This is a genomic window from Guptibacillus hwajinpoensis, from assembly GCF_020524165.1.
GTDB lineage: Bacteria > Bacillota > Bacilli > Bacillales > Guptibacillaceae > Guptibacillus > Guptibacillus hwajinpoensis_D.
The window spans coordinates 1-57,671 of the sequence record NZ_JAIVKU010000004.1; the positions used below are offsets into that span (position 1 = coordinate 1).

Genomic DNA, 57,671 nt, shown 5'->3' on the forward strand with positions numbered 1-57,671 from the left:
TTTCATGTCTAGCTGCGCGGGCCAAATCTTCCGGCTGTTTCACCCAATCGAATGAGACAAAAAGCGTCTCAATCTCTTGGGCTCCAACATCCTGCAGATTTGAACAGGCCCGCTCCGCTTTCTATGTCTAGCTGCGACTCGCAGAAACTACGATATTTCGCTCTTTCACAAGAACACAAAAAGCGTGTTCTAATTCAAGAGCTCCAATCTCTTCGTTTCTAAACGCTCGTCTCCGCTTTTCATGTCTAGCTGCGCGGGCCAAATCTTCCGGCTGTTTCACCCAATCGAATGAGACAAAAAGCGTCTCAATCTCTTGGGCTCCAACATCCTGCAGATTTGAACAGGCCCGCTCCGCTTTTCATGTTTTTTATGGTAGAATGGAGAGATAGAAATACATGTTCGTATGTACAGGGGAGAGAGTAGCTTTGATTGAATATATTAAAGGCACGGTTGAATATATTGATACAGAATACATTGTAGTGGAGTCCAACTCGATTGGCTATAAAATCTATTGTGGTAACCCATTCGAGTTTCAGAAATATCGAAATCAAGCGATACAAATTTACACGCACCATTATGTGAGAGAAGATTTAATTGCCCTTTATGGTTTTCCGACTCGAGAAGAGCGCCTTTTATTTGAGAAACTTTTGAACGTATCAGGAATTGGTCCTAAAGGAGCTGTTGCGATCTTAGCAACAGGTGAACCTGATAAAGTGGTGAGTGCGATCGAGATGGAAGATGAAAAATTCCTTACGAAGTTTCCAGGTGTAGGGAAGAAAACCGCCCGTCAAATTATCCTTGATCTAAAAGGAAAGCTGAAAGGATTTGGAGCCCCAGTTGAAGGGTTATTTGCTGTTGACGAGGTGCAAGAAGAGGGCGCTCATGAACTTGATGAAGCGCTAGAAGCCTTGAAGGCACTGGGATACGCCGAGCGAGAAATTAAGAAGGTTAAACCCAAACTACTAGAAGAAACGCTAACAACCGATCAGTATATTAAGAAAGCCCTTCAGCTTATGCTGAAGCAATAAGGAGGGAGTAACGTGGAAGAACGAATTCTTTCCGGAGAGCAGGTCGGCGACGACGCATCCGTAGAGTATAGCCTCCGTCCTCAGCGATTAAGTCAGTATATTGGACAAGAAAAAGTAAAGCGAAATCTTGAAGTATTTATTGAAGCGGCAAAAATGCGAGAAGAACCTCTAGATCATGTGTTGTTATACGGTCCTCCAGGTCTCGGTAAGACGACTCTATCTGCCATCATTGCAAATGAAATGGAAGTGAACTTGCGCACAACTTCAGGACCTGCCATTGAACGTCCTGGCGACTTAGCCGCTATTTTAACGGCGCTAGAACCGGGGGATGTGTTATTTATTGATGAGATTCATCGTCTTCCGAGAAGTGTAGAGGAAGTGCTCTATCCCGCAATGGAGGATTATTGTTTGGATATTGTCATTGGTAAGGGAGAAACAGCCAGGTCGGTTCGACTGGATTTACCGCCATTCACGCTTGTTGGGGCGACGACTAGAGCTGGATTATTAACAGCTCCTTTACGAGATCGTTTTGGTGTTCTGAGCAGGCTTGAATATTATTTAGAAAATGAATTGCAAACCATTATTTTGAGAACAGCTGATATATTTAATGTGGAAATGGACCAGGATGCAGCGATTGAGCTAGCACGTCGTTCACGCGGCACGCCACGAATTGCCAATCGCTTGTTAAAACGGGTGCGAGATTTTGCTCAAGTAAAAGGGGATGGGGTGATCTCATCTTCGCTTGCTGCACAGGCGCTTGAAATGATGCAAGTGGATCCGCTTGGACTCGATCATATTGACCACAAGCTTCTGTTAGCGATTATCGAAAAATTTCGCGGCGGGCCAGTGGGAGTGGATACGATTGCTGCTACCATTGGAGAAGAAAGTCATACGATTGAAGATGTATATGAGCCTTACCTGCTTCAAATTGGCTTTCTTCAGCGAACTCCTCGTGGACGTATGGTGACACATCAAGTGTACGAACACTTTGGCATGGAGGTTCCCGAATAACAATGGGCATTTCAAAGCTATTTATCGTGTTAGGGCTCGCTTTTTTAGCTATTGGGGTTTTGTGGTCCTTTGTTGGTAAATTACCGGGTGATCTGGTATTTAAAAGAGGAAATACAACCTTCTTTTTTCCGATTGTTACTTCTATTGTGGTTAGTATAATCCTGTCACTACTCTTTTTTATTATAGGTAAGTTCAGATAAGGGGTAGTTGTCCACCCACCAGTAATAAACTGGTGGGTGGGGAACTGCCCCTTGAGGGTGCGCAGACCGGTCGAGCTGTGGTAAAATCAATAAAGTTGAACACATTTTAGAAATAGTGGTGAAAAAAATGAACGTAAATGATTTTGATTTTGAACTTCCCGAACGTTTGATTGCGCAAACCCCGTTAAAAGAACGGACAAAATCGCGCTTGATGGTACTAGATCCTGCAGAGCAAAAGCTTCATCATAGAGAATTCTCAAACCTGGAGGATTATATCCAACCGGGTGATTGTCTTGTATTGAATGATACGCGTGTCATGCCAGCAAGATTATATGGTTCAAAAGAAGAAACTGGGGCCAAAATTGAAGTTCTCCTTCTTAAGCAAATGGAAGAAGACGAATGGGAGACGCTCGTAAAACCTGCCAAGCGAGTGAAGCCAGGCACTGTCATTTCATTTGGTGATGGACGTCTTACAGCTGTATGTAAAGAGTCACTTGAACATGGTGGACGAGTATTAGAATTCAAGTATGAAGGCGTTTTTTATGAAATCCTCGATCAGCTTGGCGAAATGCCACTTCCCCCGTATATAACAGAAACGCTAGATGATCAAGAGCGATATCAAACCGTTTTTGCAAAGCATAGGGGATCTGCTGCAGCTCCTACTGCAGGCTTGCATTTTACAGAGGAAATGCTTGAGCGTCTTGAAAAAAAAGGTGTTCATATAGCATTTATTACGCTTCATGTTGGGCTAGGCACGTTCAGGCCAGTTTCTGTCGATAATATTCTTGAGCATGAAATGCATGGGGAATTTTATCAACTGACTAAGGGGACGGCGGATCTGTTGAATCGTGTACGAGAAGATGGTGGTCGCATCATTTCAGTAGGAACTACTTCAACAAGAACGCTAGAAACTGTAGCATCATCTCATGATGGTCGTTTTGAAGAAGCATCTGGTTGGACTGAAATTTTTATTTACCCGGGTTATACGTTTAAAGCAATTGATGGACTGATTACAAACTTCCACCTGCCTCAGTCAACATTGATCATGCTCGTAAGCGCCCTTGCGGGAAGAGATTTTGTGCTTTCCGCTTATCGTACGGCCGTTGAAGAAGAGTACCGATTCTTCAGTTTTGGTGATGCAATGTTGATTTTGGAAGGGAGCACGAAGAAATGACGGAACCAATCCGCTATGAATTAATTAAAACCTGTAAACAAAGTGGTGCACGTCTTGGTAAACTGCATACGCCACATGGAACGTTTGAAACGCCGATGTTTATGCCAGTTGGAACGCTTGCAACAGTTAAAACGATGAGTCCGGAAGAATTAAAAGAAATGGGTGCGGGAGTTATTCTTAGTAATACCTATCACCTCTGGCTTCGTCCAGGACATGATATAGTCAAAGAAGCAGGTGGTCTCCATAAGTTTATGAACTGGGATCAGCCCATCCTCACCGATTCCGGTGGCTTCCAGGTATTTAGTCTAAGTGATCTTAGACAAATTGAAGAAAAAGGCGTGCATTTCCGTAATCATTTGAGTGGTGAAAAACTCTTCCTTTCTCCAGAAGGAGCGATGGAAATTCAAAATGCCCTTGGTTCAGATATTATGATGGCATTCGATGAGTGTCCCCCTTATCCAGCCGAATTTGACTATATGAAGAGTTCTGTCGAGCGGACAAGTCGATGGGCAGAGCGTTGTTTAACAGCTCATGAACGAAAAGATATTCAAGGATTATTCGGTATTGTTCAGGGTGGAGAGTATGAAGAATTGAGAAAGCAAAGCGCTGAAGATCTAGTGTCGCTTGATTTTCCAGGCTATGCGATTGGCGGTCTTTCCGTTGGGGAACCAAAAGACGTTATGAATCGTGTTCTTGAATTTACGACGCCTCATCTTCCATCTCAGAAGCCTCGTTATCTCATGGGGGTTGGATCACCCGATTCTCTTATAGATGGTGCGATTCGGGGAGTGGATATGTTCGATTGTGTGCTTCCAACTCGGATTGCCCGTAATGGAACTTTGATGACAAGTAACGGTCGCCTTGTGGTTCGAAATGCAAAATATGCACGCGACTTCCGTCCACTTGATGAAAATTGTGATTGTCACGTTTGTCGAAATTACTCAAGAGCGTATATTCGCCATCTTGTGAAATCGAATGAAACATACGGCTTTCGATTAACGACTTACCATAACCTTTATTTTCTGTTAAACTTGATGAAGCAAGTTAGACAGGCGATTATGGATGACCGTCTTCTAGACTTTAAGGCTGAGTTTTTTGAGCAGTATGGGTTTAATAAGCCAAATGCGAAAAACTTTTAATCCATAGATTGTGTAACTGCTAGAAAGGGGTGAAAAGATTATGAGTTCTACGTTAATGAATTTAGTCCCGCTTCTATTAATGTTTGCGATTTTCTATTTCCTTTTGATTCGCCCGCAACAGAAGCGTCAAAAGAAAACAAAAGAAATGCAAGCAAGCCTAGAAAAAGGGAATAAAGTTGTTACCATCGGAGGAATGCACGGCATTATCGATGCAATGGACGAAGGTACAATTACAATCCGTACAACTGACGGTACAAAAATGGTGTTTGATCGAGCGGCTATCCGCGAGTCAATTACTGAGTATAGCAAGTAATAAGAAGAGCGTCCTCAGAGGAGGGCGCTCTATTTTTATGCTTCGCGATGATTTCCTCCTTTGACATTAACCCCTATGATTCCTCCAAGAACGCATATGAGACCGTAGCCAGCATGATAAAGGAGTTGCTCAAGGTTCATGTTTACGCGATAACCTAAATATTGAATAAGAAAGAGGAGGATGATATACATACAAGCTGTTCCTCCACCAAGTAGCCATCCGCGTTCGCCACCTTTTCCGCCAGAGATAAACCCTCCAATAAAGAAGGCGATGACTGTGGCCACAATAATGAACGGATTCATTCCTTGCTCAGATACCGAAGTGAAACGAAGAATTAATGAAAAAAGGACACTAGTTGCAAGGACGATAACAATAATTGTTAGTAAGCCCGATCCCATACTTGAGAGTGCATGTTTGGATCTCATTTTCATCCCCCTTAAAACGAGATAGTTTGTACATTGTATTCGACGAAGAATGAAATAGAAGTCTATTCATGAATTCGGACAGCCCGTCATACGATGTTAGAAACAGGACAGGGAAGGGGCAGTATGGATTGGACATGATGATTGCGCTCACCATATTTGTTCTTGCTTATATAGGTATTATTACAGAAAAAATCAATCGTGCGATCGTGGCCTGTGGTGGCGGATTACTCATGTTACTCGCGGGAATTACAACGACTGATTCAGCGTTTATGAACCACGTAGATTGGAATACGATCGCCCTCTTGTTTTCAATGATGATTCTCGTTTCCATAACAAGTCAAAATGGGTTGTTTGAATATATTGCGATTAAGCTTGCACAACAAGTAAAGGGAAAACCGTTGCCACTTCTTGCTGTTATTGGTACGTTAACTGCAGTTGGATCGGCACTATTAGATAACGTCACCACAGTTCTTCTTCTTGTTCCGATTACGCTTACTCTGACAAAAATATTGAAAATTACAAGCACGCCATTTTTAGTAACCGTCATCTTATCTTCCAATATAGGTGGCACGGCGACTTTAATCGGTGACCCCCCCAACATTATGATTGGTCAAGCGGTTGATCATCTTGAGTTTAATGATTTCCTTTACAACCTTGCCCCTATTGTCGTGGTGATTTATGCGGTGATTATTACAGCACTGTTATTTTTCTTCCGTAAGAGACTAACTGTAGATGATTCGCATCGCCAGTCTTTATTGAAAATTGATGCCAATCAGTATTTAAAAAAAGGGCCGCTGCTTTATAAGTCTTCAGCTGTGCTTTTAATGACCATAGCGGGGTTTCTCCTACATCCCATTCTACATACTGAATTGACAAATATTGCGATGGCAGGAGCTGTTCTTTTATTATTGATTACCCAAAAAGAACACAAGGTGGAAGAAGTTTTCGAATCGATTGAATGGGTTACGCTATTTTTCTTTATGGGTCTATTTATCCTTATTGGTGGATTAGAGGAAGTAGGGATTATCGATGAAGTTGCTAGAGGCATCCTATTATATACAGACGGTGATTTGCCAAAGACTTCCCTTGTGATTTTATGGGGAGCAGGCATTCTATCTGCCTTTTTAGATAACATTCCATTTGTCGCAGCCATGATCCCGGTGATCACAGAATTTTCGGGCTATGGGATGACAAATCTGGATCCATTGTGGTGGTCCCTTGCGTTGGGTTCCTGTCTTGGCGGCAATGGAACCTTAATCGGAGCTTCCGCAAATGTCGTTGTAGCTGGGCTTGCGCTCAAAGATAAACAAGAAGTGAAGTTTATCGCTTTTCTTAAAATCGGTATACCGGTCGTATTTATTTCGCTTGTTATTAGTACCTTCTATATTTATTTCAGATACTTACTTCCCTACTACTAGGGAAGTTTTTTTGCTATTGTTTTATGAACGTCTATCCCATTTCCAATACATTCCCTCATGTAGAAAGGAAAGGTGGTTAAACTAAATAAAACAAGCTCGAAGGGAGGGATTAAGGATGGAATACATGACCATTATTTTAAGAACGCTCGTCTTATATTTTGTCATTATCTTTGTTTTTAGAGTGATGGGCAAACGAGAAATCGGTCAGTTAAGCATTCTTGATTTTGTTGTTTCGATCATGATTGCAGAACTTGCTGTGATGTCTATAGAAGATCCACAGACACCCATGCTAAATACAATTGTTCCAATGATTGTGCTTGTATTAATACAGATCCTTATGGCTTTTGTTTCACTAAAAAGTGAAAAAGTACGTGAAATAGTGGATGGTAAACCTTCCGTATTAATCGATCGAGGCAAAATTGATGAAACCGAGATGAAAAAACAGCGCTATAACTTTGATGATCTCCTGATTCAATTGAGAGAGAACAACATTGCATCTGTCTCAGATGTTGAATTTGCAATCCTTGAACCTTCTGGAAAGCTTTCGGTTATTAAAAAAGAAGAAGATAACAAAAAAGAAGAGCCGGCAACCTTAATGCCTCTTCCCCTGATTCTAGATGGAAAAGTTCAGGAGGAACATCTTGAGCGAATTGGAAAAACAGCGCTATGGCTTAGACAAGAACTTAGAAAAGTGGGCCATAAAGATATAAAGCGGATTTCATTTTGTTCTCTCCATAAAAATGGAAGTTTTTTTATTGATTTAAAGAATGAGAAAAAGTAACCGTAACGGTTACTTTTTGGCTAGATGATTTTAGTTAAACATTCAGCGAATGAATTTACCAATGAAAGGCATTCTTCTTAAATCATGTCGATTAATAAGTCCAAACAGTAGTAAAATCACAATATAAATGATCGATGTGACAGAGATAGCTAATATTGTTCCTGGTATGTCAGAAGAAGACGAAGAGAAGGTTTGATACAGAAAATGTCCGATAAATCCAGTTACCATAATGGATGTTACCCCTTTTAAAAAATCACTTACAACAAGTGAAAACCCGATCGCTTTTACAAGAGTAGCGAAGTGGAGAAGGGTGACAAGTAGAATTCCAATAACAATGGCAAGGGCAGCTCCCATAATGCCTAACTCAGGTCGAGAAGCAAGAAAGAAGATGGCGAGCAGTTTAACTCCTGCGCCAATAAAACTATTGATCATAGCAGCCTTGGCTAAATCTAATGCTTGAAGAGCCGCTGCAAGCGGCCCCTGAAAATAATAGAAGAAAAAGAAAGGCGCCATAACTTGTACATAAATGGCGACATGAGGGGCGTTGTACATGATATCCATTAGTGGAACGGCAAAGATATAAGTGATGACGACCGAAAGTCCACCAGCTACCATTGATAATCGGATTGCTTGACTTAACCGATGTTGAATTTGTTTATACTGCTTCTGAGCATGTGCTTCACTAATAGCGGGAACGAGCGAAACTTGTAGAGAATAGGTGATGAAAGTTGGAAGAAACAAAAGTGGGATCGCGAGCCCGGTTAAGTGACCATACTGTTTAGTAGCCAGCGTAGTGGCAACTCCAGCGATCGCAAGACTTCTGGCTACCATAATTGGTTCAAAAAAATAAGATAGAGAACCAATGAGCTGGCTTCCAGTTGTAGGCAAAGATATACTCATTAAGTTGTTAAAAGTTTCTCTGCCCCCTTTTAAATAAGTGAAAAAACCGCTTCTAACTTTTACTCGCTTCTTCATTTTAAACATTGAAAACATAAATAGAAGTGAAGCTAGTTCTCCGAGAACTACGGAAATCATTGCACCTGCAGCAGCATATTCAACACCATAAGGTAAAAACGCTCCTGTAAGAACTGCCACGAGGCAAATGCGTACGATCTGTTCAATTACTTGAGAGTAAGCAGACGGCCTCATGTTCTGTAATCCCTGGAAATACCCTCTTAGCACGGAGGAAAGTGCGACGATTGAGACAACTGGAGCTATGGCAACAAGAGGATAGAAGGTCCGTTCATCTGTGAACACCTCTTTTGACAAAAAAGGCGCTGCAACGATCATCATCGTCGTAAATATAACGCTAAGAACAGTGGTAATGGAAAGTGAGACAATTAATATCTGTTTAATCTTCTGACGATTCCCTTCGGCATCTGCTTCAGCTACCATTTTTGAGATTGCCACCGGTAGCCCCATACGTGTTAACGTGATGGTTAAAATTAATGTAGGAACAGCCATCATATACAGACCGACACCTTCTTCTCCCATCACACGAACCATCACTATACGGTTAATAAATCCTAATACCTTTGTGATTAACCCAGCTAAGATGAGAAACAGTGTCCCTCTAAGAAAGGTTTGCTTTGACATATACACCCTACTTTCTATCCAGAATACACCTGAGAAATTGTAGAAAAGTCTAGATATTTTTTATCACTATGTATATGCTTATTAGGGGACAAAGCATGACAGGCATATAGGAGTGTTTTAATGAAAGAAGAAATTAAACAGTTTGTTGTAGAGAACCTTAGTTTTCTACCTCAGGAAGTGATTGTCGTTGTGATTTCTGCACTTCCAATATTAGAATTAAGAGGTGGAATTCCTCTTGCGTATACGTTTGACTTTTCATTTTTTAAGGCTTTCTCGCTGAGCCTTCTAGGAAATGCGTTACCGATTATTCCGTTACTTCTTCTTTTTCATCCGTTAAGTAATTGGTTGATGAAATTTAAGTGGTATAAACGGTTTTATGATTGGCTTTATCACAGAACGATTAACAAAAGTAAGAACGTTGATAAGTATGGCGCAATTGGGCTGATTTTGTTTACAGCTGTCCCGCTTCCGACGACAGGAGCCTATAGCGCCTGTGTTGCTGCGGCTTTGTTTGCAATTCGTTTTAAATATGCCTTTCTATCCATCCTAACTGGCGTCATTATTGCAGGGCTTGGAGTAGGCGCGGCAATTTATTCGATTTTTTAAGTGAGACCGGATGCTGTTTCTTTAGTGTTTGGATGATTATTGGTGATTGGAAGATAATGATAAGGGAGGAGACCGAGTGATGAATGAGTGGAAGAAAGAAGTATCCCCAGCACTTGAAAGCAAACGGGACGAATTTCTATTGTTAGGATATAGTGGGGCGACTATGGACGAAATCTGGGAGTGTCTCCTTGCACGTTTTGAAAAAAACAATGAACTTGGAGAAATGAAGTTGCATCAATTGGTGAACGAAATTATGCGTTTATCCGTCAATGAATATATGAATTGGTTAACCATTCATGCCTATAAAGGAACAAAAACCTTTGAAAGTAAGGTCTAAAAAAGACTGAAATTGACAGAAAAATTCATCATTCGATATAATAGCTAGTATTGTGTGCTATACGATTTACATAAGCAAGAATGTTGGGGGTTTAGAGAGGAGTTTTTTTTATGGTGAAAAAAGGCCGGATCGTAGCGTTCTTTCTGATCGTCCTTTTGCTTGGCGGGTTAATTGGAACAACCGTCATGGGTGTTACAAAAGACATTAAATTAGGTCTTGACCTACAAGGTGGATTTGAAGTTCTTTATGAAGTAGAACCAGCTCAAGAGGGGCAGGAACTTAGTCAGGATTTGTTAAACAGTACAGTAAGTGCCCTGTACAAGCGTATTAACGTACTTGGGGTTTCAGAACCTCGCATTACAATCGAAGGCGATGATCGCATTCGCGTGCAGCTTGCTGGAGTGAAGGATCAGAATCAGGCACGTGAACTTTTGTCTACCCAGGCGGAGTTAACTTTCCGTACGACGGACGACGAAGAGAAGATGAGTGGTGCTGATCTCAAAGAAGGAGCGGCAAAGGTTGTATTTGATAACAATCAGCCAGTCGTTCAGGTAACATTAAAAAAACCTGAACAATTTGCAAACATTACGCGAGAAATTAGTCAGTTGCCTCCACCGGAAAACCGACTTGTCATCTGGCTTGATTATGAAGAAGGCGATTCATATAAAGAGGAAGTAACAAAACCAGCTGATGAGCAGAAATTCATTTCGGATCCAGCTGTTAATGAAGTGCTTTCTCAAAATACGGTCATCATATCGGGACCGCCATTTCAGTTAGAAGAAGCTGAGAATTTACAAGATCTGTTAAATGCAGGCTCGCTACCAGTTAAGCTTGATGAAATTTATTCAACTTCAGTTGGCGCGCAGTTTGGAGAGCAATCTCTTGATAAAACAGTCATGGCTGGATTTATTGGTATCGGCTTAATTTTCTTATTCATGCTGTTTTATTATCGTTTACCTGGGGCAATTGCTGTTGTTACTTTAAGCGTATATATTTATCTGATTCTTGTTGTGTTTAACTGGATGCATGCTGTGTTAACTCTTCCGGGAATTGCCGCGTTAATACTCGGTGTCGGTATGGCGGTTGACGCAAACATTATTACTTATGAACGGATCAAAGAGGAATTGCGTTCAGGTAAATCGGTTATGTCAGCTTTTAAAGCTGGAGGAAGACGTTCCTTTACAACGATTTTTGATGCGAACATTACCACGTTAATTGCAGCTGGTGTTTTATTCGCTTATGGTACAAGCTCAGTTAAAGGATTTGCGGTTATGTTGATCACAAGTATCGTCGTTAGCTTTTTGACTGCCGTGTGGGGTTCTCGAATTCTTCTCGGCCTATGGGTCAAGAGCAGGGCACTGAATAAGAAGCCCGGACTTTTTGGCGTAAAGGAGAGTGAAATCGATGAGCTCTAAAGTAAGAGATACTAAGTTTGATTTCGTCAAACATCGGAATAAATTTTTTGCGATTTCACTTGCATTAATTGTTCTTGGTGGTTTAGCAATTGCGATCTTTGGCTTGAATCTTGGTATTGATTTTTCAAGTGGTTCTCGGGTGGACCTTCAATCTGATAGTAAGCTCACCACGGAAGAAGTAAGCCAAGAATTTGATGATCTTGGATTTGCTCCTGAGTCTGTCACGCTTGCAGGTGGTGGCGACATGGCGGTTGCTGCATTTAAAAATGAGCTTGGGAAAGACGAGATTGCAAAAATTAAAGATCATTTCACAGAACTCTACGGAGCTGAACCAAATATTAGTACCGTTTCCCCGGATGTGGCAGTGGATCTAGCTAAGAATGCATTCATTGCCCTTACCATTGCATCCGTTGGGATTATTCTATACGTAGCGATTCGCTTTGAGTGGCTTCAAGGCGTAGCAGCCATTGTGGCGTTATTTCATGACGCATTTTTCATTATTGCTGTATTCAGCATTCTGCAGATTGAAGTCAACATTACATTTATTGCGGCAGTGCTAACCATTGTTGGTTATTCGATTAACGATACGATCGTGACCTTCGACCGTATTCGTGAAAATATGAAATTCGAGAAAAAGGTAAAGACATTTGAAGATGTAGCACGTGTAGTGAACAAAAGTCTCGTTCAAACGCTTGCTCGTTCGATCAATACCGTTCTTACAGTTGTCTTTGCAGCAGCTGCCTTAACAATCTTTGGTGGAGAAGCAATCCGACCATTCGCGATTGCGCTATTGATTGGACTCGTTGCCGGAACTTACTCTTCTCTCTTTATTGCCTCTCAACTTTGGGCAGTATGGAAAGGGAAACAGTTAAAAAAGAAAAAATTCACTCCTGCTGAAAGTGAAGTATAAGAGGTAGGATACCTCAGAAGAAAAGCCATGGCCTAGCCATGGCTTTTACGTGTCAAAGTAGGGTGTGAGAACCTGAGATAAGGGTAAAGCTATATTGATGATGAATTGGATTTGTAAGAGGTGGAGAAATGAATAAAGAAGAACGATTTCGAAAAGCAGAAATTGCAGCGATCGTTGGTATTCTAGGAAATATTATTCTAGCTGTATTAAAAGGTGTGATAGGTTCCATTTCCAACAGCCGAGCTCTAATCGCAGATGCGGCACACTCGGCTTCCGACGTAGCTGGATCGTTTGCGGTTTTTATAGGGTTGCGTGCAGCGAAACTGCCTCCAGATAAAGACCACCCTTATGGTCATGGAAAAGCAGAGTCCATCGCAGCCATTATCGTAGCCGTTTTGTTATTACTGGTGGGAGTAGAAATTGGCATTAGTTCTGGGAAAGCGATTTTTAAACCAATCGAGGCTCCGGGAACGCTTGCGCTATATGGTGCTTTGATTTCAATCGTTGTAAAAGAAGTGATGTTTCAATATAAGTACCGATTGGGTAAAAAGATAAAAAGTGATGCGCTGATTGTCAATGCGTACGAACATCGCTCAGACGTTTATTCTTCTATTGCAGTTTTGATTGGGATAGCGGGAGCCATTTTAGGAAGTAAGCTTCATTTACCATGGTTAATTTACGCTGATCCTATTGCAGGAATTTTTGTTTCGGTGTTAATTGCAAAAATGGCTGTGCAGCTTGGATTTGATTCCATTCACACAACGCTCGACCATGTTTTACATGAGGAAGATACGTTTGAGTATAAGGAAGTTATTAATGGTATGCCGGGCGTTGTTAATCTCGATGAGTTTTATGCTAGAGAGCATGGGCACTATGTTATTATTGATATTAAGTTAGGTGTAGATCCTGATATTTCTGTTAAAGAAGGACATGACATCGGTAAGGCAGTAAAGGAACGCCTTCTTAAAGAGGAAGAGGTTCATGATGTGTTAGTGCATATAAATCCATATGAACCAAAGGAAAAAAAGAGCGACTAACGGAATAGGTATTGAAGTAGAGGAGGTAGATTTAGATGAAGGGACAGTGGGGATTAGTCGTAGCACTTTTATTTGCCCTCATTATTGCCGTTTTTTCAGTTGTGAATGTAGATCCAGTTCAAGTCAATTACGTGTTTGGCACTTCTGATTGGCCACTTGTACTTGTTATATTAGGGTCGGTATTGATGGGCGCCATTCTTGTACTTGGGTTCGGGATGGTGAAATATTATAAATTGAAAAGAGAACTTAAAAAGCTACAAAAAGAAAATGAGAAATTAAAATCTGAGCCGGTCGCTAGCGAAACAAAAGCGGTGCACACACCACTTGATGGAGAAGCGATGGATGAAGGAACAGGTACTGACGGGGAATAAAAAAATGTGAAAGCCTTGATCGCATCAGGGCTTTTTTTAGTGGGATAAACTCACTTCAATAAGATTCCTCTTCTTGAACTATGGTCAAACCTTTGTAAACTATATATAATGAACAGGTTAAGAGGTGATTCGATGTTAAGATCTAAAACGCGCTGGAAACTAGCTGAATCAGATGAAAAAAGCATTGATCGGCTCCAGAGTGAACTTGAAATTTCTCGACTCGCTGCATCGCTTTTAGTGAATCGAGGTATCAATGGAGAAGAGGAAGCAAGAAGGTTTTTATATAAAGAGAATTTAACCTATCATGACCCGTTCTTAATGGACGGGATGAAGGAAGCGGTTGAGAGAATTCAACGTGCTATTGCTTCTGAAGAACGCATTCTCATCTTTGGGGACTACGATGCAGATGGAGTGAGTAGTACGACAGTTTTGGTTTACACGTTACGTGAGCTTGGTGCGGCTTTCGATTACTATATCCCAAATCGATTTACAGAAGGATACGGCCCGAACGAAGCAGCGTTTAGGCAGGCAAAAGAAGACGGCTATGAGCTTATTGTAACGGTTGATACCGGTATTTCAGGAGTTCATGAGGCTGAAGTCGCAAAGGAAATAGGCATTGATCTCATCATTACTGATCATCATGAGCCACCACCTGTGCTTCCAGATGCTTATGCGACGATTAACCCAAAGAAGCCCGGCTGCACTTATCCATTTAAGGGACTGGCTGGTGTAGGCGTTGCCTTTAAATTATCACATGCCTTACTTGGTCGAATTCCAGGGCACTTACTTGAAATTGCAGCCATGGGTACAATTGCAGATTTAGTTCCACTTCAAGATGAGAATCGTCTTCTAGCAAGTGAGGGGATACGAGCACTTCAAAATTCAAGCAAACCGGGAATTAAAGCGCTTTTGGACGTATGTGGATTGAAAGGTCAGGAGTTAAATGAAGAGCATCTTGGTTTTGGGATAGGTCCAAGGTTAAACGCTGCAGGACGTTTGGATAGTGCAGATCCCGCTGTTGAGCTCCTTACAACAGATGATCCGTTACTAGCAGAACAACTTGCTTCTGATATTGATGCTCTTAATAAAAGCCGTCAAGAGCTTGTGAACACGATGACGAAAGAAGCGATTGAAGAAGTTGAAACAAACTATTTAAGTGATGAAAGCAATCGCGTTCTCATTATTGCAAGAGAAGGGTGGAATGCAGGGGTTATAGGAATTGTTGCCTCTCGCCTTGTTGAGAAATATTACCGTCCAACAATTGTAATGAGTATTGACCGAGAAAAAGGTGTGGCAAAAGGTTCCGCTCGTAGTATCGAAGCGTTTGATATGTTTGCGAATCTTTCAGAATGTAGAGACATTCTGCCCCATTTTGGTGGACATCCGATGGCAGCAGGCATGACCATTGATTTGGGATACCTCGATCAATTGCGATCAAGATTGAACAATCAGGCTTTGGAAAAGTTAACGGAAGAAGATCTAACGCCCCTTACCAAAGTCGATCTTCATTGTCGTGTAGAAGATGTAAGCCTCGATACCATTGAAGAAATGAATCTTCTAGCCCCTTTCGGTGTAAGTAATCCGAAACCAGTTGTCATGCTTAAAGATGTTCATTTATCACAAATTAGACGAATTGGTAGTCAGGACAATCATCTGAAGGTAGGACTTGAGGAAAATGGCGTAACGCTTGACGGAGTAGGCTTCCATTTTGGCTATGCTTTTGAAGAAATTGCCTCAAGAGCTGCTGTAAGTGTGATTGGTCAGCTTGCTGTCAATGAATGGAATGGACTTCGAAAACCACAAATTTTTGTAAAAGATATCGCAGTCAATGAATGGCAGCTTTTTGATTATCGTGGCATACGCGATTTAAAGAAACGCTTAGAAACCCTTCCGCTCGATAAGCTTGTCATGGTTGCATTTCAGAATAACACCATATCAAAACTTGGTCTTGATAAATGGAAGAGTTATATCGTTACTAATCCATCAGAGCAAGACTTGTCGTTTGAGCAAAAGTATGTGATGCTACTTGATCTTCCTGACTTAGAAGAAGATCTCGTGAATCTTTTTCGCTCAGGCGGCTTACCAGATCGAACGTATGCAGTTTTTGAACATGAAGAAGATCATTTCTTCTCAACACTACCGTCACGTGAAGATTTTAAATGGTTCTATGCTTTCTTGATGAAAAAAGGTAGCTTCCATTTACGAGATGCTGAAAAACTTGCCAAACATAAAGGGTGGTCAAAAGAAACGGTTCCTTTTATGTCAGAGGTGTTTTTTGAGCTAGATTTTGTTACAATGGATAATGGACTGATTTCACTAAATCCACAATCTGTCAAAACTGAATTAACTTCTTCTAAAACGTATAGGAGTAAGCTTGAAAAAGCAAAGCTCGAAAATGATTTTTGCTATTCCTCCTATCATGCTTTGAAAAGTTGGTTCGATCAATCAGTTAATTGTTTCAATAGCACTGAGGAGGCCATTAAGTAAATGAATTATAAAGATTATATCGCAGTGGTTGAAGATTATCCGAAAGAGGGTATTCGTTTTAAAGACATCACTCCGTTAATGCAAAACGGCGAAGCTTATCGTGGGGTCGTGAATGATATTGCAGATTTCGCGAAAGATAAAAATGTTGATGTTATTGTAGGACCAGAAGCAAGAGGATTCATCGTAGGGTGTCCAGTTTCATATATACTGGGTATTGGTTTTGTGCCTGTTCGAAAAGAAGGCAAATTACCACGTGAAGTAGCTAAAGTTGACTATGGTCTTGAATACGGAAAAGACGTCCTTACGATTCATAAGGATGCTATTAAACCGGGGCAAAGAGTCTTAATTACAGACGATTTACTTGCTACTGGCGGTACGATTAATGCGACAATTGAACTGGTAGAAATGCTTGGAGGAGTCGTAGTAGGACTTGCTTTCATGATTGAGCTTTCATACCTCGAAGGTCGTAAAAATCTTGATCGTCATGATATTTTTACGTTAATGACATACTAAAGAATGGAGTGTCCGAATTGCCGGACGCTCTTTCTCTTTATGAACCTTTTTCGAAGTAATCCGGTTATTACCAAATAGGAAAAACGACATTTTTCCCTTAATGTCTTTACATGCTGACTTTTTTTAACGATAATAGAAGCAATATACCAACAGTAATCAAGGTGATTTGATGACGATAGAAGAAGTGATGGAAAGAGCGGAGCAGTATTTGTCTGAAGACGATCTCTCCTATCTTAATAGAGCATATGAATACGCGCGTAAAGCACATGAAGGCCAGTACCGTAAATCGGGTGAACCCTATATTATTCATCCTATTGAGGTTGCTGGCATTCTTGTGAATCTTGAAGTGGACCCCGTTACAGTTGCAGGGGGCTTTCTTCATGATGTCGTCGAAGACACTGACGTAACGCTTGAGCAAATTTCTGATGAATTCAGTCCTGAACTCGCCATGCTTGTCGACGGCGTGACAAAACTGAAAAAAATCAAGTATAAGTCAAAGCGCGAGCAACAAGCAGAGAATCATCGGAAAATGATGATAGCCATGGCACAGGACATAAGGTGCATTCTCATTAAATTGGCAGACCGTCTTCATAATATGCGGACATTGAAGCACATGCCAAAAGAAAAACAGATGCAAAAGGCGAATGAGACGCTTGAAATTTTTGCGCCACTTGCACATCGTCTTGGTATTTCCACGATTAAGTGGGAGCTTGAGGATACAGCACTTCGCTATTTAAATCCACAGCAATACTATCGTATTGTGAACTTGATGCAGAAGAAACGAGCCGAACGTGAAGGATTTGTGCATGAAGTGGTGGATGAAATTCAAGAACGTGTTAAAGAAGTTTCGATTGACGCTGAAATATCTGGACGTCCCAAACATATTTACAGTATTTATCGCAAAATGGCTAAGCAACATAAGCAGTTTAATGAAATATACGATTTACTAGCAGTCCGTATTGTCGTAAACAGCATTAAAGACTGCTATGCTGTTCTGGGTATTATTCATACGTGCTGGAAGCCTATGCCAGGGCGTTTCAAAGATTACATCGCCATGCCAAAAGCAAATATGTACCAATCTCTTCATACGACCGTAATTGGTCCAAAAGGTGATCCACTTGAGGTGCAAATTCGAACTTCTGATATGCACAAAGTTGCGGAATACGGGATTGCGGCGCATTGGGCCTACAAAGAAGGCGACGAAAATCAAGTGAATAGTTCTTTTGAGAAAAAGCTCTCTTGGTTTAGACAAATTCTTGAGTGGCAAAATGATGTTTCTAATGCAGAAGAATTCATGGAATCACTTAAGATTGATTTGTTTAGTGATATGGTATTTGTTTTTACGCCTAAAGGAGACGTCTTTGAGTTGCCAACAGGCTCAGTGCCTCTTGATTTCGCTTACCGTATCCACACTGAAATTGGAAATCATTGTATTGGTGCTAAGGTGAATGGCAAAATGGTGCCGCTGGATCACCGATTAAAAACGGGCGATATTGTTGAAGTTCTGACTTCGAAGCACTCTTATGGTCCTAGTAAAGACTGGCTCAAAATTAGTCAAAGTTCTCACGCTAAGAATAAAATTAAGCAGTGGTTTAAAAAAGAAAAGCGTGAAGAAAACGTTGAAAAGGGCCGTGAGCTAGTAGAAAAAGAAATTAAAAACCATGGCTTTGAGTTAAAAGCTGTTCTTACAGCAGATAACATAGCGAATGTATCAAAAAAATTCAACTTTACAAGTGAAGAAGATATGTATGCAGCAGTTGGATATGGTGGAATTACTGCTGCACAAATTGCTACAAGACTAACAGATAAGGCTCGTAAAGAACGGACGAAAGAGCAGGAAGAAGAGCTAGCAAAATCAATTATTGAAGGAAAGACACACTCCCCTTCTCGTCCCCCAAAGAGAGCAGAATCTGGCGTTCGAGTGAAAGGGATAGATAACCTGTTAATTCGTCTTTCACGATGCTGTAATCCTGTTCCAGGTGATGATATTGTAGGATACATTACGAAGGGAAGAGGGGTATCCATTCACAGGAAAGACTGTCCCAATGTGAATGATGAGAATGGTCAAGAGCGCCTCTTAGAAGTTGAATGGGAAAGTGACTCACCAAAAAATTATAATGTGGACATCGAAATCAGCGGTTTTGATCGTCGTGGGCTCTTAAATGAAGTCCTTCAGGCTGTCGCTGAAACAAAAACGGATATGACCTCCGTCTCTGGTCGATCGGATAATAATAAAATGGCTACGATCAGTATGACCGTTTCGATCAGGAATACCGCTCACCTTCAGAAAGTCGTTGAGCGAGTGAAGCGTATTCCAGATATCTATGCTGTGCGTAGAATTATGCAGTAAAGTAGAAAGGAAGTTCTTCATGAAAGCCGTTATACAACGTTCTAAGCATGCCTCAGTCACCGTGAACGGAAAGACAACAGGCCAGATTGATTCTGGTCTTGTCGTCCTTCTAGGCGTCACTCACGAAGACACAGAGGAAGATGCCGCTTATCTCGCTTCTAAGATTGCCAACCTACGTATATTTGAAGATGAAAATGATCGCATGAACTTATCTGTTAAAGATAAAGGCGGAGCCATTCTTTCGATTTCACAATTTACTTTATACGGGGATTCGCGTAAAGGAAGGCGTCCTAACTTTATGCAAGCAGCGAAGCCTTCTGAAGCAATCATTCTTTATGAGAAGTTTAATGAGCTACTTAGAAAAGAAGACCTAGACGTACAGACTGGTATATTCGGTGAAATGATGGATGTTCATCTTACGAATGATGGTCCGGTCACCTTGGTAATTGAAAGTAAAGAATAGAGAAAAGCCGCGTTCCTTTTGGACGCGGCTTTTCTTTATTCATCTTTTATGTGCATATGGGAAATCATTCTAAAAAAGCAAGAATGCCATTTGAAATCTCCGATGTGATGTTATTTTGATAGGATGCCTTATTTACTAACTGCTCTTCCCAAGGGTTGGAAAGGAAACCCAGTTCGAGAAGAACGGAAGGCTGCTGGTTATTTCGTAGAACATAGTAATTGCCAAAACGTATGCCGCGATCTCGTAAAGAAGTATCGTCGCCAATCTCGGCGTGAATAGCCGTGGCAAGTGTCATATCTCCGTCCTCGTAATAATAAGTTGTGGTACCATTTGCTGTTGGATCAACAGTGCTGTCGAAATGAATGCTGACAAAAGCATCTGCTAGGTATTGCTCAGAAATTAGTGTTCGTTGTGAAAGAGAGATAAATGTATCATCTTCTCTTGTTAGAATCACCTCTACACCTGCATTTTTTAATTTCTCAGCAATTGTGTTAGTCGTTTTAAGCGTAAGGATTTTTTCAAGCGTTGTAATTCCTAAAGCCCCGCTATCAAAACCTCCGTGTCCAGCATCAAGTACGACCGTTTTCCCTGACGTTAACTTGGGAGAAGTGGTAAGCCTTGAAACGGTGGAAACGACCCAATCTGCTACGTAAGCTGAACGCCCATCATCAAGGAGGATACGGTACCATTCACCTTCTTTTCCGTCTATTTGATAGCGCTCTTGGACCGACGCTTGACTGATGACACCATAGCTTAAGCCAGGTCCGCTTCTAAGATTCGTCGCGTGATATAGAATCGTTACAAAGCCTTCTTCTTCCTTCTTATCGGTGTTTTGCAAATAGGTGCTGTCCACCCAACCTGTTTGTCCGTTGTCATATCGGATGAAGCTCCAATTGTTTTCTGTTTTCATTTCTTCGACGACCGAACCTAAAGGGAGTTGAGATAGAATACGGTTTTCTGTCCCGGGCATTTCTCGAACATTTAATAGCCTTGTGATGACTTCTTTGTTGGTATCGGAGTTTTGTTCCTTCTCTAGTGATTTAGAAGTTACTAACCATGAAGCCACCCAACCTGTTTGTCCGTTATAATCGATTGAAATCCAATCACCTTTGCTCCTTAAAACGGTCCAATCGCTGTCTTGAGAAATACTCCCAAGAATTTTGTATTCTTTACCTGGACCCGATCGTACTTGTAAATTTGATACAGTCGAGTGAATCGTTTGTTCACTTGCTGCCTCTGTCGTTAACGTAGCGAACCTACTAGCTACCCATCCTTTTTCACCCGTTTCAAGCTCTACATATAGCCAATTATCTTGATTCTTGATAATCGTTGCTTTGTCACCTTGATGCACCTGAGTAATGATGGTGGACGAAATGGATGCTTGTGAACGAACATTAACGGTTTGTTCGAAAAGAGCATTAGTCGCTGCTGATGCTGCTGTATGAGGAATAAGAATGGCTATGAAAAATAAGGGGATAAAAAAAATCGTTCTTTTCAATGGAAATCTCCTTTCAATAAACCTTAGCATAGATAATTTCTTTATCGGATGAAAAGATTCCTTCGTTTAGTTGTAAAACCACTATTTTTTGGTGAAACTAAGAAAATAATATACGAAGAGGGTGAGCTTTCATGCGATCGACGAATAAAGAAATGATGAGCTACAACATGTCTCAACCAGAATTTGGCGTCGACTTTCATGATTTTTTACAAAAAGAACAGTGTTTGTCAAATATGGAACTCGCAGAAGAATTTGGCCTATCGCTGAAAAGTGTCAAAATCATGAAACAAAAAATGAAAAGATAAAACCATCCCGAATACACTTGACAAAAAAAACGCTGACTCGTATGATAGAAAACAATTCAGTAAATCGATACGAAGCTCCGATGAGGAAGAAAAGTAAAAAAATACCGGGTTGAGCAGAGAGGAAATGCCGTTAGGCTGAGAGCATTTCTCGATACCGCTTTTTTGAAAGACACTTCCAAGGATCGTCTCCGAACAGGTAACTCAGTAGGGGGCGACGTAAACAGGCGTTAACTGTTTTAAGAGGAAGGATATGTCCTTCCATTAGGGTGGCACCGCGGGTAACTCTCGTCCCTGAATTTCGATTCAGGGATGGGAGTTTTTTTTGTATCCAAAAATAGCTTCCCCGCTTCAGTTTCGCCTAGGAGAGCTTCTTGTAAGTGATTAAAGGAGGATAAATCATGAGTTTTCAAATTCCTAGAGGTACACAGGATATTGTTCCTGGTACTTCAGAGTTATGGCAATACATTGAAAATAAGGCGAGAGATATTTGCCGTAGATACAATTATCATGAACTACGCACACCAATTTTTGAACACACTGAGTTGTTCCAACGCGGTGTTGGCGATACAACGGATATCGTTCAAAAAGAAATGTACACATTTGAAGATCGAGGAAATCGTAGCTTAACACTTCGTCCTGAGGGAACTGCTTCAGCCGTTCGTGCATATGTGAATAATAAAATGTATGGCTTACCTGAGCAGCCGGTGAAATTGTATTACATCGGCCCTATGTTCCGCTATGAACGCCCTCAATCAGGACGGATGAGACAATTTGTTCAGTTCGGAATTGAGGCTCTTGGTAGTAATGATCCTTCTATTGATGCAGAGGTCATTGCTCTTGCAATGAGCTTGTATCAAGAATTAGGGCTTAAAAAGCTTAAGCTCTATTTAAATAGTCTCGGCGATAAAGAAAGTCGCGAAGCTCACCGTGAAGCACTTGTTAATCATTTTCAACCGAGAATTGGGGAGTTCTGTAGTGACTGTCAAAGTCGTCTTGAGAAAAACCCACTTCGCATTCTGGATTGTAAAAAGGATCGTGATCATGAATTAATGGAGACTGCGCCATCAATCATTGATTACTTGAATGAAGATTCTTCCACTTATTTTGCTAAGGTTAAAGAAGCATTGGATCAAATGGGAATCGAATATGTTCTCGACGATCGCCTTGTACGTGGACTGGATTATTATAATCATACGGCATTTGAGATTATGAGCGACGCTGATGGATTTGGTGCCATTACCACACTTAGCGGTGGTGGTCGTTATAACGGCCTGGTTGAAGAGATGGGTGGCCCATCAACGCCAGGAATCGGATTTGCAATGAGTATTGAACGATTGCTAATGGCGTTAGAAGCAGAAGGCGTAAACCTACCAATTGAAAAGACGATTGATTGCTACGTTGTTACAATGGGTGAGGAAGCACAGAAAGTTTCCAATGGTCTTGTTCAAAAGCTTAGAAAAGCTGGACTTTCAACTGAGCGTGACTACCTTGATAAGAAGATGAAAGGTCAGTTTAAAGCGGCTAATCGATTGAACTCAAAGGTTGTTGCCATCCTGGGTGATGAAGAAATTGAGAAAAATGAAATTAATATTAAAGATATGAACACTGGTGAACAGGAAGCAATAAGCCTATCAGAAGTAGATCGCTATCTTGTTAAGAAATTAAAGGAGGAAGTTGGAGAATGATCGGAAGAAGTCATGCATGCGGCAAAATACGTGAAAGTGAAATTGGAGAAACAGTGGAACTGAAAGGATGGGTTCAGAAACGTCGGGATCTTGGCGGATTAATCTTTATTGATTTTAGAGACCGTTCAGGGATCGTACAGGTTGTTTTTAACCCTGATCTATCAAAAGAAGCTCTAGAACTTGCGGAGAATGTAAGAAATGAATACGTTCTTGGCATAACAGGGAAAGTGGTGGCACGTGGGGAAGGGACAGTAAACCAAAATCTTCCGACTGGCTCCATCGAAGTACATGCTGAATCACTTGAAATTCTTAATGCAGCTAAAAATCCTCCCATTAGCATTGCAAATGATGTAGAGGTTGGCGAAGATATTCGTTTGAAATATCGCTATTTGGATTTACGTCGTCCAGTGATGCAAGAGACTTTCAAGCTACGTCATCGCACAACAAAAGTGATTCGTGATTTCTTAGATCACAATGAATTCCTTGAAATTGAAACACCAATGTTAACGAAAAGTACGCCAGAGGGCGCTCGTGACTACCTTGTGCCAAGTCGTGTTCACGAAGGCGAATTCTACGCGCTACCACAGTCTCCTCAGCTGTTCAAACAGCTATTAATGGTTTCGGGTTTTGAGCGCTATTACCAGGTTGTTCGTTGCTTCCGTGATGAAGACCTTCGAGCGGATCGTCAACCAGAATTTACTCAAGTCGACATTGAAACATCGTTTCTTCCGAAAGAAGATTTGATTAAGATGATGGAAGAAATGATGAGTGCGGTATTGAAAGAAACGAAGGGGATAGAAATAAATACCCCGTTCCAACGCATGACTCATGCAGAAGCGATGAATCGTTATGGCTCTGATAAACCTGATACGCGTTTTGAGATGGAATTTGTGGACGTATCAGAACTTGTAAAAGACTCTGATTTTAAAGTTTTCTCTGGAGCTGTTGCTTCTGGCGGAGCTGTTAAAGGAATTAACGCGAAAGGCGCTGCTAGCGAATACTCACGTAAAGATATCGATGCTTTAACAGAATATGTGAAAACTTACAAAGCAAAAGGGCTTGCATGGTTGAAAGTAGAAGAAGATGGTTTGAAAGGACCTATTTCTAAATTCTTTGATGAAGCTCTTGCCGCTCAACTGAAAGAAGCTTTCGATGCAGAAGCAGGTGACCTTCTTCTGTTCGTAGCTGACAGTAAGTCTGTCGTAGCAGACAGTCTCGGTTCTCTTCGTTCAAAACTTGGAAAAGATCTTGATCTTATTGACTATTCTAAATTTAATTTCCTATGGATCATGGACTTCCCGCTGATGAGTTACGATGAGGAAGCAGATCGCTATTTTGCGGAACACCATCCATTTACAATGCCTTTGAAAGAAGATCTTCATCTTCTCGAGGAAGCGCCTGGAAAAGTTCGTGCAGATGCCTATGACCTTGTTCTAAACGGTTATGAGTTAGGTGGAGGATCACAGCGTATTTTCCAACGTGATGTTCAAGAGAAAATGTTTAAAGCGCTAGGCTTTACAACAGAAGAAGCAGAGGCTGAGTTTGGCTTCCTACTTGAAGCGTTTGAATACGGAACACCACCACATGGCGGTATCGCATTTGGTCTTGATCGTCTTGTGATGTTGCTAGCTGGTAGAACAAATCTTCGCGACACGATTGCATTCCCTAAAACAGCGAGCGCAAGCTGCTTGTTAACTGAAGCGCCGTCTCCGGTTAGCGAAGATCAGTTAAAAGAGCTTCATCTTGAGCTTGCTAAGAAGCCAGTTGCTGCTGAAAAGGAATAAAAAAATAATATAATGGACCTAATGCACGAAGATTGAAATCAGTTTGAAGGTCTGCTATAATTCAATTACAAGTTAACGAAGAGTCCTGAAGTGTACGTTTACTTCCATAATAATTTGAGCCAACACTTTTACAACGGGAGCCTGATTCTTTCCGTTCAAAGTACATGCCTCGGTAGCTGAGGACGTACGGAGAATGGAATAGGGCACCCACCTGCCAATGCAGGTTCAACAATTATGGAAAGGACGGCACAGTTGGGGCTCTTCTATTTTTATGACAATTAATAAAGCATCCGCTCAAGTTTTGAGTGGATGCTTTTTTTCGTTCTGCGAAAATCCCTTTTTATAGCCTCCAGTGCCTGCCGTGTCTAAACGCCCACTTCCGCTTTACGTTAGATCCAGCTACAGCGCCCAGCCTCTCGATCGCTTCACCCCATAAAATGAACACAAAGAGCGTGTTCTTTTTAAGGGGTTCCAGCGCTTGTCGAGGCAAAACGGGCGCTACCGCTTTTCGTTTTTACCTCGCGACTTTTTCTAAATTCCCGTTTTTATCCATTTTAAAGGTTGGGACGTTTTGGTCTTCGTTGTCGTTTAGGACGACCATTCTTCTGGCACGGTCCATGATTTGAATGAGGGATTGGTAATCTTCTTTCATGACTTGTTGTTCGTTTTCGAGCGTTTTAATTCTTTGATGGAGCAGGGTGTTTTCTTCTTTTAGGTGTTGATTCTCCGATTCTAGTTTCTCAAGGTTCGTTCTTAGTTTGTTTGTTGAGGATGCGGACTGTTCAAGGTTAGATAAGAAAGTAATCACATCTCTCATTGTTAATTGCTTTTTGGTTACTGGTGGTTCAGTGGTGTGAACAGGTGTATCAAGTAAAGGCTGTGAAAGTGGTTGTTCTTGGTGAAAAACGGGCTTATGCGATTCTCTTTTTGTATATTCGGGTTGTCTGCGTTCTGCACGCTTCATTTCTTTTCGCTGTTTTTTCGCCAGTTTTAGAGCTTGTTCGTATCTCTCTCTTACGATGGCGTTCCACCTGAATCCAACGGCTGCTGAAGTGCGACTAAGTCGGTCACCTACTTCATCAAAGGCTTTTAGTTGTGTACTACCTTCTCTTACGTGTCGCAGCACTGTTTCGGCAAGCATTAAATCATCTTCATGAGACCAAGCATCTTGTCTTACTTTCATTTCATTCAGCTCCTTTATATGATAAACAATTTTGCGTTTTGAAAGTAATCATAGCTTTGCCAGTCTGAAAGAATTTATACAGAAGTCTTGTAAATTTGAGATAGATTGCAAGAATAAAGAAAAAACAGCAGAGCATAAGCCCTGCTGTTACGATTTTTTGCTATCAGTTTTGATACGTTCGGCGAAATAATCCAATCTTTTTAGTATCGTTCTTTCGTGTCCGCGCTCAGTAGGTTTGTAGAATGTTTTTCTAATCATATGATCTGGGAGGTATTGCTGAGGGACATAGCCTCCCGGGTAATTGTGTGGGTACTTATAATCAATCCCATGACCAAGTTCAGAAGCACCTTTATAGTGAGAATCACGTAAATGGAGAGGAACTGTCCCGTTTTTTTCTTTTTTCACTGCGGCAAGTGCCGCATCTATCCCTGAAATAACGGCATTGCTTTTTGGCGCAGTTGCAAGATATAACGCGGCTTCAGCTAGTGGTATTCTAGCTTCTGGCATACCGATAAATTCGACCGCATAAGTGGCGGCGTGTGCCACAAGAAGCGCGTTCGGATCAGCAAGTCCAATATCTTCAGCAGCGTGAACATAAAGTCGTCGCGCTATAAATCGAGGGTCTTCTCCTGCATAGATCATTTTAGCTAACCAGTATAGCGTAGCGTCTGGGTCAGATCCTCGTATACTTTTAATAAAGGCAGAAACGGTATCATAGTGATTATCGCTATCTTTATCATACTGAAGTACTCGCTGTTGAATGGATTCTTCCGCAATGGCGAGTGTAATCATGAGTTGCCCGTCTTGATTAGGTGTGGTTGTAAGAACAGCTAGCTCCAGCGCGTTTAGTGCGGTTCTAGCGTCTCCGTTGGAAACATCAATAAGATGGTTAATAGCATCCTCTTCTATTTCGACATTGTATTTTCCAAAACCACGATCTTTATCCTGAATGGCCTGAAAAAGAATATTCTTAATGGTAGTTTCATTAAGATGTTCAAAACGAAATAATCTTGATCGCGAAAGCAGTGCTGCGTTAATTTCAAACATGGGACTTTCTGTTGTAGCCCCGATTAAAACGATTGTTCCATCTTCAACAAAAGGGAGAAGCGCATCCTGCTGTGATTTATTAAATCGGTGGATCTCATCAATAAAGAGAACGGTTTTTTGATCATCAAGCTTTAAGCGATCCTTTGCTTCAGTGGTTAACCTTCTAATGTCAGCAACGCCAGACGTTACGGCGTTTAACTGTTCAAAATGTGCGGATGTTGTATTTGCAATAATGCGAGCGAGGGTTGTTTTACCCGTTCCAGGCGGACCAAAGAAAATCATAGGTGTTAGTTGATCAGCTTGTATGGCTCTTCTTAATAGTTTTCCATCGCCAATAATATGGTCCTGTCCAATAAATTCTTCAATGGATCTCGGTCGCATCCTGCTAGCGAGTGGTCCTGAAGAAGTATGGCTTTTATCTTTTGGATAATCAAATAAATCCATAAAACACCCCTCCTTTCCTAGTTAGTTGAAACATACTATACGGGTTTTGGAAATGCAAGAAAAAGCGGTTCATGCTATAATAGCGAAGGTTTACTAACAGAATGAAAGCTAGATGGTGGAGATTAGATTGAGATAAGAGGGATGAAATGAAACAAGCGAATAGAGGCATATCCTGGTTTTGGATGAGCTGGGGAATCTTTGTTTCAGGTCTTTTAGTCATGGCTTTTGGAATTGCTCTGATGATTCGTGCTGAAGCGGGTAGCGCTCCATGGGATGTGTTTCATATCGGACTTTATCAGCAGTTCGGACTAACGATTGGAACGTGGTCCATTATCATAGGTTTTGGGATTATTGGGGCGACGTCTTTATTAGAGCGGTCGTGGCCAAAACTTGGTGCTTTTCTTAATATGCTTCTAGTTGGCGTATTTATTGACATTTATTTATGGCTTCCTTTTCTGAAAACCCCCGATCATTTACTTGGAAAATTGGTTATGCTGATTAGTGGTATTCTTATTATGGGTTATGGAATTGGTCTTTATATTGCGGCAGAAAGAGGGGCAGGTCCAAGAGATAGTTTAATGCTTGTCTTAACCGAGCGCACGGGTTGGAAAGTACAACGCATTCGCCTTTCGATGGAAATGGTGGTTCTTTTTCTTGGGTGGCTATTACAAGGACCAGTTAATATTGGCACGCTTTTGTTTTGTATAACGATTGGTCCGATCGTTGGTTATTCTTTGCCACAGTGTAAAGCGTTTGTCGCTCGATTGATAGAAAGAGGTGGAAGAAATGAAGATATCGACAAAAGGAAGATACGGATTAACGATTATGATGGAGTTAGCAAAAAAGCACGGTGATGGACCTATTTCTTTGAAATCCATTGCTAGGAGCAAAGACTTATCAGAGCATTATCTCGAACAGCTTGTAGCCCCATTACGTAATGCCGGTCTCGTTAAAAGTGTGCGCGGTGCATATGGAGGCTATATTCTTGCTCAAGAAGCGAGCTCAATTACAGCAGGGGATATTATTCGCGTGCTAGAAGGACCGATTAGTCCCGTAGAAGTAATGGATGATGAAGAACCTGCTAAACGAGATTTGTGGTTAAAAATAAGAGATGCTGTGAAAGATGTTCTCGATTCTACAACCCTAGAAGATCTTGCAACCTATGAAGGTGAAGGAGAGCAAGACAGCTATATGTTTTATATTTAGTAGCCGGCTCGTTGCTGGTAGTAAGAGGTGACTAATAATGAGTGGAATTTATATGGATCATGCTGCGACATCACCGGTCCATCCCGATGTGATTGAAGCGATGGTTTCATCACTAAAAAGTGATTTTGGTAATCCTTCAAGTATACATCAGTTCGGCCGTAAGTCGCGTCATGCGCTTGATGAAGCAAGAAATAATCTTGCGAGCAGTATTCATGCTCAAGCTAATGAAATTATTTTCACAAGCGGAGGGACAGAAGCAGATAATCTAGCCATTGTAGGAGCTGCTAAAGGAAACCTTGCTAAAGGAAATCATATTATCACAACAGTGATTGAGCATCATGCTGCACTGAATGCGTGTAAAGGACTTGAGAAAGAAGGTTTTGACGTCACGTATTTACCTGTAGATGAGAAGGGTAGAATTTCGATAGCTGATCTTGAAAAGGCGATCTGTCCAGAAACGATCTTGATTACGGTTATGTATGGAAACAACGAAGTGGGGACCATACAACCTATTTCAGAGATCGCCAGGATAGCAAACGAATCTGGCATTATATTTCATACAGATGCCGTTCAGGCGTACGGGTTGATTAACATTAATGTGAAGGATCTAGGAGTTGATCTACTTTCTGTTTCCTCTCATAAAATTAATGGTCCTAAGGGTGTAGGTTTTCTATATGTAAAAGACGGTACAAGACTTGTTCCTTATTCATATGGTGGAGAGCAGGAGCGTAAGCGTCGTGCTGGTACGGAAAACGTGGCTGGCATCGTTGGAATGGAGAAGGCAGCTGAGCTAATGCATGAAGACCGAGAGGCAAAAGTGGCGCTTTATCAAAATATGAAGCAAGTTATGCTAAATACTTTTGAAGAAGAATCAATTTCTTATCAGGTAAACGGAGATGAGCAGCACATGCTTCCTCATGTTTTGAATATTAGCTTTCTAGATGCAAAGGTTGAACCTATGCTAATGAACCTTGATCTTGCGGGAATTGCTGTTTCAAGTGGATCGGCTTGCACTGCAGGGTCGCATGAACCGTCCCATGTGTTAACCGCTATGTATGGGGATACTGAACGAACTCAAACCGCTATTCGTTTTAGTTTTGGATATGGAAATACGATTGATGATGCGAAGAAAGCTGCTGGTGAAGTCGTTAAGATTGTCAATCGATTAAAGAAGTTATAAAATGATCAGGACACAATTTGTGTTAAAGAAGAGGAGGTGCAACCATGACAGCAAAAAAGAATGAAGATATACGAGTCGTGGTTGGAATGTCCGGAGGTGTTGATTCATCAGTCGCTGCGTTAATGTTAAAAGAGCAAGGTTATGATGTGATCGGCATTTTTATGAAAAACTGGGACGACACCGACGAAAACGGGGTATGCACCGCAACAGAAGATTACAATGATGTGATTCGTGTATGCAACCAGATCGGCATTCCGTACTACGCAGTCAACTTCGAGAAACAATATTGGGATAAGGTTTTTACTTATTTCCTTGATGAATATAAAGGTGGACGTACACCGAATCCTGACGTCATGTGCAACAAAGAGATTAAATTTAAAGCATTTCTAGAGCATGCCTTAACGCTTGGAGCAGATTATCTTGCAACAGGCCACTATGCACAGGTGGTTGAACGTGATGGAGAAGTGAAGATGCTTCGTGGTGTAGACGACAACAAGGATCAAACTTACTTCTTGAATCAACTTACACAAGAACAGCTCTCGAAAGTAATGTTCCCGCTTGGTGGCATTGAAAAGAAAAAGGTGCGGGAAATTGCGGAAGAAGCAGGTCTTGCTACAGCTAAGAAAAAAGATAGCACTGGAATTTGCTTTATCGGTGAGCGGAATTTCAAAGAATTTCTTGGGCAATATCTTCCTGCTCAACCGGGCAAGATGATGACGCTTGAAGGAGAAGAAAAAGGCCAGCATGACGGACTGATGTATTATACAATTGGTCAACGACATGGTTTAGGTATTGGTGGCGACGGTGAACCATGGTTTGTTGTTGGAAAGAATCTTGATGACAATGTTCTTTACGTTGATCAAGGGTTCCACAATGAGTTGCTTTACTCTGATTCCCTTATTGCCGTAAATTCAAGCTGGGTAACGAATTTGCCAATTGATGATGAGATAAAGTGCACGGCTAAATTCCGCTATCGCCAAAAAGATTCAGGCGTTACAGTTGAAAAACTTGATGATGATCGTTTGAAAGTGACGTTTGATGAGCCAGTTCGTGCAATCACTCCTGGACAAGCCGTTGTTTTCTACAATGGGGATGAGTGTCTCGGTGGTGCAACAATAGATCAAGTATTTAAGAATGAAAGTGAACTCACATACGTTTAATGACACGCCTCATTTCAAAAAGAAATGAGGCTGTTTTTTGAGGTGAAGAATCAGCTGCTAACTTATGCTAAACTAGAGAATAAGCGAAAGAAATAAGGAGTTTTTAAGATGAGCCAAAAAAATGAACAAGCGATTGAAGCGATGAATAATGGAGAATTAGAAAAAGCTGTAACGCTACTTTATGAAGCGATTGAAGAAAATCCGGACGATCCGGTTGCTTATACAAATATCGGAAACCTTTTGGCGCAAGCAGGAGAGGTGAAACAGGCCGTGGCATATTTTGAAAAAGCGATTGATCTAGATGAAACACAGGGAACTGCATACTACGGCGCAGGGAATGCCTTTTTTGAACTAGAACAATACAAAGACGCTGCAGACATGTATCAAAAAGCGATTCAGCAGGGGCTTGATCAAAGCGATGTTCACTTTATGATGGGTCAATGCTTTATGATGCAGGATGCTCTTCGTTTAGCGCTTCCGTTCTTCCAACGAGCTGTCGAACTAAATGAAGAAGACTCAGAAGCGCGTTTCCAATATGCTCTATGTCTAGCGCAACAAGGGTCGGTCGATTTAGCCCTTCCGCAGTTTGAAAGAGTTGTGCAAGAGGACCCAGAGCATGCCGATGCGTGGTTTAATCTTGGTGTTAGCTATGCCTACCAGGAACATTTAGCAAAAGCGTTAACTTGTTTTGATCGTGCCCTGGACATTCAACCAGATCATCTTCTAGCAGGTAACGGTAAAAAGCAAATGGAGCAAGCGATGAACAATAACAATTAAATTTCTAGTTATTGGAGAGAAGATCTTATGGATCAGCCACAAAAAGGTTATATCAAAGGAAGACCGATACAGATGATTTTTTTCAATGAAGAAAGTTTGTATGGGGTGGCAAGACTTCGAATATCAGAAACGAATGAAGCCTACGATGAGAAAGAAGTTGTTGTGAATGGCATGATTCCGCGACTTCTTGAAGATGAGACGTATGTCTTTTACGGACGCTTTACGGATCATCCTCGATATGGAAGACAGTATGCTGTGGAATCATTTGAACGACAGATGCCTGAATCAAAGCCAGGGCTTGTCCAATACTTATCAAGTGATTTGTTCCATGGAATTGGTGAAAAGACCGCTGAATCGATTGTTGATGTACTTGGAGAACGCGCGATTGCTAAGATCATGCGTGATCCCTCGGTACTAAGCCAAGTTCCAAAGTTATCTGAAGAAAAAGCGAAGGGTTTATACGACTCTCTTATGGAACATCAGGGCCTTGATCAAATCATGATTCGTTTAACCGAATTAGGATTTGGTCCGAGGCTATCGATGAAAATATTTAAAGCGTATAAGCAGGAAACGTTAGAAATCGTTGAGAAAAATCCTTACCAGCTTATTCAAGATGTAGAAGGAATCGGTTTCCGACGTGCAGACGATTTAGGAAGATCGATTGGTATTGAAGGAAAGCATCCCGATCGCATTCGGGCAGCATGTCTTCATACGTTAAATGAACAAACATTACAGGAAGGACATGTGTATCTTGAGTATGATGCTCTGATACAATCGGTGAATGAGCTGCTAGGTGACGTACCTGATGAAGCGGATATCTCAAGAGAACTTATTTTTCTTTACGAAAGCGATAAACTAATTCTCGATCGCGAAAGAATTTATTTGCATTCTCTTTATTATGCAGAAAAAGGACTCGTAACGGGATTAAATCAGGTGATGTCACAAACAGAGTACGCGGACTCTTTTCCTGAATCTGAATTTTATCGCGCACTTGGAGATCTCGAAGAACGACTTGGCATTCAGTATGCGCCGTCCCAGCGTGAAGCCGTACAAAAAGCGATATCGTCTCCGTTTATGATCTTAACCGGAGGGCCGGGTACAGGAAAAACAACGGTTATAAAAGGGATTGTTGAGCTTTATGCCGAATTAAACGGACTTTCTCTTGAGCCAAAAGATTACACAAAGGAAAATCCCTTTCCTGTTCTACTTGTCGCTCCAACTGGAAGAGCAGCAAAGCGTATGAGTGAAGCCACAGGGTTGCCAGCTTTTACAATACATAGATTACTTGGCTGGAAGGGAGAAGCTGGATTTGAGCACGATGAAAATAATCCGATAGAAGGCAGGCTATTGATTGTTGATGAGGTTTCGATGGTAGACGTGTGGCTTGCCAATCAATTATTTAAATCGTTACCTTCTCAAATTCAGGTAATCGTCGTCGGAGATGAAGATCAGCTCCCTTCAGTAGGACCCGGTCAAGTTTTAAAAGATATGATTGATTCTCATGCCCTTCCAGTTAGCAAACTCACAGATATATACCGACAGGCTGAAGGTTCTTCGATTATAGATCTTGCCCACTCGATCAAAGAAGGAAAGCTTCCAGCAGAGTTTCGTAAACCTACGCCTGATCGCAGGTTTTTTCCATGCACACAAACGCAAATTATTGATGTTGTTTCTCAAGTGTGCGGAAACGCCTTAAAAAAAGGGTATTCCCCTCGAGATATTCAAGTGCTTGCTCCTATGTATCGAGGTTCCGCTGGTGTAGATCGATTGAACCAGGAGCTTCAGAAGCTATTTAATCCTCCAACAGAACAGAGAAGAGAGCTTATACATGGAGATCTCGTTTATCGAGTTGGAGATAAAATTCTTCAATTGGTTAACAATCCAGAAGATCACGTCTATAACGGAGATATGGGTGAAGTCGTTTCTGTCTTCTTTGCAAAAGAAAATGTAGAGAAACAGGATCAGCTTGTTGTCTCTTTTGATGGACAGGAAGTGGTATACGATAGGCCGGACTTTAATCAACTAACACATGCTTATTGCTGTTCCATTCATAAATCGCAGGGTAGTGAATTCCCGATTGTGGTCCTTCCTATTGTAAAAGGATATTATCGAATGCTACGGAAAAACCTTCTTTATACTGCCGTTACGAGAAGCAAGGATTATTTGATTTTATGTGGCGAAGAAGAGGCGATTAAGCTTGCCATAAACACAGAAGACGATCAGGTTCGAAATACGCAGTTAACGGAGAAATTGCAAGAAATGATCGGTGAACAAACTATAATTGAAGAGTCGATTTAAAAAGGTCAGAGAGCTTCTCTGGCTTTTTTTGTTGGAGTGGTTTCTGTATAGAATGATTGCTGTATGGGCAGGATGGAGTATATCTTCTTAAATAGCTGGATTAGGAGGCATATGGAGATGCATTGTCCAAATTGTAAAAGTAAAAATATAGGAAAAATCGGTGCCAATCAATTCTACTGTTGGAACTGCTTTGTGGAAATGTCTGTGATCAAAGGCGTCCTATCACTTCATCAAGTAGAAGAAGATGGTTCACTTACATCCCTTGATGATTTATTTGAAGATTATGATATGCGAGTGGAACTGTAGATGGTACATGGCTAGCAGGAGGGATAGATTGTGAAGCGTGAATGGAACCTTAATTGGCTCATTTATTTAACAACCCTTCTGCTTGTTTTTCTTTGTGTTTATTTGCTATTAAAGTTAGCGCCAATTTGGGAGCCAGTCCTAAATGTGCTAACTGTATTAATTGTTCCTTTTCTAATTGCTTCTCTTATTACGTATTTACTGCATCCGATTGTTGAAAAAATTCACAAAGAAGGACTGCCGCGAGGAGTAGCTGTACTTTTAATTTACGTTCTCTTTTTTGGTGGAACAGGATATGCAATTGTGAAAGGAATTCCACATATTGTGAAGCAAGCACAAGAGTTGATGGAGAACGTACCAATGTTTATCGATATGTATCGGGATGCGGTACATCATACTTATGACTTTACAGCTAATTTACCGCCCGCGCTCCAAGAAAAAGTGGATCAAACGTTTCAGGATGTGGAGGAAGCCGTTAACCGTACGTTAACGCTTGCGATTGAATTAGCAAAAAAGCTTTTAAGTTCTTTTTTTATTATCATGATCATCCCCTTTATTGTGTTCTATTTGCTAAAAGATTTTGAAACGTTAAAGAAAACCGCTTGGAAAGTCACACCTCCGAAGTGGAGAAAGCCGGGTAGAAACTTATTAATTCGAATTGATGAATCACTTGGAAATTACATTCGAGGTCAATTTTTTGTCATTAGTGTTCTCGGTGTTCTCGCAGCGCTCGGTTTTTGGCTAATCAAGCTTCCCTATGCAATCCTGCTCGGGTTTATTGTTGGTGTAACAGATATCATTCCATATTTTGGCCCTTTTTTAGGTGCGGCGCCAGCACTATTAATCGCGTCGACTGTTTCAGTAAAAATGACAATCATTACGATTGTTGTTATTATTGTTTTGCAGTTTATCGAAAGTAATATCCTTTCCCCTTATATTGTAGGGAAAAGTTTGCATATTCACCCGGTCATTATCATCTTTGGGCTACTCGCAGGAGGAGAAATTGCCGGAGTGGTTGGATTGATACTCGCAGTTCCGGCTCTTGCTGTATTAAAGGCGCTCATTCTCGATCGAAATGAAGATGAACGAAGCAATTGACAAACGATTCATGCTCTGACTATAATTATTCCAGAGATTAAGAAACAAACACATTGACGGATCCAGTATGTTGCCCCCTATTCTTGAGTACAAGACGTATTCGTTAGAGAGAAGCTCCGTGGCTGAAAGAGCTTTAAGAATAAGATCAACAGAACGCTAATCCTGAGTGCGGATTAATCCCCGCCGTCTCGACCTCGTTACGGTCGCTTGAGGTGATAGGCGAACTTGCCTATAACCAGGGTGGTACCGCGTGAGTATGGAATCAAAACTCTCGTCCCTGATTTATTCAGGGATGGGAGTTTTTTTGTATTTAAAAAAACGCCACCTAAATATAGCGCTAGATTTTAATCAGAATTGAAGGAGGATGTTTCGAATGAAAAATTTATCGTCAGCTGAAGTAAGACAGATGTTTATCGATTTCTTTAAAGAAAAAAGTCACTCGGTGGAACCAAGTGCATCACTTGTACCTCATGAAGATCCAACTTTGTTGTGGATCAATAGCGGAGTTGCTACATTAAAGAAATATTTTGACGGGCGCGTTACCCCTGATAATCCACGAATTGTGAATGCACAGAAGTCAATTCGTACGAATGACATTGAAAATGTAGGGAAGACAGCACGTCACCATACTTTTTTTGAAATGCTTGGAAACTTTTCAATTGGAGATTATTTTAAAGAAGAAGCGATTGAATGGGGATGGGAATTTTTAACGAGTAAAGATTGGATTGGTTTTGAAGCTGATAAATTATCGGTAACGATTCATCCAGAAGATGAGGAAGCTTATACGATATGGAGTGAAAAGATTGGACTCCCAGAAGAACGTATCATTCGTCTAGAGGGAAACTTCTGGGATATTGGTGAAGGACCAAGTGGACCAAATACGGAGATTTTCTATGACCGTGGTGAAGAATATGGTTTAGAAGATCCAGAAGAAGAGCTCTATCCTGGTGGCGAAAATGAGCGGTATCTTGAAATTTGGAACCTTGTGTTTTCTCAATTTAACCATAATCCGGATGGCACTTATACCCCTTTACCTAAGAAGAACATTGATACGGGGATGGGTCTCGAACGAATGGTATCCGTTATTCAAGATGCAAAGACAAACTATGACACAGATCTATTTATGCCGACCATTCGTGAAACGGAGCGAATGGCGGAAGTGAAGTATGGAGCTTCTCGCGAAGGTGATACTGCTTTTAAAGTAGTTGCTGACCATATTCGAACGGTTACGTTCGCAATTGGTGACGGTGCCCTTCCATCCAATGAGGGTCGTGGCTATGTATTAAGAAGATTACTTAGACGAGCTGTTCGTTTTGCGAAGCAAATTGGCATTAACCGTCCATTTATGTATGAACTTGTTCCTGTAGTGGGAGACATTATGGTGGAATTCTATCCAGAAGTGAATGAGAAGAAAGAATTTATTCAGAAAGTGATTAAGAATGAAGAAGATCGCTTCTACGAAACCTTAAATGAGGGACTTGCTATTCTTTCAGAAATTATGAAGAAAGAAAAAGCAGCGGGAAATCACGTTATTTCAGGTAGCGATGTTTTCCGTCTATATGACACATACGGTTTCCCTGTTGAACTGACCGAGGAGTATGCAGAAGAAGAAGGTATGGAAATTGATCGTACAGGTTTCGAGCATGAAATGGGAATGCAGCGTAAACGTGCTAGAGACGCTCGTCAGGATGTAGGTTCTATGCAGGTTCAAGGTGGCGCGCTTGGTGATATTTCAGTCGAAAGCGATTTTGTCGGATATGAAGAGCGATCTGTCGATACAGAAGTTGTCGCTATCATAAAAGATAAAGAGCTGACTGAAGTAGCGTCAGAAGGCGACGAAATCCAAGTTATTCTACAAAGCACACCTTTCTATGCTGAAAGCGGCGGGCAAGTTGCAGATCCTGGTGTTATTCGCGGTGAAGATGTGCAACTTCGCGTAACGGATGTCCAAAAAGCGCCAAACGGGCAGCACGTCCATACGGCAGTTGTTGAATCTGGAACGATAAAAACAGGAGCAAAAATTACAGCTGAAATTAATCGTTCGAACCGTTCGGCAATTGTAAAGAATCATACGGCAACCCACTTGCTTCATCAGGCTTTAAAGGATGTTCTTGGTGAGCACGTAAACCAGGCTGGTTCACTCGTAGGTTCAGAGCGCCTTCGCTTTGATTTCTCACATTTTGGGCAAATTACATCAGAAGAGCTTGAAGAGATCGAAAAGCAGGTAAACGATCAGATATGGGCAAACATTCCAGTAAATACGATGGTCAAGCCAATTGATGAGGCAAAAGCAATGGGCGCTATGGCGTTGTTCGGCGAGAAGTATGGAGATACTGTACGTGTTGTGCGTGTTGGGGATTATAGTCTTGAATTATGTGGCGGTACGCACGTTCAAAATACAGCAGAGATTGGATTGTTTAAAATTGTTTCTGAATCAGGCATTGGTGCAGGAACGCGCCGTATTGAAGCTGTAACAAGTGAAGGAGCTTACCAGGTTCTGAATCAACAAGTATCGATTTTGAAAAACACGGCTGACTTGTTAAAATCAAATGTGAAGGACGTTCCATCAAGAACAGAAGCACTGCTGGGACAAATTCGTGATTTGCAGCGTCAAAATGATTCTTTAACATCAAAACTTGCGAATGTGGAAGCTAAACAAATGGCAGGAGATGTACAAGAAATCGATGGTGTGAAAGTTGTGGCAAAACGAATCGATACAGATATGAATAACCTTCGTAGCATTGTTGATGATTTAAAAGCGCAAATTGGAAGCGTCATTGTCGTATTAGGAAGTGGAGCTGATGGGAAAGTTCAGCTTGCTGCTGGTATTACTGATGATCTCGTGAAAGAAGGTTATCATGCTGGAAAGTTGATTAAAGAGCTTGCTACACGCTGTGGTGGCGGCGGTGGTGGTCGTCCTGATATGGCTCAAGCAGGCGGCAAAAACCCTGAGAAGCTGAATGAGGCACTTGCATACGCAACAGATTGGGTGAAATCCATTTCCTAATTTGGTTTTAGTAGTGTACAATAAGAATTAGTTGACTAGTTACGATTCTAGATGGGGATCGGAGAAAGAGGTGTAAGGAATGAGTTCGATGGACAAAACAATGAAATTTAATTTTCCAGACGACGCATACAATCACGATGTCCAGGAAGTGTTGCTCACAGTCTATAGCGCTCTTCAAGAAAAGGGCTACAATCCGATTAACCAGATTGTGGGTTACCTCCTTTCTGGGGATCCGGCTTACATTCCGAGACACAATGATGCGAGAAGCTTAATTCGGAAACTTGAACGTGATGAATTAATTGAAGAGCTTGTGAAATCGTATCTTACTCATCATCAGAGATAAGGAGACAGCATGAAAACACTTGGATTGGATGTCGGTACGAAAACAATCGGTGTCGCGCTAAGCGATGCGATGGGTTGGACGGCACAGGGATTAGAAACAGTGAAACGTGACCCAGAGAGGCAGGATGTGATTCCTGATCGTTTAATGGAAATCATTAATGGGAATGATGTCAGCAAGATTGTTGTTGGACTTCCTAAAAACATGAATGGTTCAATTGGTCCGAGTGGTGAAGCTTGTCAGGCATTTGCAGAGCTTATTCGAACGAGTACCAGTTTGCCAGTAGAAATGTGGGATGAGAGATTAACAACTGTCGCTGCTGAACGCATGCTAATCAGTGCTGATGTGAGTCGTAAGAAAAGGAAGAAAGTGATCGACAAGATGGCTGCTGTTATGATTCTGCAAGGATACTTAGACAGCAAGCAAAATTAATGAGGTGAAAACATGGAGGAAAAAGAACGCATTATCATTCCAGATGAAAATGGAGACGAACATTTATTTGAAGTTCTCTTTACTTTTGATGTAGCTGAGAACGGACAATCTTATATGACAGTTGTTCCAGCTGATCAGGCAGATAGCGAAGAAGAAGTGGAAGTTTACGCTTTCCGTTATGAAGAAGAAGATAACGAAGAACGCGACTATAAGCTTTTCCCGATTGAATCAGATAAGGAATGGGAAATGGTTGAAGAAATGCTCAACACTTTCTCTGAAGAAGAAGAGAACGAATAACGTTCAAAAAGCTACCGGTGACGGTAGCTTTTTTCTTTGGTTAACGTTGGTGCGTGGCTAAACATAAAGTTTGAAGAATTTAAGTACATTAGCCAACTTAAGGTAACGATTTGTGACTGATTTCTGGAAATGACTACAAACCTTTATCGTTAACTTGTATAATACATGTTGGAGTAAAAATGACGAACGTTAGCAATACCGCTGACAATATGTCGACTTGTAGTATAATAGGTGAAGAGCGAAAGGGGGCCGCGGCGTTGTCTGATTTTAAAGATCTTTATAAAGAGAAGCTTATGAAGCGCCAAACTGAAAATCAAACAGTAAGAAAAATCGTATTTATTATTTTATTGCTTTTAACGATAACGGTGGCTGCCGTTATAACAGGCGGTTATTTCTACATAAAAAATATTCTTGAGCCAGTGGATGCTAATAGCAAAGCGAAAACAGCTGTGACGATTCCGATTGGATCTTCAACTTCTTCGATCGGTCAAACTCTTGAAGAAGAGGGGATTATTAAAGACGGGACTGCTTTTCGTTATTATGTGAAATATAAAAATGAGAGCGGCTTTCAAGCCGGTGATTATGAGCTTTCTCCCTCAATGACGATGGATGAAATCATTGCAATTATGAAAAGCGGAAAAGTAATGAAGGATGCCGTTGCTACGATTTCTGTCCCAGAAGGAATTTGGGTGGAAGATATTGCTGGTCGAATTGCTAAGGAATTAGATTTGAAGAAAGAAGATGTCCTAAAACAGTTAGATGATGAAAAGTATCTTGAGACTCTAATTAATGAATATTGGTTTTTAACAGATGATATTCTAAATGATGAGATTCGTCATCCACTTGAAGGTTACCTTTTCCCTGCTACTTATGATTTTGAAGAAGAGCCTTCAGTCGAAGCGGTAGTAAAAGAAATGTTAGAAAAAACGGAGAGTGTACTAAATAAGTATCGTTCTGAGATAGACGAGCGGGACGACTCCATTCATGAACTGATGACGCTCGCATCGATTATTGAAGAAGAAGCTTCCGCAAAGGCGGATCGAACAAAGATTTCAAAAGTGTTTTACAATCGCCTGGAGAAGGACATGATTTTACAAACGGACCCTACAGTTGTTTATGCAAGAGGAGAACAATCCGGTGAAATCACTCAGGACGATCTTGATTTAAAATCGCCATATAATACGTATAAGCAAAAAGGTTTGCCAGTCGGACCAATCGCGAATCCTGGTGAATCTTCAATCGTAGCTGCGATAGAGCCAGCTGATACCGACGCCCTTTATTTCTACGCTCGTCCAAGTGGAGAAACGTTGTTCTCAGAGACCAATGATGAGCACAACAAAAAAGTAGCGAAGTATAAAAAAGAGTGGGACGAGTATTATAAAAAGAAAGAAGAAGAAGCAAAAAAAGAATAAGAAATTTATGGGGAATGGCGAGTAAGACTACCATTCCCCTTTCGATTATGATAAAATTATTCGGGTTACATGAAGGAGGACCGATCATGATATCCGATCATGTGGAACAATACCTAGAATCTTTACGGCCGAAACGTGAAGGCTTAACGAAAGAAATAGAAGAATATGCAGAAGAGAATCATGTGCCTATTATGGAACAAACGAGTCTTGATGTTATGCTTCAACTACTTTCCTTCTTAAAGCCAAAACGAATTTTGGAAATTGGTGCAGCCATCGGCTACTCAGCGATTCGTATGGCTGAGCGTTTGCCGGACACTGCAATACTTACTGTAGAACGTGATGAAACTCGTTATAATGAAGCAATTGCAAACATTGATAAAGCAGGCTATTCTGATCGAATTACCGTTCTATATGGCGATGCCCTCGAGCTTGTTAATGAGCTTAAAAGCTATGGTTCGTATGAAGCTCTATTTATCGATGCAGCGAAAGGTCAGTACCAACGTTTTTTTGATGAATTTTATGATGAATTAGAAAAAGGCGGAGTAGTGTTTTCTGATAATATTCTCTTTAGAGGTATGGTAGCAGAAGAGGGAATTGAGGAGAAGCGCTTTAGATCGATGGTAAAAAAGCTCCGACTTTATAATGAATTTTTAATTTCCCATCCCGAGTTAGATACAACAATTTATCCTATTGGAGATGGTTTAGCTGTAAGTCAGCGTAAAAACTCATGAAGAAGGAAAGCCGACGTATACATGTACGGGCGGTTTTTCTATAATAGAAGGGGAAGAATTATGGTTAATAGACCCGTAGTAATTGGTGTTGCTGGAGGTTCAGGCTCTGGTAAAACCACTGTAACACGAGAAATTTTCAAACAGTTTGCCGATCAGTCCGTTTTAGTTATTGAACAGGATTCTTACTACAAAGATCAGAGTGAAAAGTCAATGCCGGAACGATTAGGTACAAACTATGACCATCCACTTGCTTTTGATAATGACCTTTTAATTGAGCATGTTAAAGAGTTAATGTTATATAAACCGATCCAAAAACCAGTGTATGACTATACAGTTCACACAAGATCTGATAAAATTATTCCTGTCGAACCGAAAGATGTCATTATTTTGGAAGGTATCCTAATTCTTGAAGATGAACGTCTTCGTGATTTGATGGATATAAAGTTATTTGTTGATACCGATGCAGACTTGCGTATCTTAAGAAGAATGGTTCGCGACATTCGTGACAGAGGTAGAACGCTTGACTCAGTGGTTGAGCAATATACTTCAGTAGTTCGTCCGATGCACCTTCAATTTATTGAACCGACGAAGCGTTATGCAGATATTATTGTCCCCGAAGGCGGTCAAAATCGCGTTGCGATTGACCTGATGGTTACGAAGATTCATACGATACTTGAAGAAAAAGCGATGCTATAACGATTAAACGAGGTATATTTACCTCTTTTTTTCATACAGTTTATTACGATTGATGCCCTTAATTGATGAAGGAGTGAATGAAATGGCAGAGGATAAAAAGTATTACATGACACAGGAAGGTAAAGAAAAGCTTGAGAAGGAGCTTGACCTCCTAAAAACAGAAAAACGTAAAGAAGTAGTGGAACGTATTAAAGTAGCGCGTAGTTTTGGAGACCTCTCTGAGAACTCTGAATATGATGCTGCGAAAGATGAGCAGGCATTTGTTGAAGCGCGAATTCAAACTGTTGAAAATATGATTCGAAATGCTGAAATTATCGAAGAAGATAACAGTTCATCTAGCGTTGTTTCAATAGGTAAACGTGTTAAGTTTGTTGAAATTCCAGATGGTGATGAAGAAGAATATTTCATCGTTGGTAGTGCAGAAGCCGATCCATTTGAAGGAAAGATTTCAAACGATTCCCCGATGGCGAAAAGCCTTCTTGGTCGTCAAATTGGAGAAAAAGTAAATGTTCAAACTCCTGGTGGAGAAATCCGTGTAGAAATTTTAGAAGTTAGCTAATTGGAAGAAGGAAAAGGCAGCCGTTCAGGCTGTCTTTTTTGATGGTTTTGATCAAATAAACCTCAAGGGTTTGAAATAGAGGACATCCGTCGAAACTCTTACTGAGGTGAGAGGAATGAGGAAGAAAAGGATGATCGGTATCGGGGTTCTCCTTGTATGTGGGATGTTTTTGTTAATCGGTCGATTGGTTCAACTTCAGTTAGTTGAAACGGAATCTTACTCTAAACATCACGTAAATCTAATCGAATCAAGTATTAACCAACGAACCCAATCCTTCGTGCTAGATGAAGGTAGGGGAACAATACTTGATCGAAACGGTATACCCATGAGTGAATCGATTCCGGCACTCATTTTATTTCCTTTTCTAAAAGAAAGAGATTGGCCGCTTGAAGAGGTTGCCAATATTATCAACGTATCTCCTGAGCGTCTTGAACGCTCATTTGAAGGGAAAATACAGCCTTTTACGTTTAATAAAACGTTAACGATTGAACAAATGAAGCAGGTAAATGAAAAAAGTATTCCTGGGGTTTATGCTGTAAATAAACCGGTAAATGAAAATCCATTAGCGACTCATGTCATTGGGAGTGTAAGACCAAACCCAGAATTAATTCAATCGAAATATCCAGAAAAATGGGCTGAGGGATCAATTGATGAAAAAACAAAGTTAGGGATATCTGGTCTTCAGCTTGCTTTTGATCCCTTTCTACTATCTGAAGGAGATACAACGCTTCTTTATCATGCGGACCGCCAAGGCAATCCCCTTCTTGGTCTTGATGTGAAATTTTTCTCAAGTACAGATTCATTCTATCCACTGCAATTAAAGACCACTTTAGATACTGAGATTCAAAAGAGTCTTGAGAAAGCGGTAGATGAATCAGGTATTACAAATGGTGGGGCTGTTCTCATTGACATCGACTCGAATAATGTCATCGGCATGGTGAGTCGTCCATTATTTGATTCAGAAGATCCTCTAGGGAAAGGGGCTGAGAATCAAATGGTAAAAGGGCACTTCCCAGGATCTGTATTTAAAACTCTGATTCTTGCAGCTGCATATGAAAGCGGGGTTAAAGAAACGCGTCTTTTTGATTGTGATCAAAATTTGTATCGTGATGGCAATGGAAAACGTACACTAGGTACGCTAAACCTTAAAGACAGTTTTGCCGAAAGCTGTAATGCAGCCTTCACCGAACTTGCTGAAGAGCTTATAAAGACAGATCCCGAAGTCATTGAGAAGACAGCAAAGAAACTAGGAGTAGCGACAGCGGTTGGATGGGAAGGTAAGCTCTATCATTATGAAAATTTCAAGCAATTTCCAGATGAGTCTAGCCCGATCTTTTTTAAAGATGAAAAAGATAAGAGGATACGTAAAGCAATTGACCAAACAGCAATTGGCCAATTAAATGTGAAATTAAGTCCCCTTGCACTCGCTAATATGATGGCCACAATTGGTAGAGGAGGAGAACCAAAAGATGTCAGAGTTGTTAGCGATCTTCTCTATCGAAACGGAACGACGTTCCTTAGCTTCAAGGAAATCAGTCATGATGAGAAGCTTTCGGATAGCGTCATTAAATCTCTTCGAGCATCACTTCGAGAAGTAGTCGTAAGTGGTACAGGTAACACTTATTTAAGTGATTTACCTTTTCAAGTTGCAGGAAAGTCGGGTACCGCTGAACTTGGTGAAGACGTTCCGTATGATCATCAATGGTTTGCTGGTTATTTTCCATATGATGCTCCAAAATATGCTCTTGTGGTTGTAGATTTCGAACGAAAAGAAAATCAATATCGAGCTTACGAAGCATTTGCTACCATTGTTAAGGATTTACACCAATTGAAGAGATAAAAACGATACAAAAGTCAAGCCTTCTACGAATCATTTAGAGATGGTAGAATAAGAACAACAGCTAAATAGAGGAGTGGATAGGTTTGAGATCACGATATGGGGACCGTCATTCAAAGAGAAAACAAAATATCGTCCTAAATAGTTTAATTGGAATTGTTCTCGCAGTGATACTTGTACTTGTTGCCAACATTGTCTTTACTGGTGACGACTCTCAGCAAACAGCAAGTGAAGAACAGCAAACTGCACAAACAAATTCGGATGAAAAATCGAATAGTACCAGTGACGATGCCGTTACTTCTGATGAAGCTGATTCGAAAGATTCAGACGCTGATTCAGAATCGGATAGCGCTACTGATAAAGATAGTACGAAAGAAGAAAGTACTGACGAAGAAAAAGATCAGAAGAAAGAAGATCAAGAGAAAGAAGATCAAGAGAAAGAAAAGGCTGATCAAGAACCAGGCGAACCAAACCTTGAAGGACCCTGGGAGCCTGTAGGTACAACACAGTCAGGACCACATACTTCTAGCTATGATCTTGGTTCCACTGATTGGAATGAAAAGGTAAAAGCAGTTGAGTCTGTTATGGGATTGTCTGCAGATGAAATGACGATTTGGAAAATAGGGGGAAATGGTGGACCTCAACAGTCATATGCACGTGTGAGTAAAGCGGGCTCTGGAAATCAGGTTTATTACATCGAACTTGAATGGATTGATGGGGAAGGCTGGAAACCAGTTAGTGTTAGGACAGAATAGTAAAAAGCAGGAGCAATTGCTCCTGCTTTTTATTTTGCCTTAAAATGAACAACAGCAGAATAGTATGGTCTGCCTGTTTTCTCATGTGTAAGCGCATGATGCTGAACAGAATGTACCTGTAACAGCAAAGCCCGGTTGTTGTCAATCTGAACTTGTATTTTTTTCTCAATTTCTTCTAATGAAAATCCTTCGAAGAATTCCACTTTGTCATCAATCCGTTCGAGCGAAAAACTCATTTGTTGCTCCTCCTTAAAATGCTATCCATTAACAGTCTACACATTTTTGTTAAATCATACAAATTGAAATTCAAAAAAGAATATGATAAGTTAGAACCATAATGCATATTATTCATACCTTAATACTATGAATTAAATTTTGGAAAGCGATGTGACAGTAATGGGAAGAGAATTTATTGATCTATTTGAGCGCTGGGCTGATTCGTACGATACAACGGTAGCGGGACAGGATGAAGAATATCGTGACGTTTTTAAAGGGTACGATCGAATTTTATCTGCAGTTGCTCATGCTTCCTCTGGCCACGTATTAGAATTTGGGGTTGGAACAGGGAACTTAACGTCTATTTTACTGAATGTAGGGCTGGACGTAACTGGTGTGGAACCATCTAAAGCCATGAGAGAAAAGGCGAGTGAAAGACTACCTGACATCACATTCCATGATGGTGATTTTATGGCTTTTCCAACTCCGACTAAACCTGTCCAAACAATCGTAAGTACCTATGCATTTCACCATCTCACTGATGAAGAGAAAGAGATCGCCATTCACAAATATAGCCAACTACTGGGGCAAAATGATAAAATTGTATTTGCGGATACAGCATTCAAAGATGAGAATGCTAGAATAGAGATGCATGAGAAAGTGAAAGCAAAAGGATATTTCAATTTGCTACAGGATTTGCAAACGGAATATTATACAACCATTCCAGTATTAAAGGAACTATTCCAAAAACACGGATTTCGGGTTGTGTTTACTCAGCTAAATGATTTTGTTTGGTTGATGGAAGCCATTAAAAATTGAACAGGTAAAGGAGTACGTCATGAAGATCGGTATTATTGGAGCAATGGAAGAAGAAGTAAGAATTTTACGTGACCGTCTCGATCACAGGGAAGAACAGGTGATTGCAGGATCTGAGTTCACAACAGGAAGCATTGATGGTCAGGAGGTCGTTCTCTTGAAATCAGGCATTGGTAAAGTCAATGCAGCCATCGGTACGACGTTAATGAATCAACTATTTAAACCAGATTATATTCTAAATACAGGCTCTGCTGGTGGATTTAACCCTGAACTAAAAGTAGGCGACATCGTCATTTCTTCAGAAGTTCGCTACCATGATGTGGATGCCACCATTTTCGGTTACGAATACGGTCAGGTTCCTCAAATGCCGGCTCTTTATGAACCAAACAGCATGCTAGTAGAAGCGGCTGAGCGAAGTGCTGAGAAAGTAACGGAGCATCAAGTAGTGAAGGGAATGATCGCAACAGGTGATTCCTTTATGAATGATGCTGAAAGAGTGGATTACGTTCGATCGAAGCTTGCCAATCTTGATGCTGCTGAAATGGAAGCAGGAGCAATTGCACAAGTTTGTTATCAATTCGGTACACCCTTTGTTATTATCCGCTCCCTTTCTGATATTGCAGGGAAAGAATCAAATATTTCTTTCGATCAATTTCTTGAGACAGCTTCAATTAATTCAGCAAACTTAATTTTAAATCTAGTGGAGGAGTTGAGTAAGAATGGCTAAAAAAATGAATGTAGAAAGTTTCAACCTTGATCATACAAAAGTAGCAGCCCCGTATGTTCGCCTTGTAGGTGTAACAAAGGGACCAAATGGTGATGAAATTTATAAATACGATATTCGCTTTAAGCAACCAAATAAAGAACATATGGAAATGGCAGGTCTTCATTCCATTGAACATTTAATGGCTGAAAACATTCGTAACCATATGGAAAACGTTGTTGATATTGGACCAATGGGATGTCAGACAGGATTTTATTTAGCGGTCCTCAATCACTCAAACTATGACGAAATCCTTGAAGTTCTTGAGAAAACATTGCAAGATGTACTGAATGCGGATGAAGTTCCAGCATGTAATGAAGTGCAATGTGGTTGGGCTGCTAACCATAGTTTAGAAGGAGCAAAAGAAATAGCAGACGAAATGCTAACGCATCGTGATGAATGGCATATTGTGTTTGCGGAGTAGAAGGGATTTCATACGATGGAAATCTTTCATAATATACATGAGCTCGTCGGCCGTACTCCGGTCATCGAGCTCCATCATTTTGATTTACCGAACGATGTCCGCCTTTTTGCAAAGCTTGAGTTCTATAATCCTGGCGGAAGTATTAAAGATCGGCTTGGGCAGGAATTATTACAAGAAGCCATTGATCATAACCGAATAGCTCCGGGTGGTACATTTATCGAACCTACGGCAGGAAATACTGGCATTGGCCTTGCTCTTGCAGCAGTAAATCGCGGCTATACCGTCATGTTCGTCGTTCCTGAAAAGTTCAGTATGGAAAAGCAAGATTTAATGCGAGCGCTGGGTGCTAAAATCGTGAATACCCCTACTGAACTAGGGATGAAGGGTGCAATCGCTCGAGCTGAAGAGCTTATTGAGGAAATACCTAATTCTTATATGCCACGTCAATTTGGAAATCCTGCTAATCCCCTTACTTATTATAAAACGCTTGGACCAGAATTGTGGAAGCAGCTTGATGGTAAGCTTAACGTTTTTGTAGCTGGTGCAGGCACGGGTGGAACATTTATGGGTACGGCTCGCTATTTAAAGGAGCAGAACCCAAATGTTAAAACCGCCATCGTTGAACCTGAGGGCTCCATTTTGAACGGCGGGGAATCTGGGCCTCATAAAACGGAAGGGATTGGCATGGAGTTTCTTCCTGAGTACATGGATGCGGCATATTTCGATAGCATTCACACTGTGACAGATGAAGTCGCCTTTAATCGTGTTAAGGAACTGGCTGAAAAAGAAGGTCTTTTAGTAGGAAGTTCCTCAGGCGCGGCTCTTGAAGCAGCTCTTATTGAGGCGCAGCAAGCTCGTCCAGGAACAAATATTGCTACGATCTTTCCAGATAGTAGTGAACGATACTTAAGTAAGAAGATTTATCAGGGAGGCATTTAAGCAATGAAGCCAAAAACAAAACTTATTCATGGTGGGATTACTGGTGATCCACAAACAGGTGCAGTATCAGTACCAATCTACCAGGTAAGCACGTACAAGCAAGAAGCAGTTGGCAAGTTCAACGGCTATGAATATTCCAGAACAGGAAATCCAACGCGTCATGCTCTTGAGGAGCTGATTAAAGACCTTGAAAATGGATTCGCAGGGTTTGCATTTGGCTCCGGAATGGCAGCCATCTCTTCTGTTATGATGATGTTCAATTCTGGAGATCATGTTGTCATGACAGATGACGTTTACGGTGGCACATATCGCGTAATGACAAAAGTATTAAATCGTCTAGGCATCGAATCTACATTTGTAGATACAACTGATTTAGAAGTTGTAAAAGAGGCGATCCAGGATAACACGAAAGCTATTTACGTTGAAACACCAACGAATCCACTATTAAAGGTTACCGATATTCAAGCCATTTCGAAACTTGCAAAAGAAAATAACCTTTTAACGATTGTTGATAATACGTTTAATACACCTTATTGGCAGAACCCGATTGACCACGGTGCAGATATTGTCCTTCACTCAGCAACGAAATATTTAGGTGGGCATAGTGATGTTGTTGCTGGTCTTGTAGTCGTTAATTCGAAGGAGCTTGCAGAAGAAGTTCATTTTGTTCAAAACTCAGCAGGTGCTATTCTTGGACCCCAAGATTCATGGTTACTGATTCGAGGTTTGAAAACGCTCGGAGTACGGATGGAAGAACATGAGAAAAACACGGCTAAAATTGTTCAATTCCTAAGCAAGCATCCTTCTGTTGAAAAAATCTACTATCCTGGGCTAAGCACACATCCTGGTAATGATATTGCAGTTAATCAATCACGTGGTTTCGGTGGTATGATTTCCTTTGATATTGGCAGTGCAGAAAAGGCAGATGAGCTATTAAGTAAAGTGAACTATTTTACTCTAGCTGAAAGTTTAGGAGCAGTAGAGAGCTTAATCTCTGTTCCTGCTCGAATGACACACGCTTCTATTCCGAAAGATCGACGAGCAGAGCTTGGCATTACAGAAGGTCTTGTTCGTATTTCTGTTGGACTTGAAGACGCAGAGGATTTGATTGAAGATCTTTCAAACGCTTTAGCATAATAGTAAGCCCTTATCTGGTTTATTCAGATAAGGGCTTTTATACGACTGGAAAGAGTTACATCTCTTGTATCTCGGTTTCTTATGATAGAATAAAAGCCGAGAGAGGTGAGCGCTATGAAGCAACTTCAAGACAAAATGACAGATTATAAACGTTTTGCGTTTGTATTGCTTAGTCTTAGTGTTTTCTTATACATTGGTTCATTTCTTCCTGTTGAAGGGAAGACAGAAGGGGCCGCCCTTATCTTAACTGGTGGTGGATTTCTACTTGTAGGAATTGCGATTTTCTTTTATTCCCGTGCTATCGCCATACAGAAAAAAATAAACGAGCAAAACATAAACTCTTAACGAATAGATGAAAGCCGTTTCCAAAAAGGGAGCGGCTTTTTTATCCTTTAATTCAAATTTAGTAAGGTTAATATGTCATGATTTCTTTCAAACGCCCCTGCCACTTTTCATCATCAAGAATAATTTGGAACGAGATACGCCTGTTTTTCTCATATGCGTCTTTACTGTCTTCTTCAACAATCGGCTTGTATTCTGAGTACCCAGTTGCTGCTAAATACTTCGCGTACTCAGGTGAATTAAGCTTTGGATTCGCCTTCATCAATTCTTTCACAACGGCTACAGATCGATCAGCAGACAGTTTCCAATTATCGTAAGGAACTTTGTCAGTGTGGCCTTCTATTAAGATGATATAGAGATATTGACTAATATCTTCTTCATCAATTAAATTTGCAAACACATCCGCTAGATCGTTTAAAACTTTTTTACCCTCAGAGCTAATTTCAGCGCTACCCGTATCAAATAAAATGTCACCTTCGACTGAAATCGTATTATTTGGCCCCCGAACAACTTTATCTTTTCCAACATTTTCTTCCAGTTGCACTTCAATTAAATCACTAATATGTTTCTTTACATCAGCTACTTTCGCAAGCTCTTGTTTCATAACGGTTTGGTCGTAAGCGTCATAGATCATTTGAACGAAAGCGATAATCGCAATAAAAAGCATAACAAGAACGATCATCGCCATCATATCTGCAAAACTAGGCCAATAGTGTTCTTCATCACCCTGGATTTGAAAGCGTCTTTTTCGATTTTTCATCGATTGTCACCAATCATTCTTGATTGAATCGGCTGCTGTGTCAATGATTGACGACGCATTTGTTCGTCATAAAGGCGCAACTGCAGCTGATGTGACTCTGCTAGCTGATGTTGGATATCTTTCAACTCTCGAGCTAGCCCCTGATAAAGGGAATCAAGACTGTTTGATAAGGCTCTCATTTCATGCTGAAGCGGTTGATCACGCTGATCGCGTTCCATTCGATGAATAATGGGTTCAAGAGCTTCACGCTTGATTTTATCAAGGGAACTGTACCATGCCTTCTCAAGCTGAGAAACGGATTCAGCAAACTCTTGAGAGGCTCTCCCATATTGATTCTGCTTATCCTGATAGCGGTAATACCATTCGTCCTGCATTTGATGAACGCGCCGCTCAAGCTCCTCTTGTGAGCCCTGGAAACGCTGCATTTGTTCATCAAGTCCTCTTAAATAATGCTGACCCGTCTCTTCTGATTTTTTCTGGGTATCTTTGATTAATTGATCGGAACGTTGGACGAGCTGCTCGAATTTTCGCTGTCCTGCTTCATGATGCTTTGACAAAGACTGCAGCTGGCTTTCAAGTGCTTTCAGGCGATTGCCAAGTTCGATAATTCCATTCGTTGTCTTTTCTTGTACGCCATCAAGCTGTGTAAATGATTCTTGAAGCTTAACACTAAAGGCTTCTAAAGTCGTTGTGCTGTTTGAGAATTGTTCCGTATATTCACGTTGCGCTGATAATGTTGCTTGAACGTCCTGCATCGCCTTTTCTAATCCCGAGGTGAAATGAACCATGTTCGTTGAAAAGTCTCCGAGCGTTTCTTGAAAACTTTCTTGAATTCTTCCTGCTAAGCGATCTAAAATTCGCTCCATTTCATCATGTGGTTTTTCCTGAGTTAAGCTTGCATTCAAATTATGATCAAGAAGCGACTCGCAATCTGATATAATCTTCTCTAAATAATAAGCGGTCGTGCGTCCGTTCGTTAATACACCGTTTTGAATGAGCGTTAAAAAAAGAGCATTTCCAATACCAGCTATACTCGTAATGAAAGCAACGCTCATGCCTTGAAAAGGACTAGAAATAGCTTCAATGACAGAAGCGAGATTTAAGTTAGCATCTTCAGGCTTTTGTGAAAGAAACATGAGCGTTTCTTGCATGGATGATATGGCGAGCGTGAGTCCTATAAACGTCCCTAAAATTCCAATAATGATGGAAGTAGGAGGGAGCTGTTGCATAAAACGCATTATCCCCCCTGCAGGAACACGCGCAAATCCTAACAAAGGAACAGTTTCTTTGAAGAAATGTTTTTCGATCAATGCTTGCGTATTAACTTGAGAGACGCCCGCTAGATGGTAAGACTTATATTCCTTTATTACATTCTGAATCCAAGGTGCTGTATAAGCAGTTGAATCACTTTGGATTTCCACATTTTCAATATCTCGTAGCCATTTTTTCATTTGAAGACTAATTTGAATCGTAGCCGTTACCCCAAAAACAGCAAGAAATCCAATGATAAAGAGGACGATTGTTGTTACGTTCAGCATATGTTCACCTCCACTTTGTATATATGTATGTCCTCTTTACCAGAACTTTCATGCTTTCTTGATAGATAGCAAAGGTGAGGAGGACCTTGTGGAAAATTGTCGAAACTATTCGTTTTAATAAAATATTTAGGTAATTTAGTAAAAAAGGTTTACAAAAAAGGAAGGGATGGATATACTTACCTTTGTAAACAATTATGAAAAAAGGAGGTCGAACAGAATGATGAAGATGACAAAAGTAAAAGCTGCTGCAACTCAATATGAACGATCTGTTCGACCAGCGCCTCATTAAGAGGAATCCTTTTTTACTAACGGATTGAAAAGCCGCAGGTCGACGCCTGCGGTATTTCTATGCATTTTTAGCCGCAGGCTTATGCCCTGCGGCTTTTTGTGTCCAAATTTTGAGAGGAGGAAGAAACACATGATGAGAAAGAATAAGATGTTTATTGCGCAAGAAAAAAGGAGAAAATGGGTCCCCTGAAATAATTGAATCGAAAGGAGGTCGTTAACATGTTGCCATTCCATCTACTGATCATAACAAAAATGAAAAGCGTTTTTGATCGAAGTCTTTCATCTGAACTTCATCAGCGCACCATTCACCAACGCATGTCAGAAGCAAAATCAAAACGAGATCGCGCTTCCATGTGGTTATCCTAATTGCTAAACATAAGGAGAAATGATCATGTTAACGATTAATTTATTGTTTGTCACGATTGGCATACGCGTACACGAACGAACGTTAGAGGAAGAAAGACATTACGTACGAATAAGAAGCGAAATGGATCAGGTTTACGAAAAACAGTTTTGGATGTTCTAATATGACGTAATGAAAGGGAGAGGAAAAATGAGAAACGCCTTAAAAAAATGCGCTATTCAAAAATGGATTACGGTAGAGAAAGGGTTGACCTGAAACAAATAAAGAAGAAAGGAGTGGATTAGAATGACGGTAAACTTAGTATTTGTCACCATTACTGTCTCGATCAATCGTTATCGGCAAACGCTTGATCACTCATTAGACTATAAAAGAAGACAGGATTTAATTGATGACCACCGATACAAGCAAAGCTTCTATATCCATTATTAATTTCCAAGGCAGGAGCTGTTCCTGCCTTTTATATGTAAGGAAAAAATTCACTCGTCTTTGAGGAAAGGGAACATATGGCTGGTGAATACTTTATGCATTTTAATAAATTGAATGAAATGTATTCTTTCGATTCACAATAGAGAAGTACATACATGAAAATAGTTTTTAAAAAGAATGGGAAGGGGTATTGATTACTGGCCCTTATTGTATAAAAATATAAGATGTGGTATTACAAAGGAGTGATTGAGAATGAGAGAGATGCAAAAAGAAATCATTCAAGAGCTTGGTGTGCAACCAACAATTGATGCAAAAGTAGAAGTGACGAAGCGAGTTGGATTCTTAAAGGAATATTTAAAGAAGAGTGGAACGACAGGGTTTGTTCTGGGCATTTCAGGAGGACAGGATTCATCCCTTGCTGGCAGGCTCGCTCAGATGGCTGTTGAAGAACTTAGGGAAGAAGGCACGGATGCTTCCTTTATTGCTGTCAGATTACCGTACGGAGAACAAAAAGATGAAGACGATGCACAGGCTGCTTTGAAATTTATTAAACCGGATCAAACGGTTACCATCAATATTAAACCTGCTGTAGATGCATCCGTTTCATCCTATCTTGAAGCAACGGGAAATAACTTAACGGACTTTACAAAAGGCAATAATAAAGCAAGAGAACGAATGATTGCCCAATACAATATTGCTGGGGATGAAAAAAAGCTTGTGATTGGAACCGACCATGCCGCTGAAGCTGTTACAGGTTTCTACACGAAACACGGAGATGGTGCCTGTGACATTACCCCGCTATTCGGATTAAATAAGCGTCAAGGTAGAGCAATTCTTGAGGATATCGGAATGCCAGATCATCTTGTTGAAAAAGTACCTACAGCTGACCTTGAAGATGACCGACCTGCTCTTCCAGATGAAGAAGCGCTTGGAGTAAGCTATAAGCACATTGATGACTATCTTGAAGGAAAAGAAGTACCTGAAGAAGCAGCAAGAACCATTGAAAATCATTTTAGCAAAACAAAGCATAAGCGAAATATGGCAGCTACCATTTTCGATAACTGGTGGAAATAAGATTCGAAAGGGACCTGAATAAGGTCTCTTTTTTTTGCGTATGAATAGATGAAACGTTCTATTTCCATCATAAAGGAGTTTCGCTTATGAACGACTATTCCAATGTACTTCATTTAATCGTACGCAGGCTTCAGGAACAGGCTAGAATCAATGTACCTATTCAACTAATAGACTATTTTCCAGGTGAACGATTAATAGGAGGAAAGTATTCGTTAGAAACAAATAAGATCACGATTTATATGGAAGAGGTAAGGAAACAGTGTATTCTTTTATTCGGTTCTGATGACCATTTGAATGACTATTTTACCGTGATAGTGGCACACGAACTTGGTCACGCGGCTGACAAAAACCTGGCCATGTTAGCAAAACAGAGATCAACTACACTATGCTTAAACAAGAAGAGGCAGTTGTCGTTTATCATAGAAGACAATGCCTGGAAATTTGCAATGAAACTGATTCCAGAGTTAACTCATATTCTTGTTACTGTGAGGAATAAATCAATGGAGCTTTACGGGGAGAGAGAAACCATTGAGTAGAAAAGACTTTTTAGAAAGGATATACAAAATCCTTCCACCTTGTTACTATAGTTAAAAACCATGATTTCAGCCATTTCATGTAAAGGTGTGACGATTATGAAGGTAATCAAAACGTATTACCCGAGAGTAAAAGCCATTGAATTATTCATGGTTCTCGTGTACGGCATTGTCGTTTCTTTTGGTACCTTATTATTGTGGATAAAAGGTGATTTATCATTCGAACGCTGGCGAACCTTCATGCTGATTGGCCTGATTTATGTGTTGTTTTGTATGTTTCTCAGCTTTTGTATCCGAACACAGCGAATTGAATTAACGGAGTATCGTATGGAACATAAGCTACTTGGTATAAGCCGTCGGAGTGTTGCCTTTTCCTCCGTAAAGAAAGTAATGTTTGGAAAAGTAAACGGTTCCCCCGTCGTTGCGATTATTAATGGGAATACGAGTAAACCAATCTTTGTTCCTTATATTCCGTTCGAAAAAGATTGGCAGGAAATTACGTCATATATTAAAGAACGAAATCAAAAGGTTATTATTTCGATTTAAAGAAGCGCCATTTAGGCGCTTCTTTATTCTTTCAACAATTTTCTTTAAGACAGGGCAGGTTCAAGTGCTACAGCAGGACCAAAAAATTCAAAATGCATGTTCTTTTCCTCTACACCGAGATTTGTTAACGCAACTTTTACAGCTTTCATAAACGGGAGGGGGCCACAGAAATAATACTCTGTCTCTGTATCAAGTGGTAATACTTCTTTTAACCATTCGCTTGTGATAAATCCTTTTTTATCAAAGACCTTCTCATCGCGATCATTGTTTGTAGGGGCTTCGTAACAGACGTAATAATCAAGTGAAGGGTGCTCGAGAGAAAGAACCTCATTGTGAAAGGCATGAACATTTCCATTTAAAGCTGCATGAATAAATGTCGTGTTTCTATGTTGAAGCGCACTGCTCTTTAGCATACTAAGCATCGGCGTAATCCCTACACCGCCACTCAAGAGAACAATTGGCGATGAGGCCTCTTCTAAATAAAAGTCACCTGCTGGAGCAGTAATACTAAGCTCATCATTTACTTCCACGTGATCGTGTAAATAATTCGATACAATGCCATCAGGCTTTGATGTGTCAGCTTCTTTTTTTACTGAGATTCTGTAATAAGCTTTTCCGGGTACGTCTGAAAGGCTGTATTGACGAATATGGGTGAATTGATCTCCTGGGATGCTGACTTTTACGCTAATGTATTGCCCAGCTCTGAACGACGCAATGGGTTTATCATCTAGAGGTTTTAAGTAAAAAGATGTGATGACGTCACTTTCCTGTTCCTTTCGATCGACAACGAAAACACGTTCCTTTTCCCAACCGCCAGGCTGTTTTGCAGCATCTTCGTACATTTCTTCCTCCACTTCAATAAAAACGCTAGCAATAACTCCGTATGCTTCTTCCCATGCCTGAAGGATTTCTTCGGTAGCATCCTCTTTTAGAACATCTTTAATCGCCTTTAATAAATGCTCACCTACAATTGGATAATGTTCCGGTCGAACACCAAGACTTCTATGTTTATGAGCGACCTGTTTTACAACTGGTAAAATAGCTTCTAATTGATCAATGTTTTTGGCCGCAGCATAAACGGCGTTCGCGAGAGCCTGCTGCTGCTTGCCTTGCTTTTGATTGGCATGATTAAAAATGTTTAACAGCTCAGGATGATTTTCGAAAAGCATGTTATAAAAGCGTTTTGTAATCTCAGTTCCATGAATTTCAAGTACAGGCACAGTGGATTTAATTGTTGCAATTGTGTGGGGTGATAACATGAAAATAACCTCCAATTTAAAGATGTATTATAAATATATCTTTATGCTATCGTTTTCTTATCTTAAAAGCAATATATAAAATGCATCTTTAATAGAATGTTCACATCTTATCAAGAGCATTAAATAAAGTGAAGTTTTCCAAGATATGATAAAATAGACCTATGAACAATGGAGTGAAATGAGGTTGAATAACCGTGCGTTTAACAAATTATACGGATTACTCTTTAAGAATGCTGATTTACCTTGGGAGTATGAAAAAAAATAACTTGGCAAGCATTCAAGAAATTGCTGATGCTTATCAAATTTCAAAAAATCATCTGATGAAAGTGGCCCATGAGCTCGGAAAAAAAGGATATATCGAAACGATTAGAGGAAGGAACGGAGGGTTAAGATTAGCCCTGCTTCCTAATGAAATCAATGTGGGAGAAGTGGTAAGAAGTACGGAGGAAGATTTTAATTTAGTGGAGTGTTTTGATAAAGAAAACAATGCTTGTGTGATTAGTCCAGCCTGTCGACTAAAGCACGTCCTTCATACGGCTTTGTCCGCTTATTTTGAGGTTTTAGATCAGTATCAATTAGCGGATCTCATCGTAAATGATGAAACGCTTAGACAATTATTTGAGAGAAATCAATAGGGT

Annotated in this window: 59 protein-coding genes, 1 other RNA gene, 1 pseudogene and 1 other annotated feature; of the genes and pseudogenes, 52 read left to right on the top strand and 9 right to left on the bottom strand. The window is 40.7% G+C overall.

Annotated features, from left to right (window positions below):
* Window positions 1–425 precede the first annotated feature (425 nt).
* The 6 genes from ruvA (at window position 426) to yajC (ending at window position 4,865) form a co-directional block, all read left to right on the top strand.
* Window positions 426–1,028 carry a Holliday junction branch migration protein RuvA gene (ruvA, locus tag LC090_RS06960; protein WP_226656650.1) on the top strand — a complete coding sequence of 201 codons (603 nt, stop codon included), beginning with the start codon at window positions 426–428 and terminating at the stop codon, window positions 1,026–1,028.
* Between the two features lie 12 nt (window positions 1,029–1,040).
* Window positions 1,041–2,039: a Holliday junction branch migration DNA helicase RuvB gene (gene ruvB, locus LC090_RS06965; protein ID WP_226656652.1), complete on the top strand. Its 999-nt coding sequence runs from the start codon at window positions 1,041–1,043 to the stop codon at window positions 2,037–2,039.
* Window positions 2,040–2,041: 2 nt separating this feature from the next.
* Window positions 2,042–2,239 carry a DUF2905 domain-containing protein gene (locus tag LC090_RS06970; protein WP_226656654.1) on the top strand — a complete coding sequence of 66 codons (198 nt, stop codon included), beginning with the start codon at window positions 2,042–2,044 and terminating at the stop codon, window positions 2,237–2,239.
* Between the two features lie 127 nt (window positions 2,240–2,366).
* Window positions 2,367–3,413, top strand: a complete 1,047-nt coding sequence (gene queA, locus LC090_RS06975; RefSeq protein WP_226656656.1) for a tRNA preQ1(34) S-adenosylmethionine ribosyltransferase-isomerase QueA — start codon at window positions 2,367–2,369, stop codon at window positions 3,411–3,413.
* A complete protein-coding gene (gene tgt, locus LC090_RS06980) occupies window positions 3,410–4,552 on the top strand; it encodes a tRNA guanosine(34) transglycosylase Tgt (RefSeq protein ID WP_226656658.1) in 1,143 nt (380 codons plus the stop codon). Before queA ends, tgt begins: the two co-directional genes overlap by 4 nt.
* A gap of 40 nt (window positions 4,553–4,592) precedes the next feature.
* Complete coding sequence (gene yajC / locus LC090_RS06985; protein ID WP_226656660.1) at window positions 4,593–4,865, top strand: preprotein translocase subunit YajC; 273 nt, start codon at window positions 4,593–4,595, stop codon at window positions 4,863–4,865.
* Between the two features lie 35 nt (window positions 4,866–4,900).
* On the opposite strand, the gene LC090_RS06990 is transcribed toward yajC, so the two are convergent.
* Window positions 4,901–5,290 (bottom strand): TIGR04086 family membrane protein, encoded by a 390-nt coding sequence (locus LC090_RS06990; protein WP_226656662.1) that lies wholly within the window; start codon window positions 5,288–5,290, stop codon window positions 4,901–4,903.
* Between the two features lie 128 nt (window positions 5,291–5,418).
* Here LC090_RS06990 and LC090_RS06995 point away from each other — a divergent pair, with 128 nt between their 5' ends.
* Together LC090_RS06995 and LC090_RS07000 are read left to right on the top strand one after the other, a co-directional pair.
* Window positions 5,419–6,708: an ArsB/NhaD family transporter gene (locus LC090_RS06995; RefSeq protein WP_226656664.1), complete on the top strand. Its 1,290-nt coding sequence runs from the start codon at window positions 5,419–5,421 to the stop codon at window positions 6,706–6,708.
* Between the two features lie 115 nt (window positions 6,709–6,823).
* Window positions 6,824–7,489, top strand: a complete 666-nt coding sequence (locus tag LC090_RS07000) for a YetF domain-containing protein (RefSeq protein ID WP_226656665.1) — start codon at window positions 6,824–6,826, stop codon at window positions 7,487–7,489.
* Between the two features lie 42 nt (window positions 7,490–7,531).
* On the opposite strand, the gene spoVB is transcribed toward LC090_RS07000, so the two are convergent.
* On the bottom strand, window positions 7,532–9,085 hold the full coding sequence (gene spoVB / locus LC090_RS07005; RefSeq protein ID WP_226656667.1) for a stage V sporulation protein B: 1,554 nt from the start codon (window positions 9,083–9,085) through the stop codon (window positions 7,532–7,534).
* A gap of 120 nt (window positions 9,086–9,205) precedes the next feature.
* On the opposite strand from spoVB, the gene LC090_RS07010 reads away from it, so the two are divergent.
* The 9 genes and pseudogenes from LC090_RS07010 to dtd all read left to right on the top strand — a co-directional run bounded on the left by LC090_RS07010 (window position 9,206) and on the right by dtd (window position 19,574).
* Window positions 9,206–9,691 carry a COG2426 family protein gene (locus LC090_RS07010; protein ID WP_226656669.1) on the top strand — a complete coding sequence of 162 codons (486 nt, stop codon included), beginning with the start codon at window positions 9,206–9,208 and terminating at the stop codon, window positions 9,689–9,691.
* A 79-nt stretch (window positions 9,692–9,770) separates the two neighbouring features.
* Entirely contained in the window at window positions 9,771–10,028 is a 258-nt protein-coding gene (locus LC090_RS07015; RefSeq protein WP_226658405.1) for a post-transcriptional regulator, read from the top strand.
* A 110-nt stretch (window positions 10,029–10,138) separates the two neighbouring features.
* Window positions 10,139–12,353 (top strand): annotated as a pseudogene (gene secDF / locus LC090_RS22120) (protein translocase subunit SecDF).
* A gap of 128 nt (window positions 12,354–12,481) precedes the next feature.
* Window positions 12,482–13,390, top strand: a complete 909-nt coding sequence (locus tag LC090_RS07030; protein WP_226656675.1) for a cation diffusion facilitator family transporter — start codon at window positions 12,482–12,484, stop codon at window positions 13,388–13,390.
* Window positions 13,391–13,425: 35 nt separating this feature from the next.
* Window positions 13,426–13,761, top strand: coding sequence for a LapA family protein (locus LC090_RS07035; RefSeq protein WP_226656677.1), 336 nt, complete (start codon window positions 13,426–13,428; stop codon window positions 13,759–13,761).
* 132 nt (window positions 13,762–13,893) lie between these two features.
* Complete coding sequence (recJ, locus tag LC090_RS07040; protein ID WP_226656679.1) at window positions 13,894–16,248, top strand: single-stranded-DNA-specific exonuclease RecJ; 2,355 nt, start codon at window positions 13,894–13,896, stop codon at window positions 16,246–16,248.
* A complete protein-coding gene (locus tag LC090_RS07045) occupies window positions 16,249–16,761 on the top strand; it encodes an adenine phosphoribosyltransferase (protein WP_224593445.1) in 513 nt (170 codons plus the stop codon).
* A 187-nt stretch (window positions 16,762–16,948) separates the two neighbouring features.
* Window positions 16,949–19,111: a RelA/SpoT family protein gene (locus tag LC090_RS07050; RefSeq protein WP_425590655.1), complete on the top strand. Its 2,163-nt coding sequence runs from the start codon at window positions 16,949–16,951 to the stop codon at window positions 19,109–19,111.
* Between the two features lie 19 nt (window positions 19,112–19,130).
* On the top strand, window positions 19,131–19,574 hold the full coding sequence (dtd, locus tag LC090_RS07055; protein WP_226656683.1) for a D-aminoacyl-tRNA deacylase: 444 nt from the start codon (window positions 19,131–19,133) through the stop codon (window positions 19,572–19,574).
* Between the two features lie 64 nt (window positions 19,575–19,638).
* Here dtd and LC090_RS07060 read toward each other — a convergent pair whose 3' ends face one another.
* Window positions 19,639–21,072: an N-acetylmuramoyl-L-alanine amidase gene (locus LC090_RS07060; RefSeq protein ID WP_226656685.1), complete on the bottom strand. Its 1,434-nt coding sequence runs from the start codon at window positions 21,070–21,072 to the stop codon at window positions 19,639–19,641.
* 131 nt (window positions 21,073–21,203) lie between these two features.
* On the opposite strand from LC090_RS07060, the gene LC090_RS07065 reads away from it, so the two are divergent.
* The 4 genes from LC090_RS07065 (at window position 21,204) to ssrS (ending at window position 25,109) form a co-directional block, all read left to right on the top strand.
* Window positions 21,204–21,377: an RNA polymerase subunit sigma-70 gene (locus tag LC090_RS07065; RefSeq protein ID WP_098444369.1), complete on the top strand. Its 174-nt coding sequence runs from the start codon at window positions 21,204–21,206 to the stop codon at window positions 21,375–21,377.
* Window positions 21,378–21,448: 71 nt separating this feature from the next.
* Window positions 21,449–21,673: a binding site (T-box leader), on the top strand.
* 102 nt (window positions 21,674–21,775) lie between these two features.
* Window positions 21,776–23,062 (top strand): histidine--tRNA ligase, encoded by a 1,287-nt coding sequence (gene hisS, locus LC090_RS07070; RefSeq protein ID WP_226656687.1) that lies wholly within the window; start codon window positions 21,776–21,778, stop codon window positions 23,060–23,062.
* A complete protein-coding gene (gene aspS / locus LC090_RS07075; protein ID WP_226656689.1) occupies window positions 23,059–24,846 on the top strand; it encodes an aspartate--tRNA ligase in 1,788 nt (595 codons plus the stop codon). Before hisS ends, aspS begins: the two co-directional genes overlap by 4 nt.
* Window positions 24,847–24,925: 79 nt before the next feature.
* Window positions 24,926–25,109: non-coding RNA, 6S RNA (gene ssrS, locus LC090_RS07080), on the top strand.
* 251 nt (window positions 25,110–25,360) lie between these two features.
* Here the strand turns inward: ssrS and LC090_RS07085 are convergent.
* On the bottom strand, window positions 25,361–26,029 hold the full coding sequence (locus LC090_RS07085) for an RsfA family transcriptional regulator (RefSeq protein WP_226656692.1): 669 nt from the start codon (window positions 26,027–26,029) through the stop codon (window positions 25,361–25,363).
* Window positions 26,030–26,176: 147 nt separating this feature from the next.
* Window positions 26,177–27,520 (bottom strand): AAA family ATPase, encoded by a 1,344-nt coding sequence (locus LC090_RS07090; RefSeq protein WP_226656694.1) that lies wholly within the window; start codon window positions 27,518–27,520, stop codon window positions 26,177–26,179.
* Between the two features lie 146 nt (window positions 27,521–27,666).
* On the opposite strand from LC090_RS07090, the gene LC090_RS07095 reads away from it, so the two are divergent.
* The 18 genes from LC090_RS07095 (at window position 27,667) to LC090_RS07180 (ending at window position 45,608) form a co-directional block, all read left to right on the top strand.
* A complete protein-coding gene (locus LC090_RS07095; protein ID WP_226656696.1) occupies window positions 27,667–28,374 on the top strand; it encodes a YczE/YyaS/YitT family protein in 708 nt (235 codons plus the stop codon).
* Window positions 28,307–28,726 (top strand): cysteine metabolism transcriptional regulator CymR, encoded by a 420-nt coding sequence (gene cymR / locus LC090_RS07100; RefSeq protein ID WP_160918687.1) that lies wholly within the window; start codon window positions 28,307–28,309, stop codon window positions 28,724–28,726. The genes LC090_RS07095 and cymR overlap by 68 nt, the downstream gene beginning before the upstream one ends.
* A gap of 37 nt (window positions 28,727–28,763) precedes the next feature.
* Window positions 28,764–29,906: a cysteine desulfurase family protein gene (locus LC090_RS07105; protein WP_226656698.1), complete on the top strand. Its 1,143-nt coding sequence runs from the start codon at window positions 28,764–28,766 to the stop codon at window positions 29,904–29,906.
* Between the two features lie 44 nt (window positions 29,907–29,950).
* Window positions 29,951–31,066 (top strand): tRNA 2-thiouridine(34) synthase MnmA, encoded by a 1,116-nt coding sequence (mnmA, locus tag LC090_RS07110; protein WP_226656700.1) that lies wholly within the window; start codon window positions 29,951–29,953, stop codon window positions 31,064–31,066.
* Window positions 31,067–31,174: 108 nt separating this feature from the next.
* Window positions 31,175–31,843, top strand: coding sequence for a tetratricopeptide repeat protein (locus LC090_RS07115; RefSeq protein ID WP_226656702.1), 669 nt, complete (start codon window positions 31,175–31,177; stop codon window positions 31,841–31,843).
* A gap of 27 nt (window positions 31,844–31,870) precedes the next feature.
* Window positions 31,871–34,141, top strand: coding sequence for an SF1B family DNA helicase RecD2 (gene recD2 / locus LC090_RS07120; protein WP_226656704.1), 2,271 nt, complete (start codon window positions 31,871–31,873; stop codon window positions 34,139–34,141).
* 117 nt (window positions 34,142–34,258) lie between these two features.
* Window positions 34,259–34,447: a hypothetical protein gene (locus LC090_RS07125; protein ID WP_224593810.1), complete on the top strand. Its 189-nt coding sequence runs from the start codon at window positions 34,259–34,261 to the stop codon at window positions 34,445–34,447.
* Window positions 34,448–34,477: 30 nt separating this feature from the next.
* Complete coding sequence (locus LC090_RS07130) at window positions 34,478–35,542, top strand: AI-2E family transporter (protein ID WP_226656706.1); 1,065 nt, start codon at window positions 34,478–34,480, stop codon at window positions 35,540–35,542.
* Between the two features lie 373 nt (window positions 35,543–35,915).
* Window positions 35,916–38,549: an alanine--tRNA ligase gene (alaS, locus tag LC090_RS07135; RefSeq protein WP_226656708.1), complete on the top strand. Its 2,634-nt coding sequence runs from the start codon at window positions 35,916–35,918 to the stop codon at window positions 38,547–38,549.
* A 79-nt stretch (window positions 38,550–38,628) separates the two neighbouring features.
* On the top strand, window positions 38,629–38,892 hold the full coding sequence (locus LC090_RS07140) for an IreB family regulatory phosphoprotein (RefSeq protein ID WP_224593487.1): 264 nt from the start codon (window positions 38,629–38,631) through the stop codon (window positions 38,890–38,892).
* A gap of 9 nt (window positions 38,893–38,901) precedes the next feature.
* Window positions 38,902–39,321: a Holliday junction resolvase RuvX gene (gene ruvX / locus LC090_RS07145; protein WP_226656711.1), complete on the top strand. Its 420-nt coding sequence runs from the start codon at window positions 38,902–38,904 to the stop codon at window positions 39,319–39,321.
* Window positions 39,322–39,333: 12 nt separating this feature from the next.
* Window positions 39,334–39,618, top strand: a complete 285-nt coding sequence (locus LC090_RS07150) for a DUF1292 domain-containing protein (RefSeq protein WP_224593493.1) — start codon at window positions 39,334–39,336, stop codon at window positions 39,616–39,618.
* Window positions 39,619–39,875: 257 nt separating this feature from the next.
* Window positions 39,876–41,030, top strand: coding sequence for an endolytic transglycosylase MltG (mltG, locus tag LC090_RS07155; protein ID WP_226656713.1), 1,155 nt, complete (start codon window positions 39,876–39,878; stop codon window positions 41,028–41,030).
* Window positions 41,031–41,116: 86 nt separating this feature from the next.
* Window positions 41,117–41,761: an O-methyltransferase gene (locus LC090_RS07160; protein WP_226656715.1), complete on the top strand. Its 645-nt coding sequence runs from the start codon at window positions 41,117–41,119 to the stop codon at window positions 41,759–41,761.
* A gap of 57 nt (window positions 41,762–41,818) precedes the next feature.
* Window positions 41,819–42,457, top strand: coding sequence for a uridine kinase (gene udk, locus LC090_RS07165; RefSeq protein WP_179886333.1), 639 nt, complete (start codon window positions 41,819–41,821; stop codon window positions 42,455–42,457).
* Between the two features lie 82 nt (window positions 42,458–42,539).
* Entirely contained in the window at window positions 42,540–43,016 is a 477-nt protein-coding gene (gene greA / locus LC090_RS07170) for a transcription elongation factor GreA (RefSeq protein WP_226656717.1), read from the top strand.
* Between the two features lie 130 nt (window positions 43,017–43,146).
* Window positions 43,147–44,856 (top strand): peptidoglycan D,D-transpeptidase FtsI family protein, encoded by a 1,710-nt coding sequence (locus LC090_RS07175; RefSeq protein ID WP_226656719.1) that lies wholly within the window; start codon window positions 43,147–43,149, stop codon window positions 44,854–44,856.
* Window positions 44,857–44,939: 83 nt separating this feature from the next.
* Entirely contained in the window at window positions 44,940–45,608 is a 669-nt protein-coding gene (locus tag LC090_RS07180; RefSeq protein ID WP_226656721.1) for a DUF1510 family protein, read from the top strand.
* A gap of 29 nt (window positions 45,609–45,637) precedes the next feature.
* On the opposite strand, the gene LC090_RS07185 is transcribed toward LC090_RS07180, so the two are convergent.
* Entirely contained in the window at window positions 45,638–45,844 is a 207-nt protein-coding gene (locus LC090_RS07185; protein WP_226656723.1) for a YrzA family protein, read from the bottom strand.
* 160 nt (window positions 45,845–46,004) lie between these two features.
* Here LC090_RS07185 and LC090_RS07190 point away from each other — a divergent pair, with 160 nt between their 5' ends.
* From LC090_RS07190 to LC090_RS07215, 6 genes are all read left to right on the top strand, one after another.
* Window positions 46,005–46,643 (top strand): class I SAM-dependent DNA methyltransferase, encoded by a 639-nt coding sequence (locus tag LC090_RS07190; protein ID WP_226656726.1) that lies wholly within the window; start codon window positions 46,005–46,007, stop codon window positions 46,641–46,643.
* A gap of 19 nt (window positions 46,644–46,662) precedes the next feature.
* Window positions 46,663–47,367, top strand: a complete 705-nt coding sequence (gene mtnN / locus LC090_RS07195; protein ID WP_226656728.1) for a 5'-methylthioadenosine/S-adenosylhomocysteine nucleosidase — start codon at window positions 46,663–46,665, stop codon at window positions 47,365–47,367.
* Window positions 47,360–47,827 (top strand): S-ribosylhomocysteine lyase, encoded by a 468-nt coding sequence (locus LC090_RS07200; RefSeq protein ID WP_159783377.1) that lies wholly within the window; start codon window positions 47,360–47,362, stop codon window positions 47,825–47,827. The genes mtnN and LC090_RS07200 overlap by 8 nt, the downstream gene beginning before the upstream one ends.
* Window positions 47,828–47,842: 15 nt before the next feature.
* The gene (locus LC090_RS07205) at window positions 47,843–48,766 is read left to right on the top strand and encodes a PLP-dependent cysteine synthase family protein (protein ID WP_226656731.1); all 924 of its coding nucleotides are present in this window, start codon (window positions 47,843–47,845) and stop codon (window positions 48,764–48,766) included.
* Between the two features lie 3 nt (window positions 48,767–48,769).
* The gene (locus LC090_RS07210; protein WP_226656733.1) at window positions 48,770–49,903 is read left to right on the top strand and encodes a bifunctional cystathionine gamma-lyase/homocysteine desulfhydrase; all 1,134 of its coding nucleotides are present in this window, start codon (window positions 48,770–48,772) and stop codon (window positions 49,901–49,903) included.
* Window positions 49,904–50,017: 114 nt separating this feature from the next.
* The gene (locus tag LC090_RS07215; RefSeq protein ID WP_226656735.1) at window positions 50,018–50,248 is read left to right on the top strand and encodes a YrhC family protein; all 231 of its coding nucleotides are present in this window, start codon (window positions 50,018–50,020) and stop codon (window positions 50,246–50,248) included.
* A gap of 67 nt (window positions 50,249–50,315) precedes the next feature.
* Here the strand turns inward: LC090_RS07215 and LC090_RS07220 are convergent, their stop codons facing one another.
* Both LC090_RS07220 and LC090_RS07225 read right to left on the bottom strand, forming a co-directional pair.
* Window positions 50,316–51,005, bottom strand: a complete 690-nt coding sequence (locus LC090_RS07220) for an OmpA/MotB family protein (protein ID WP_226656738.1) — start codon at window positions 51,003–51,005, stop codon at window positions 50,316–50,318.
* On the bottom strand, window positions 51,002–52,543 hold the full coding sequence (locus LC090_RS07225) for a hypothetical protein (protein ID WP_226656740.1): 1,542 nt from the start codon (window positions 52,541–52,543) through the stop codon (window positions 51,002–51,004). Before LC090_RS07225 ends, LC090_RS07220 begins: the two co-directional genes overlap by 4 nt.
* A gap of 507 nt (window positions 52,544–53,050) precedes the next feature.
* Between LC090_RS07225 and LC090_RS07230 the strand changes: the two genes are divergently transcribed.
* The 6 genes from LC090_RS07230 to LC090_RS07250 all read left to right on the top strand — a co-directional run bounded on the left by LC090_RS07230 (window position 53,051) and on the right by LC090_RS07250 (window position 55,774).
* On the top strand, window positions 53,051–53,197 hold the full coding sequence (locus tag LC090_RS07230) for a hypothetical protein (RefSeq protein ID WP_226656742.1): 147 nt from the start codon (window positions 53,051–53,053) through the stop codon (window positions 53,195–53,197).
* A 25-nt stretch (window positions 53,198–53,222) separates the two neighbouring features.
* Window positions 53,223–53,357, top strand: coding sequence for a hypothetical protein (locus LC090_RS21900; RefSeq protein ID WP_255648048.1), 135 nt, complete (start codon window positions 53,223–53,225; stop codon window positions 53,355–53,357).
* Between the two features lie 123 nt (window positions 53,358–53,480).
* Window positions 53,481–53,624 (top strand): hypothetical protein, encoded by a 144-nt coding sequence (locus tag LC090_RS07235; protein WP_226656744.1) that lies wholly within the window; start codon window positions 53,481–53,483, stop codon window positions 53,622–53,624.
* Window positions 53,625–53,882: 258 nt separating this feature from the next.
* Window positions 53,883–54,695: an ammonia-dependent NAD(+) synthetase gene (nadE, locus tag LC090_RS07240; protein ID WP_226658406.1), complete on the top strand. Its 813-nt coding sequence runs from the start codon at window positions 53,883–53,885 to the stop codon at window positions 54,693–54,695.
* A gap of 86 nt (window positions 54,696–54,781) precedes the next feature.
* Complete coding sequence (locus LC090_RS07245; protein ID WP_226656746.1) at window positions 54,782–55,231, top strand: hypothetical protein; 450 nt, start codon at window positions 54,782–54,784, stop codon at window positions 55,229–55,231.
* A 96-nt stretch (window positions 55,232–55,327) separates the two neighbouring features.
* Entirely contained in the window at window positions 55,328–55,774 is a 447-nt protein-coding gene (locus tag LC090_RS07250) for a hypothetical protein (RefSeq protein ID WP_226656748.1), read from the top strand.
* Between the two features lie 44 nt (window positions 55,775–55,818).
* On the opposite strand, the gene hmpA is transcribed toward LC090_RS07250, so the two are convergent.
* On the bottom strand, window positions 55,819–57,033 hold the full coding sequence (gene hmpA, locus LC090_RS07255) for an NO-inducible flavohemoprotein (RefSeq protein ID WP_226656750.1): 1,215 nt from the start codon (window positions 57,031–57,033) through the stop codon (window positions 55,819–55,821).
* Window positions 57,034–57,227: 194 nt separating this feature from the next.
* Between hmpA and LC090_RS07260 the strand changes: the two genes are divergently transcribed.
* Window positions 57,228–57,668 carry an Rrf2 family transcriptional regulator gene (locus LC090_RS07260; RefSeq protein WP_226656752.1) on the top strand — a complete coding sequence of 147 codons (441 nt, stop codon included), beginning with the start codon at window positions 57,228–57,230 and terminating at the stop codon, window positions 57,666–57,668.
* The last annotated feature ends 3 nt before the right edge of the window (window positions 57,669–57,671 follow it).

Bases quoted from the DNA above. Each gene is read 5' to 3' on its own strand.
- LC090_RS06970 (WP_226656654.1), top strand. From the start codon at position 2,042: ATGGGCATTTCAAAGCTATTTATCGTGTTAGGGCTCGCTTTTTTAGCT.
- queA (WP_226656656.1), top strand. From the start codon at position 2,367: ATGAACGTAAATGATTTTGATTTTGAACTTCCCGAACGTTTGATTGCG.
- tgt (WP_226656658.1), top strand. From the start codon at position 3,410: ATGACGGAACCAATCCGCTATGAATTAATTAAAACCTGTAAACAAAGT.
- yajC (WP_226656660.1), top strand. From the start codon at position 4,593: ATGAGTTCTACGTTAATGAATTTAGTCCCGCTTCTATTAATGTTTGCG.
- LC090_RS06990 (WP_226656662.1), bottom strand. From the start codon at position 5,290: ATGAGATCCAAACATGCACTCTCAAGTATGGGATCGGGCTTACTAACA.
- LC090_RS07000 (WP_226656665.1), top strand. From the start codon at position 6,824: ATGGAATACATGACCATTATTTTAAGAACGCTCGTCTTATATTTTGTC.
- spoVB (WP_226656667.1), bottom strand. From the start codon at position 9,085: ATGTCAAAGCAAACCTTTCTTAGAGGGACACTGTTTCTCATCTTAGCT.
- LC090_RS07010 (WP_226656669.1), top strand. From the start codon at position 9,206: ATGAAAGAAGAAATTAAACAGTTTGTTGTAGAGAACCTTAGTTTTCTA.
- LC090_RS07015 (WP_226658405.1), top strand. From the start codon at position 9,771: ATGAATGAGTGGAAGAAAGAAGTATCCCCAGCACTTGAAAGCAAACGG.
- LC090_RS07030 (WP_226656675.1), top strand. From the start codon at position 12,482: ATGAATAAAGAAGAACGATTTCGAAAAGCAGAAATTGCAGCGATCGTT.
- LC090_RS07035 (WP_226656677.1), top strand. From the start codon at position 13,426: ATGAAGGGACAGTGGGGATTAGTCGTAGCACTTTTATTTGCCCTCATT.
- recJ (WP_226656679.1), top strand. From the start codon at position 13,894: ATGTTAAGATCTAAAACGCGCTGGAAACTAGCTGAATCAGATGAAAAA.
- LC090_RS07045 (WP_224593445.1), top strand. From the start codon at position 16,249: ATGAATTATAAAGATTATATCGCAGTGGTTGAAGATTATCCGAAAGAG.
- LC090_RS07050 (WP_425590655.1), top strand. From the start codon at position 16,949: ATGGAAAGAGCGGAGCAGTATTTGTCTGAAGACGATCTCTCCTATCTT.
- dtd (WP_226656683.1), top strand. From the start codon at position 19,131: ATGAAAGCCGTTATACAACGTTCTAAGCATGCCTCAGTCACCGTGAAC.
- LC090_RS07065 (WP_098444369.1), top strand. From the start codon at position 21,204: ATGCGATCGACGAATAAAGAAATGATGAGCTACAACATGTCTCAACCA.
- hisS (WP_226656687.1), top strand. From the start codon at position 21,776: ATGAGTTTTCAAATTCCTAGAGGTACACAGGATATTGTTCCTGGTACT.
- aspS (WP_226656689.1), top strand. From the start codon at position 23,059: ATGATCGGAAGAAGTCATGCATGCGGCAAAATACGTGAAAGTGAAATT.
- LC090_RS07085 (WP_226656692.1), bottom strand. From the start codon at position 26,029: ATGAAAGTAAGACAAGATGCTTGGTCTCATGAAGATGATTTAATGCTT.
- LC090_RS07090 (WP_226656694.1), bottom strand. From the start codon at position 27,520: ATGGATTTATTTGATTATCCAAAAGATAAAAGCCATACTTCTTCAGGA.
- LC090_RS07095 (WP_226656696.1), top strand. From the start codon at position 27,667: ATGAAACAAGCGAATAGAGGCATATCCTGGTTTTGGATGAGCTGGGGA.
- cymR (WP_160918687.1), top strand. From the start codon at position 28,307: ATGAAGATATCGACAAAAGGAAGATACGGATTAACGATTATGATGGAG.
- LC090_RS07105 (WP_226656698.1), top strand. From the start codon at position 28,764: ATGAGTGGAATTTATATGGATCATGCTGCGACATCACCGGTCCATCCC.
- mnmA (WP_226656700.1), top strand. From the start codon at position 29,951: ATGACAGCAAAAAAGAATGAAGATATACGAGTCGTGGTTGGAATGTCC.
- LC090_RS07115 (WP_226656702.1), top strand. From the start codon at position 31,175: ATGAGCCAAAAAAATGAACAAGCGATTGAAGCGATGAATAATGGAGAA.
- recD2 (WP_226656704.1), top strand. From the start codon at position 31,871: ATGGATCAGCCACAAAAAGGTTATATCAAAGGAAGACCGATACAGATG.
- LC090_RS07125 (WP_224593810.1), top strand. From the start codon at position 34,259: ATGCATTGTCCAAATTGTAAAAGTAAAAATATAGGAAAAATCGGTGCC.
- alaS (WP_226656708.1), top strand. From the start codon at position 35,916: ATGAAAAATTTATCGTCAGCTGAAGTAAGACAGATGTTTATCGATTTC.
- LC090_RS07140 (WP_224593487.1), top strand. From the start codon at position 38,629: ATGAGTTCGATGGACAAAACAATGAAATTTAATTTTCCAGACGACGCA.
- ruvX (WP_226656711.1), top strand. From the start codon at position 38,902: ATGAAAACACTTGGATTGGATGTCGGTACGAAAACAATCGGTGTCGCG.
- LC090_RS07150 (WP_224593493.1), top strand. From the start codon at position 39,334: ATGGAGGAAAAAGAACGCATTATCATTCCAGATGAAAATGGAGACGAA.
- LC090_RS07160 (WP_226656715.1), top strand. From the start codon at position 41,117: ATGATATCCGATCATGTGGAACAATACCTAGAATCTTTACGGCCGAAA.
- greA (WP_226656717.1), top strand. From the start codon at position 42,540: ATGGCAGAGGATAAAAAGTATTACATGACACAGGAAGGTAAAGAAAAG.
- LC090_RS07175 (WP_226656719.1), top strand. From the start codon at position 43,147: ATGATCGGTATCGGGGTTCTCCTTGTATGTGGGATGTTTTTGTTAATC.
- LC090_RS07185 (WP_226656723.1), bottom strand. From the start codon at position 45,844: ATGAGTTTTTCGCTCGAACGGATTGATGACAAAGTGGAATTCTTCGAA.
- LC090_RS07190 (WP_226656726.1), top strand. From the start codon at position 46,005: ATGGGAAGAGAATTTATTGATCTATTTGAGCGCTGGGCTGATTCGTAC.
- mtnN (WP_226656728.1), top strand. From the start codon at position 46,663: ATGAAGATCGGTATTATTGGAGCAATGGAAGAAGAAGTAAGAATTTTA.
- LC090_RS07200 (WP_159783377.1), top strand. From the start codon at position 47,360: ATGGCTAAAAAAATGAATGTAGAAAGTTTCAACCTTGATCATACAAAA.
- LC090_RS07205 (WP_226656731.1), top strand. From the start codon at position 47,843: ATGGAAATCTTTCATAATATACATGAGCTCGTCGGCCGTACTCCGGTC.
- LC090_RS07210 (WP_226656733.1), top strand. From the start codon at position 48,770: ATGAAGCCAAAAACAAAACTTATTCATGGTGGGATTACTGGTGATCCA.
- LC090_RS07215 (WP_226656735.1), top strand. From the start codon at position 50,018: ATGAAGCAACTTCAAGACAAAATGACAGATTATAAACGTTTTGCGTTT.
- LC090_RS07220 (WP_226656738.1), bottom strand. From the start codon at position 51,005: ATGAAAAATCGAAAAAGACGCTTTCAAATCCAGGGTGATGAAGAACAC.
- LC090_RS07225 (WP_226656740.1), bottom strand. From the start codon at position 52,543: ATGCTGAACGTAACAACAATCGTCCTCTTTATCATTGGATTTCTTGCT.
- LC090_RS07230 (WP_226656742.1), top strand. From the start codon at position 53,051: ATGTTGCCATTCCATCTACTGATCATAACAAAAATGAAAAGCGTTTTT.
- LC090_RS21900 (WP_255648048.1), top strand. From the start codon at position 53,223: ATGTTAACGATTAATTTATTGTTTGTCACGATTGGCATACGCGTACAC.
- LC090_RS07235 (WP_226656744.1), top strand. From the start codon at position 53,481: ATGACGGTAAACTTAGTATTTGTCACCATTACTGTCTCGATCAATCGT.
- nadE (WP_226658406.1), top strand. From the start codon at position 53,883: ATGCAAAAAGAAATCATTCAAGAGCTTGGTGTGCAACCAACAATTGAT.
- LC090_RS07245 (WP_226656746.1), top strand. From the start codon at position 54,782: ATGAACGACTATTCCAATGTACTTCATTTAATCGTACGCAGGCTTCAG.
- LC090_RS07250 (WP_226656748.1), top strand. From the start codon at position 55,328: ATGAAGGTAATCAAAACGTATTACCCGAGAGTAAAAGCCATTGAATTA.
- hmpA (WP_226656750.1), bottom strand. From the start codon at position 57,033: ATGTTATCACCCCACACAATTGCAACAATTAAATCCACTGTGCCTGTA.